The following is a 56,842-nucleotide window of genomic DNA, read 5'->3' as shown; positions in this document are numbered from 1 at the left end:
TGCTGCATCCGGGGACGGCGAAGGGGCAGCCGGCTCGGGGGGCGACGTTGTTCCCCGTCGAGGACGGCCGGTGGATCGTCACGCTGACCGGCACCCGGGGCGGTGAGCCGCCGACCGACGAGCAGGGCTTCGCGGCCTTCGCGCGCTCGCTGCGCGACCCGATCGTGGCGGACCTCATGGCGGAGGCCACACCCCTCGGCGCCATCCGGCCGTACCGCGACACCGTCAACAGGAGGCGGTTCTTCGAGCGGGCGCGCCTGCCCGCCGGTTTCGCGGTCGTCGGCGACGCGGCGGTCGCGGTGAACCCCGTCCACTCGCACGGGATGTCGGTCGCCGCGCTCGGCGCGCTCAGACTGCGCGAGGAACTGGCCCGGCACGGTATCGGGCCGTCCCTGTTCGCCGGACTCCAGGCCGCCCTCGCGGCGGAGGCGGAGCGGTCCTGGCGGATGGCGATCGAGCAAGACGCCGGGCGGGCCGGGGATCAGGCCGGGAAGCAGCCTGGCCGCGAGGGTGCGGCGCGGCGGGAGCCCAACGCGTTCGAGCGCGAGATCCGCACCCGCCTGGCCCAGGCGAAGCTGAGCAGCGCGCGGCTCGCCGCCGACTTCTTCGGCGTCCAGACATTGATCTCCGGCGAGGCCGCGACGGACAGGTCGGAGGTCGCCCGGGTGCTGACCGGGCGGCCGGAGCCCCTCCTCACCAGCGAGGAGGCGATCGGGCAGCACCCGGCCCTGGCCGCGTGGCGGCGCTCACGGTTCGCCGCCGTGACCCGCTGAAACCCCCTGAATCCCGCAGAGCCCGCCGAGACCCCGCGAACGCGGCACGGCTGCTCGTCGGGCGGTCGAGGGCCGCCCAGGACGGCGCACTCGCCCGCCGTCCGTGGACGGTCTGCGAGGAGCTGACCGGCGTCACGTTCCCGCTTGCCGCGCCAAGGGCCCGTAGCGACGTCCCCGGTGCCTGAGCCGGTGTGAGATCGGCAGTCGATCGACGGGATCCGCCGGCGGGCGCGGGCCGGTGCGGCATCAGGCGGTCCGGAGCGGGACTCAGGCCGGCTCCGCGACGAGGACGCGGATCTCCGAACCCCCCAGCGGCGGTGTGACCTCGGCCAGGCTGAAGCCGGCCGCGGCGAACAGGTCCCGGAACTCGGTCATGCCGCGTTCCCGGCCGCCGGTGTAGACGAGCATGGCGATGTCGCTCATGACGGCCCCGGCCGCCTCCGGCGTGCCGAGGCCGTACGGCATCACCGGCTCCAGCACGAGCAGGCGGCCGTCCGCCGCGATCGACCTGCGGCAACTGCGCAGAAGAGCGGTGCAGCGCCGGTCGTCCCAGTCGTGCAGGACGCCCTTCACCAGCATGACGTCGCCCTCGGGCACGGCCTCGAAGAAGTCGCCGACCTCGATCGCGCACCGGTCGGACAGCCCCGCCCGCCGCAGCTCCTCGGCGGCGCCGGCGACCCCCTCGGCGGTGTCGAGCAGGATTCCCTTGAGGCCCGGGGTGGCGGCCAGCACCGCGGCCAGCAACGAGCCGTTCCCGCCGCCGACGTCCACCACGGTATTGGCGCCGGTGAAGTCGTACGCCTTGGGGAGCGCCGGCGCGATCTGTTCGGTGCCCTCGCGCATCGCGGTGTTGAACACCGCCGACAGCTCCGGGTGGCGGGCGAGGTGGTCGAACAGCGGCCTGCCGTGCACGTGGTCCCACGCCGCCTCACCGGTCCGCACGCTGTGGGTCAGCGCGCCCCACGCCCGCCAGGTGTCGGGGTCGCCGAGCAGCAGGAGGCTGGAGCGCATCGACCACGGGTGGTCGGCACGCAACGGCTGCCCCTGCTCGGTCAGCGTGAAGCACCCGGGCTCCCCCTCTTCCGCCACGCCCAGCACCGCCAGCGCGCGCAGCAGCCGGCCCAGCGCGTGCGGATCCGACCCGGTGGACTCCGCGAGCCGCGTGACCGGTACGGCCCCCTGCGCCAGCAGATCCGGCACGCCGAGCCGGACGGCCGCGTAGAGGATCTGCGAGGACGCGTAGCCGAAGGCCATCCGGGACAGGTTCGCGTACCCCGCGAGGCCTCGCGGTCGGTCACTCATGGGCCGGCTCCTTTCGGCGCGTGACAGGTGTCCGGCGAGTGCGTAGCCGCAGGGGCAGGCGGCGTACGCCGTGCAGGAACAGGTCGGGCGTCCATTCCAGGTCGGCGGGATCGACCGCCAGGGCGATCCCGGGGAAGCGGCGCACCAGCGCGCCGATGGCGGCCGTGGCCTGCAGCCGCGCCAGCGCCGCGCCGAGGCAGAAGTGGGCACCGTGACCGAAGCCCAGGTGGCGGTTCGGGCTGCGGCCGATGTCGAAGACGTCCGGCCGGGGAAAGGCCGCCGGGTCGCGGTTGGCCGCCAGCAGCACCGGCACCACGACGTCGCCACGGGGGATCACGGTGCCGCCGATCTCGACGCCGGCGAGGGCGTACAGCGGCCGGGAGTGCCCGACCGGGCCGTTGTAGCGCAGCGCCTCCTCGACCATCGAGCCGATCAGCTCGGGACGCGCGCGCAGCCGCTCCAGCTGGCGGGGGTGCCGCAGCAGCTCCAGCACGCCGTTCCCGATCAGGTTGACCGTCGTCTCGTCCCCCGCGAGCAGCAGCTGGAACACGCTGGAGATCAGTTCGATGCGGCTGATCCCGCCCGCCCGCTCCGCCGCGGCGAGCCGGGACAGCAGGTCCTCCCGCGGGTGCGCCCGCCGCTCGTCGATCCTCTCGTTGGCGTACGCCATGAACTCCATGCCGGCGTGGCGCACCCGGAACGGGTCTCCGCTGCCCACGATCTCGTCGCTCCACCCGCGCAGCAGGGCGCGGTCCTCGGGGGGCAGGCCGAGCAGCTCGGCGACGACCAGGATCGGCAGCGGCAGCGCCAGGTCCCGGATCAGGTCGGCCTCGCCTCCGGCGGCCGCCATGCCGTCCACCAGCTCGCCGGCGACCCGGTGGACGTGCCGCTCCAGCACGGCCACCGTACGGGCGCCGAAGGCCGGCGCCATCAGCCTGCGTATGCGGGTGTGGTCGGGCGGGTCGAGATGGAACACGTTGCGCCGCAGCATGGCCAGCGGGTCGCGCATCTCCGCCCGGCGGTGCGGCGCGGCGAGCTCGGGAGGCAGCCGGTCGAGCTGACGCCCGACGTCCGGGTCGAGCAGCGCGCGCTGCACGTCGGCGTACCGCGTGAGATACCACAGCACGCGGCCGCTCGCCGGGCTCACGTACCGATAGACCGGCGCGTGCTCGCGCATGCGGTGGAACAGCGGGTGGGGGTTCGGACGATAACGCGCCGCCGCCGGGTCGAAGGGGTGCTCCGACGTGGTCACGGTCATGGCCCTCTCCTCACGGGGCGCGCCGGCGGGCCAGCGGGGGGAACCGCAGGCGCCGGTCCGGGACACGCCCGTCCGCCGGGCGCCGCCCGGCCGGCGTCAACGGCTCCCGTGCTCATGGTCGCGCTCCGCTCACTCGTCGGCCCACCACTCCGCTCACTCGTCGGCTCGCCGCTCTGCGGCACGCGCGTTCTGGACGTCGAGGGCGAAGAACCTCCTGACGGTGTGTCCCAGCTCCTGTATGCCGGTGAAGCCCCGCCGGGCCAACTCCACCTCCGCCGAGGTCCCCTTGCGGTGCCAGTGGCGGAGGAAGATCTTCGCGCAGATCTCCGGCGGCGGGACGGCGAGCCGTCCGCGGGTCCGCTCCGCGACCTCGTCGGCGCGCTCGACGATCTCGGACCACTCGTGCCAGTGGCCCGACTCCCTGACCCGCTCCAGGACGACCGGCCTCCAGTCTTCCGACTGCCAGGTCGGCCAGACCCGCACCATGACCAGCCGGAGCTGCTCGGCGACCGGCAGGGCGGTGAGCTCCGTTCCGATGAGCCACGAGGCGAGGACCGGCGGCAGAGTGGCGGGCTCGGCGACCCCGAGCCTGGCGCGGGCGTACGCCTCCGGGCCGAGGCCCTGAGCCGCGGCGAGGTCCGTCAGCAGGCCGGTCAGCGCCTCCTCGTGCAGGCGGGGGTAGTCGTCGCCGAACAGCCGCCCCGCGTTCACGACGTCGAGGTCGGTCATCCACCTGCCGGGCGCGTACTCGCGCCTCGACCGCCATTTGAGCGCCTCGTAGTGGGTGATCCCCGTCAGCGCCGTGCCGGCCGCCCAGGCCGCGGATCTCTCGCCGGGGCGCTCGCCGACCGCCCGCAGCGCCGCCATCGCGTCCAGCCGCTTGACGTCCCACTCGCCCGTGCCGATCAGCCGCTCCAGCGTCGCGAGGCAGGCGCGGTCGCCGGAGTCCACCGCCGCGTCCAGCTCGCGCCAGGTCCGCCGCATGAAGGGCAGCGCCTTCGCGGCTCGCACGATCCGCTCCCCCGCCGCCGCCGGGACCAGGCCCGTCCGGGCGCCTTCCCTGCAGCCGTACCGGAGGTTGACCAGCGCCACCGTCCCGGCGGGGTACCCGCGCTCGGCCGGTCCGTGCACCACGGCGACCTCGTCGTCCCCGTCCACCTCGCCGGTCGCGTACATGTCGAACACGGTCCCGGCGCCGCTCATGCCGTACGGGCTCAGCTCCGCCGCGCGCAACGCGCCCATGCTGGCCGCCCCGATGACGTGCACGCCCTCGTCGAGCAGCCAGAGGATCTCCTTGTGGCCCACCGACAACCGCTCGCGGTAGTAGCCGTCGATGATGACGGCGGTGTCGTCCGGGCTCCAGGTCTCGGCGAGGAGGTCGCCCCGGGCCACGGGCGGCCGCACCCGCGCCTGTGGCACGACGCTCAGGACCTCGTCACGGGAGATCGTCGGGCCGGTGTAGACGACCACGTTCCGCGCACTCATCAAAACACCCTCGCTCATCAGAAAACCCGGCTCCTCAGAAAACCTCTGCGCAGACGCGGCTCCCCGGCGCCAGCACCCTGACGACCGGGACTCCGATGTCCTCCCTCGTCAGGTCGACGACGAGGGGCGCGTGGGAGAAGGCGACCGCGGCCCGTTTCACCACGTCCTCCAGGTCGTCGACCAGGCTCTCGTGCGCGCGCATCGGCGTTATCGGCGTTCCGGCCTCCCGGTCCGGCTCCGGCCGGCGCCTGGCGCTCAGGTCGTCCTGGATGTCGGGCCGCAGGTCGTCGCGCGCGCCCGAGACGTAGCCGAGCCTGGCCTGCGCCGCCTCCGTGAGGGCGCGGCTGAGCGCGATATCCGAGCTCAGGTGGCAGCCGAAGCCCATGAACGGCGGAGGATAGTCGTCGCAGGTGATCCGGGCGACGAAGCACGGCAGCCCGGTCGGTGAAGTCAAGGACCTCGCTTCCAGGCGGACCCCGGCCCGCTCCATCGTCACGCACAGGTCGTCGACGACCGGCGACCCGAGCGAGCGCGGGTCGACCCGGACGCCCCGGTCGCCGCCGGTGACGAAGGCCGTCACCGCGTCCCGCTCGATCACCTCGTACAACGCGTGCAGTACGGCCTCCGCCTGAGTGTTCCCGCTGGCCAGTCCGTTCGTCGAGGAGAAGAACGCCGGAGGGTTCCAGCCCGTCCTGCGGACGAGGGTGAACTCCACCACGTCCTTCGGGACGAGGGTCTGCGACCCGTCGACCAGCGACCTGGCGGCGACCCAGTCCACCGGCAGGCCGTCGTGCAGCAGGGTCGGCGTGCACAGCGGGAGAGCGTGGACGTCGTAGCTCAGCTTCCCGGCCAGCTCGCGGGGAGAGGCCGTCGTGACCGGCCGCATGGGCTGCTCCGCGTGCCAGAGCTCGATGGCCTCCATCATCGCGGACAGCTTCGCCAGGTCGGGCGTGACGCCCTTCCCCTGGGAGACGGCGAGGGTCCGGGCCGTGGGTCTTATCGCCTGGAACGTCGGGATGCCGAGGGTGTCGAGCATCGTGATGTCCGCGACCCGGGTGACCCCGGTCCGGCACGCCGCGCGGCCGGCCATCTCCAGGGAGGCGGCCGGGTCCCGGGCCCGGTCCGTCCCCGGCAACCGGACCTTCGACTCGTCCGAGAGGGAGAGGATCCATGAGTGGGAGGAGGTGTCTGTCCGCATCGTCCCCTTGCCCTGGTCTAAGTGACTGCCGAGGTGAGGTGCCGGATCGGATGGCGCCGCTCAGATGTTTCCGGCTCAGATGTTTCCGGCTCAGATGTTGCCGGCGCGGTTGAGCAGGGCCCGGCCGCCCACGGCGTAGCCGACGACCGCCATGACCGCCAGCACGAGCAGGTCCACCCATGCCTCGCCGAACCCGAAGACGGCGCCGTCCCGCATGCCGTTGATCGCGTACGTCAGCGGGTTGACCACGGAGATCCACTGCAGCACGGTGGGCATGCTCTCGGTGGTGTACATCGAGGGGGCGCTGAAGACGAGGACGGGCATCGACACGTTCGACAGCACCATGAAGGCCTGGTAGTCGGTGATCGTGATCGCGGCCGCCAGGTACAGCCCGTTGAGCGCCAGGGCCGACAGCGTGAGCGCCGTCAGCAGCCCGAACCAGTTCTCCGGGCCGAACGGGAGGTCGAACATGATCGCCGCCACGGCGAGGCCCAGCAGGGTCTGCCCCAGCACCAGCGACACTCCGGCGATCATCTTGCCGAGCAGGAAGCGCGACCTGCGCATGGGGTACGACCACAACTGGGTGGCCACCCCGCTCATCTCCTCCTGGAACACGGCCATGGCGGACGTGCCCGCCGCGCTGACGACCGACATCGCCAGCGTCATGGGGAGCAGGAAGACCGCGAACCCCACGCTGACGCCCTTGTAGTCGACGACCCTGACGAGGTTGCTCAGCGAGGTGTTCACCAGCAGCAGATACACCAGCATCGGCGTCAGGCCGAGGATGAGGTAGACCCGGTTGCGGGCGAGCAGCGCGTACTCCCGGTAGAGCACCGCGGACAGGTCCGTCGCCCTCGCGGTCCGGGCGGGGGGCGTGGCGTGGAAGTGCAGCCCGGCGGCCATCGTCACCCCTCGTTTCCGGTCATCCGGAGGAAGACCTCCTCGAGCGAGTCCACGGCGGTCGACACTCCGGTGATCGCGATCGCGTGCTCCTGGCAGTATCGGGACAGCTCCGGCAGGACGTCCCGCGCGTTCGCGTCGTCGATGCGCACCTCGTCGTCCTCCGTCTTGGCTCGCAGCCCGGCGGACTCCGCCCAGGCGGCCACCAGGCCGCCCGACGCGGGGTCCTCGACGGTCACCAGCAGGTGGGTGCTGCCGAACTCCTCCACGAGTTCGCGCGGCTTGGCGAAGCGCAGCACCTTCCCCCGGTCGACGACCAGGACGCGCTGGCTGTTGCGCTCCAGCTCGTCGATGTGGTGGCTGGTCCACAGCACGGTCACGCCGTGCTCCTCGCGCAACCAGGTCACGAAGCGCTCGACCTGACGCCGCCCCGCGACGTCAAGACCGGCGGAAGGCTCGTCGAGGATGAGCAGCCGCGGGATCGTGAGCAGCGCCCGCACCAGTTGCAACCGCTGCCGCTGCCCCCCCGACATCTGGAAGACCAGGCGCTGCATCGCGCCGGTGAGGCCGAGGAAGTCCGACACCTCCAGCGCCCACGGCCGCACGTCGCGCCACCGCAGGCCGCGGAACCGGGCGGCGATCCGCAGGTTGTCGAGCGCCGGCAGCATCATGTCGAACGGGCCTGTCTGGTGCATCGCCCCGATGCCGCTCTTCGCGAGGACGGGCTGGCGCACCGGATCGGCGTCGAACACCCGGATTTCCCCGGAGGTGGGGGTGGTGACTCCGCAGATCATCTTGATGATGGTCGTCTTGCCGGCGCCGTTGGGGCCCAGGAGCCCGACGGTCTCCCCTTCGGCGATCTCGAAGGAGACGTCGTCCACGGCCGGTCTCTCGCTGCCCCGATAGCGTTTGGTCAGCCCCACTGCCGTCACGACATCTCTCAACACAGCCTGCCCTTCACTTCGCCCTCCCGCTGTCGGTGTGCTCCTGAGCGATGTGAGCGGCTCTCCGCTCGTCCCCGGCCTGACCGGAACGCGTCGCAGGTCGAGTATGAGCCGGGGACGAGCAGGTAACACAACCCCACAAACGTGGGCTACCGGCGTGGCCGGGAGGGCCATAACCGGGGCCATGGTCAGGCCATACCGATGGTTAAGCGCCCCTTTCTAGGGTCGCCGCAAAGGGACCCCCACCAGGCTCCCTTCAGTCGAACGGCGATCCGAACCGGGACTGCACATGGACCTTGTTTCCGACGGCCTGATCAATGATCGCGACAGGTGGCTGATCGTCATGCTGGCCAGGGGCTACACGACGACGAGGATCGCCCGCGAGATGCACCTCAGCCGGTACACCGTGGCGGAGCGGATCAGCAAGCTGCTCGTCCAGTTCGCCTGCAGCAACCGCAGTCAGCTCGTGGCCTACTTCTACGCGCACCGGCTCCTGAACGTCGGCATCTGGCCGCCCAGCGTCTCCGGCGTCGTCGGGTAGGCCGGGTCGTCCGTCCGCGCACGGACAGGAGAAGACCGGCGCGATGGCCCCCGCCTGGTCGCCGGGTCACCGCGCCGGGCCTGGCCGTCCGGGCCGCGTCATCGGCTGGACGCCGCCGCCTCGGGTGACGTGCCGGCGGATGGCGACACGGGCGACACGGACGCCGACGGCGTGGCCGAGTTCGTCGCCGGCCCCGTGGCCGCTCCTGTTGCCGCTCCCGTGGCGGAGGAGGACGGATGCGGCATGGCGTTCGCGACGGTCGTCGCCGTGTCCGGCGCTCCGGTGGTGATGAAGACCAGCACCCCGGTCGCGACGGCCACCACCGCCACGACGGCGACGGTGGCGTACGTGATCCTGCGCGCCAGCCGCCTGCGCTCCTCGCGCCGCCTGGCTTCCTCGCGCCGCATGGCGGCGCGCATGCGCTTCACCTTCCGCTGTGACATGGGCACTCCCGAGACCGCTCCCCGAGACGTCGTCGGGCGTCACCATAGCCGCGAGCGCGTAACGCGGATCTAAAACCGCGTTCGCGCCGCTCAGGTGTGTCGCGGCACCCGCCATGTGGCGGGTAGTGTCCGCCGGGTGGCGCTGGATCGTCGCCGCCGCGTTTCTCACGATGGTGAGCACGGACCAGTTGGTCGCAGGCAACCTCCACGATACGGGAGCCCCGTTGAGCAGCACTCTTCCCTCGGCCGCCACCCCGCCGCCCTTCGATCCGGAGCTGGCCGCCGCCCTCGCCGTACTGGGCGAGACCCTGCCGTCGTCGCTGACCCCGGACATGATCCCGCTCCTGCGGGCCGGGATGACGAACGTCCCCAGCGTGCCCGACGAGGTGCTCAGCCGCGGCGGCGCCTTCCAGGTGGAGGAGCGGACGGTGCCGGGACCGGCCGGCGCGCCCGATGTCGCCCTGCTGATCTGCCGCCCGGCGGGCGCCATCACCCCGCTCGCCGCCGTCTACCACACCCACGGCGGCGGGATGATCACGGGCGACAACCGCGTGGGCATCGAGGGCGTGCTCGACTGGGCGCAGGAGCTTCAGCTCGTCGTCGTGTCGGTGGAGTACCGGCTGGCGCCCGAGCACCCGCACCCCGCTCCCGTCGAGGACTGCCACGCGGGCCTGGTGTGGACCGCCGCCCACGCCGACGAGCTGGGCATCGACCCGGAGCGGATCATCGTCGCCGGAGCGAGCGCGGGCGGCGGGCTGGCCGCGGCGCTGGCGCTCATGGCCCGCGACCGCGGCGGTCCCGCCCTCGCCGGGCAGATGCTCATGTGCCCCATGCTCGACGACCGCAACGACACCCCGTCGTCCCATCAGATGGCCGGGCTCGGTGTCTGGGACCGCACCGCGAACGAGACCGGGTGGACGGCCCTGCTCGGCGACGCCCGCGGCGGTCCGGACGTCTCCCCCTACGCGGCCCCGGCGCGCGCCACCGACCTGTCCGGGCTGCCGCCCGCCTTCATCGACGTCGGCTCGGCCGAGACCTTCCGCGACGAGGACGTGGCGTACGCCGGCGCCATCTGGAAGGCGGGGGGCAGCGCCGAGCTGCACGTGTGGCCTGGCGGGTTCCACGGCTTCGATCTCATGGCCCCGCAGGCGGCCGTCTCGCAGGACGCCCGCGCCGCCCGCCTGCGCTGGCTGCGCCGCGTCCTCGGCGGCTGACCGGCCGGGGTACGGGATGAGGGACCTCGTCGGACGGCTGTCGGCGCTCGACCCGGACGCCGGTGCGGCGCTACAGGTCATCGCCTACTTCGACCGCCTGGTGGAGACGCGGGCGGGGCTGGAGGCGATCGTCCGCGGCGCCGCCGTCCTGGCGGGCTGCCCGGCCTGCCTGACCGACTCCGAGCGCGGCGTCCACGTGCGCGTGCTCCCCGACGGCGGCCGCGCGGACGCCGGTCCGCCGCCGGATCCGGCCTGGCCCCGCATGGCCGTGCCCGGCGGGGCGGCCACGCTGTGGCTGGAGCGCCCGCCACCGCCGGGACCGGTCGGGGCGATGGTGCTGGAGCGGGCCGCGGCGGCGGCGCGGGGTGTGCTCGACCGGACCCGGGGCCGCGCCCCGGCCCGCCGTAGCGGGGACGATCCCGCCCTGGTCGAGGTGCTGCTGGACGCCGGCGCTCCCCCGGCCACGCGGTCGCTCGCCGCCCGCGAGCTGGGCCTGCCCGGCGGCGTCGCCGTACGGGCGGTCGCGCTGGAGGGCGGCGTGGCCCACGTCGCGCCCGCCCGCAGGCCCGTTCCCGAGGGGGTCCGGGCGGGAGTGGGGCCGGCGGTGGACGTGCTCGACCTGCCGCGCTCGTGGGCGCTCGCGCGGACGGCGCTGCGGCTGGCCGCCGAGGGCACCCCGCAGGATCCGGGGCCGCGGGTGGTTCACGCCGACGAACTCGGCGGGCTGGCGGTCCTCGCGGCGGCCGTCCGGCCCGGCACCCCGCCCGACCCGGACGTCCGCGCGCTCGACCGCGCCGGATCCGAGGCGCCCTGGATGCTCTCGACCCTGTACGCGGTCGCCTACGCACCGAGCCTGCGCTCCGCCGCGGCCCGGCTGACCGTGCATCACTCGACGCTGCAGGACCGGCTCGCGCACGCCGAGCAGCTCCTCGGGTGGACGGTGCGCGATCCCCGGGGGCGGCTGCGCCTTCAGCTCGCCTTCGCGCTGCGCCGCCTGGACCGCGACGCCGGCTCTCCATGAGAGGGCCGATCTTCCGGGCATCGGTTTCCCGCTGACACCGGTTGTCCTCCGTTGCCCTGCGGGCGCTTGCGCGAAGACCGGGCCGCGTGACCGGTGTCAGCCGCCGAGAGCGGCGGACTCCTCTTCCTCGATGCGGCTGTTCCACTCCCGCTTGGAGGACTGCCAGCCGTCCTCGTCACGACCCCGCCGCCAGTAGCCGGAAATCGACAACCACTCCAGCGGCAGGCCGCGCTCCACCCGCAGGTATCGCCGCAGTTCCTTGACGAAGTTCGCCTCGCCGTGGACGAAGGCGTGCACGACGCCCTCGGGGAACTCCAGCTCCCGCACCGCCCGCACCAGCGCCTCGCCCACCTGCGCGCCGCGGCGGTGCAGCCACACGATCTCCGCGCCGCCCTCCGTCTGCAGCTTCTGCTCCTCCTCCGGACCCGCCACCTCGACGAACACCCGGGCGGGCACCCCGGCGGGGAGCCGCTCCAGTGCGGCGCCGATGGCCGGGAGCGCGCTCTCGTCGCCGGCCAGCAGGTGCCAGTCGGCGTCCGCGCTCGGCGCGTACGCCCCGCCGGGGCCGAGGAAGTGGATCACATCACCCGGCCGGGCCCGCAGCGCCCAGGGTCCGGCCAGTCCCTCGTCCCCGTGGTAGACGAAGTCGATGGTCAGCTCCCGCGCCTCCGGGTCCCAGGCTCGGACGGTGTAGGTCCGGGTCTTCGGCCACTGGTCGCGGGGCAACTCGGCACGGATCACCGCCATGTCGAACGGCTCCGGATAGGCCACTCCCGGCAGCGGGAACAGCAGCTTCACGTAGTGGTCGGTGAACTCGCCCGCCTCGAAACCGGCGAGCCCCTCACCGCCGAGCACCACCCGGATCATGTGCGGGGTCAGCCGCTCGGTGCGCTCCACCACGCCGGTGGTCGCGCGGGGTGCGCGCCGCGCCGGTTCGGTCGTCGCCATAGAAGTTCCCTTCGTCAGATCGCTTAGGTAAGCCTAACCTCGTCCCGTAGACATCGTCACCGTGCCGGACCCTCGCTACGAAGCGGTCGAATCGATGACGGTGAACATCGATGACGGTGAACACGGTCCCGTCCCGAACGACAGCGAGGGCCTGCCTGGTCGAGGCCGGCGCGGTTGCGGCGGGTGCACGGCGAGCTCACCAACGGTGGGGAGCGGTCCGATCCGCGCCGGCGGCGGCCCATAGGACGCGACGACTCTCAGGATGACGCTCCGTAGCGGGTGGCGATCGCGGCGGCGCGGTTGCGCAGGGAGTCGCGCAACCACTGCGGGGCCAGGGCTTCCGCGTTCGTGGCGAGCTGCCACAGCGCCCATTCGGCGTGTCTCGGGTCTTGGAAGGTCACCTCCAGCCGCAGCCAGCCGTCTGAGTCGGATTCCTCGGCGCGGACGGCCAGCGCGGTGCCCACCAGGTCCTCCCGCCGCGCCGGGTCCACCCGTACCAGCACGGCGACCTGGTCACCGCCGGTACGGAACCGCGTGCTGCGTTCCTGCCAGGCCCGGTCCAGATCGACCCGGTCTGGTCGCTGTGCGGGTTCGGCGAGTTGCTTGGCGGCCAAGATCCGGGACAGCCGGTAGGTGCGGTCCGCGCCAGACCTCGTGGCCAACAGGTAGCCCCGATCGCGTACGGTCACCAGGCCGATCGGGTCCACCGTCCGCCACTTCGGGGTCTGGTCCACAGCCGCGTAGTGGATCTGCAGCTTGTGTCCGGCGAACACCGAGCGCAGGACCTCGGCCACTATGGCGTCGGGCACCTCCTCAGCGACCAGCCGGCGCGAGAGGAGGTCGGTCTCCGGGTCGATGAGCAATCGCTCGGCCGCGCCGGCGGCGGTGTCCCGATAGCTTGCGGGTAGCGCGTCAACCACCTTGAGCATCGCAGAAGCGAGCGCCGAGCCGAGTCCGAATGCCTGCGCGCCGCGCCGCGATCCGGCGACCAGCAGGGCAAGTGCCTCGTCGTGGTTCAGTCCGGTGAGCTCGGTCCGGAAACCGGGCAACAACGCGAAACCGCCGTGCCGCCCGCGGTCGGCGTAGACCGGGACGCCGGCCGCGGACAGCGCCTCGATGTCGCGCAGCACGGTGCGGGTGGATACCTCCAGCTCGCGGGCCAGCGCGGCCGCGGACAGCCGACCGTGCTGCCGCAGCAGCAGCACCAGCGAGACCAACCGGTCGGCGCGCATGCGAAAACCTTAAAGGAATACACGACACAGGATGTCGTGATTTGTTGGGAGGCTCACCAACACGACGTCAAAGACGGTGGCTACCGGGCCGATGGACGTACGTACTGTCGACGAATTCGAACGGAGCTGATGTGGCAATGGAGCGAACGGCGGTCAATCCGTGGGCGTGGTCGGTGGGGCTGGGGTACAACCAGGGCGAGATCGTCTCCGGGCACACCCGGACCCTGTACTGCGCGGGGCAGACCGCGATGGGCGGCGACGGCAAGCCCCAGCATGCCGGTGACATGGCGGCGCAGCTGGCGCTGAGCCTCGACAACCTGGAGACCGTACTCGGTGAAGCCGGCATGTCCCTCGCGAACCTCGTCCGGCTCAACGTCTACACCACCGACGTCGATCGGCTCTTCGAGCACTACGGCGTGCTGGCGTCGCGGTTGGGCGCCGCCGGGGTGGCGCCGTCCACCACGATGCTCGGGGTGACACGGCTGGCGATCCCCGACCTGATGGTCGAGCTTGAGGGGACCGCCGTCGCGTGATGCGACTCGCCGCCTTCGGCAGGGCTGCCGGAGGCGGCACGGGTGGTAGTAGGCAGGTGGGTGATTTCCGGTGCTCAGGATGGCGACAATCGGCGTCAAAGGCTTCGGTGGCGAGTCCTTCCTGCTCCGACTGCGGCAGGAGGACGTCCGCCTGCTACTCGGCGTACGCCAGCGCCGCGTGATCGGCAAGCGCTCGCGCCGGACAATCTCGCGTTGTAACGAACCGACCACGGGAAGCAGCTAACGATCCAAGTAAGGATCAAGGCCAAGGCCGGTCTGCGGTCTCATCTGCATGAGTTTCCGGGCAGGGTGGACCCGTTCCCGAAAGGAGCAGGGCCGTGATCCCGCCCGCAAACCCCGCCTTCGACATCCGCTCGCGCTACGAGCGTGAGCGGGCCATCCTCACGGTCACGGGTGACCTCGACCGCGGCACCGCCGAGCGGCTCAAGGCCGCCGCCAGGACGGTATGGAAGACCGAACCCGCCGGACTCGTGCTCGACCTCTCTGCGGTGCCGTTCTGCGACTCGGCCGGTCTGTCCGCCCTCGTGTACGTCCTGAGAGGCGGTCAGGCCCTCGACATCGGCCTCGCTCTCGTTGGCATCGAGCCCCGTGTCGAGCGCATTCTGTCCCTCACACGCCTGCTGTCGGCCTTCGACCGTTACCCCTCGGTGACGGAGGCCCTTGATGCGGGCGAAGACGGTCAGCCGTTCGGAGCTCCTTGATCAGAAGAGGCCGGGATTGTTCACCCAGCCGCGCTCACAGCTCGGCCGGTGAGCCACGCGTCAATGCCCAGGTTGAACGTCGTCCTACAGGGTTGTTAGCTTGCGCGCATGTCAGATCTGGGACATGTGGCTTGGCCGCCTGAGCTGATCCGGACCGAGCGCCTCGTGCTCCGTGAGCCCGAGGCGCGGGACCGTACAACGTTCATCGAGCTGCTCGCCTCGCCGGAGGTGCACACCTACCTCGGCGGTCCCCGCCCGCGTGACGAGCTTGAGCGTGAGATGCCCGAGGTGCCCGAGCGATGGCCCGGGAGTTTCGTCGTCGAGCTCGACGGGGCGATGATCGGCCAGATCCTGCTCAGGAGAGCGGCCGGGCACCGCCGCCCGGCTGCCGCGGGGAAGGCCGATCTCGGTTACCTGTTCCTGCCGAAGGCCTGGCGGCAAGGGTACGCCTCCGAGGCGTGCGCGGCGGCACTCGACTGGTTTGACGGCGCCCTTCCCGGCGAGCCGGTGGTGCTCACCACCCAGATCGCCAACCTCGGCTCGATGCGCCTCGCGGCAAAGCTGGGGTTCACCGAGGTCGAGCGGTTCCAGGCGTGGAACGCCGAGCAGTGGCTCGGCCTGCGGCCCCCCGCCACGTGATGGGGCTCCGCGATTCCGGCTCTGCGATCCGCATGTCGCTGCTGTGGAACCGATCCCCTACGCGACCGCTCCCGCCCATGTCGGGCGGACGGCCCTCGCCCATGACTCGGAGTCGTGGGCGAGGCCGTCGTCACCGGCAGACGGGACGGAGGCTCAGGTGAGAGCAGGTTCGGGACCCGACGCGGGACCAACCGCGGCGGGGGCTTCGTCCAGAGGCTGCGGTGGAGCGTTGAACACCACCTCATCGAGGCGGCCCTCGGAACGGGCGACCAGGACGGGCACCACCATCTGCCCGGCTACGTTGGTCGCGGTACGGATCATGTCGAGGATCGGGTCGATCGCCAGGAGCAGCCCGACGCCCTCCAGGGGCAGGCCCAGCGTGCTCAGGGTCAGGGTGAGCATCACGATCGCGCCGGTCAAACCGGCGGTCGCGGCCGAGCCGACCACGGAGACGAACGCGATCAGCAGGTAGTGGCCCACGCCGAGATGGACGCCGAATACCTGGGCCACGAAGATCGCCGCGAGCGCGGGGTAGATGGCGGCGCAGCCGTCCATCTTGGTGGTCGCTCCGAAAGGCACGGCGAACGCGGCGTAGCCGCGGTCCACGCCCAGGCGCTCGGTGGTGACCCGCTGGGTGAGCGGCATGGTCCCGACTGAGGAGCGGGAGACGAAGGCCAGCTCGATCGCGGGCCAGGCGTTGCGATAGAAGGTGAGCGGGCTGACCTTGCCGACGAAGGCGAGCAGCAGCGGATAGCTCACCAGGAGCACCAGCAGGCAGCCGATGTACACGCCCGCGCTGAGCTTTGCGAGCGGGGCGAGCAGGTCCCAGCCGTAGCTGGCCACCGACTTGCCGATCAGACCGGCGGTGCCGATCGGGGCCAGCCTGATCACCCACCACAGAGCCTTCTGGACCAGGTCGAGGACGGACCGGCTGAAGCCGAGGAACGGCTCGGCCTTCTCGCCGACCGCCAGGGCGGCGGCGCCGAGGACGACCCCCAGGAAGACGATCTGGAGGACGTTGAGCTCGGTGAAGGCGGTGACGATGTTGGTCGGGATGATGCCGGTCAGGAAGTCCAGCCAGGTTCCCGCGCCCTCCAGGTCGACGGCCTTCGCCCCCGCGGTGGAGATCGTGACGCCCTGGCCGGGATTGAGGATCAGGCCGAGACCGATGCCGAAGACCACCGCGATCAGCGAGGTGATCAGGAACCACAGCAGCGTCTTTCCCGCGAGCCTGGCGGCGCCGCTGACGTTGCGCAGGTTGGCCACGCTGACGACGACCGCCGTGAAGACCAGCGGCGCGACCGCGAGTTTGAGGAGCTGGACGAAGATCTTGCCGACTTCGGTGAGGGTGGCGGTGAGCCAGGTGACGTCACCGGCGCGGGCGACGAACCCGAGGGCGGCGCCTATCACCAGACCGAGCAGCAACTGCAGGGAGAAGGAGAGTTTCTTCACGAACGAGACTCCGGCAGAAGGGCATGCTGACGCCGAGGCGGCATGCGAGGTGAGGGGAAGGGAGTGGTGACTGCGTTCAGGGACAGAGGCGACTGTTCACGCGGCACAGGTCCACGTGCAGTCGCTCGACGAGCCACACGATCACCGGGAAGAACCTCATAACGCCACAAAGCCTCCTCAACCGGCTGCAAATTCCGGTTCCCTCTGTGATCCGTATCACGTTCCCCTACGCGGGTGAAGCCTCAACCGCACCAGAGATCTGACCGGGAAGGCGTGACCGCCCAGGCACCGCGCACGTTCCCCCCGCGAGCCCACACCGGAGCTCGGAGAGGCATGGCGGGTCGCCTCGCCGAGCCGGCCCGCTTCGTGATCCGGCGGGTGACCACCGCGGACGTCCGCTACCGTCGGCCGAGTCGATCTACGTCGAGCCGATGGAGTGGCCGTGGAGCGGGTGCCGGACACGCTGGTGAGCCGCGCGGAAGCGTTGCGGTTCGGGACCGTCCTGGCCGCCTCGGGGCCCGTCGTGCTGCGAGCCTTCGCGCTCGGCCCGGCGGACATGGACGGCACCATCTGCTGGCGGCTGCCGGCCACCGTGCCGCTCTACCTGTCCAGGACTACGACGTGGGGACTGCTGTCGCTCGCGGAGCTTCTGCTTCCGGCCATCCTCGCCGGACTGCTTCTGCTGTCCTCTCGCTGGACCGTGCCCCTGGGCGCCGTCGCGGTGCTGGCCGTGCTGGCGTTCCGGCTGCTGGTGACGCTCCGCGTCGTCTTCGCCGGTCGGCTCCTCGAACAGTCGCCCTGGCCGTCGATCGTCTGCTACGGGGCGGCGTTCCTCATGCTGCTCGCAGTGACGCCGTCGCCCAGACCGCGGGCGGGAAAGGAAGTCGTGTTCTGGACGGCGACCGCCGGGGCGGCGGCGTGGATGGCGGCCCGGCTCCCTGTCCTGCTGCGCGGAGAGGCGAACGGGCTGTTCGGATGGGTCGCCTACGGCGAACCCCGTTCGCTGTGGAACTTCCCCGTGCTCTGGTCGTGCAAGGCCGACGTCGACGGTCTGCTGGTCGTCCTCGTCGCTCTGGTGGCGACGGCGAGCAGCGTCCTGGCGGACCGGGCGCGACACCGTCTCCTGCTGGCGACCGCGACGCTTCTCGTCATCGCGGCCTTGGAGGGGTACGTCCCGGCCGTGATTCTGATGGACACCGAGAAGCTGCGGCAGGAGTTCCAGTTCGAGACGACCATGCTGATCCGCTGGCACCTGCTCATCGCCGCGGCCCTCGTTGTCGCCGCCGCCTTCGCCGTACGGCCGGTTCGTCCGGACGCTGTCCCGTCGTAGCGGGTCACCATCCGCGCCCATGCTTTCTGTCGGCGCCGCCTTCGCCTCGGCCGCCCGCCACCACGCTCACGCCGGACTCCTGGCGGACCGTCGCCGCGGCGAGCTATGCGGGCTTCCTGCTCCCCACCGTGCTGGCCGGCCTGTCGTCGTGGCTCTCCTACCCCGTCATGCTGGCGGCGGTGGCGACCGCGGCCCTGGTCTGCCTGGGCCTCGTCGTGACCGGCGCCCGCGTGACGGAGCCGGCCGCATCGGGCCGATGACGGCCTCCGGCAGGCGCTGAAGCTTTCAGGTGCTGAAGCCCTTCAGCGGCACGCGGCGGCATCGGGCGGCGCGGCGTTCGCCGAGATGAGAGCGGGTGATCTCCCTCGGCGCGGCCGCGCGTACGGCGGGCGGCGTGATCGAGCGCTGTACGCGCCCGCCCGGCCGGTGGATCGTGCGTGGGAACGGAGGTCTCACGTGGTGAGGAGGCACGGCATGGCGGTGCGTCTGGGCACCCGTCTCATGGCGGTGGTCGCGGCGGTGATCCTCCTGCCGGTCACGGCGGTCCTCACGAGCGCCCCGGCCGCCGCGGACGCCCGCGCCGACAACCCCTACGTGGCCGCCGGGCGCTACGTCGACCCCTGGTGGTCGGCCTCGGCCGCGGCCGAGCCCGGCGGCGCGGCGGTGGCCAATCAGCCGACCGGCGTCTGGCTCGACCGCGTCTCCCTCATCGAGGGCACCGCCCCCTCCCCCGGGCTGCGCGCGCATCTGAACGAGGCCGTCCGGCAGGACGCCTTCGACCCGGCTCCTCTCACGATCCAGATCGTGCTGAACGACCTGCCCGACCGGAACTGCACCCACCCGGTCTCCAACGGGGACTTCAGCGTGACGTCCGACGGCCTGAACCGATACCGGACCGAGTACGTCGACCCGATCGCCGAGATCCTGGCCGACCCGGCCTACCAGCGCTTGCGCATCGTGGCGATCGTCGAACCCGACTTCCTGCCCGGGCTGCTCCTGCCCGCCACCACCCCCCGCTGCGCCGCCGTACAGGCGAGCGGCGCCTACCCCGCGGCGGTGCGGTACGCGCTGACCCGGCTGCACGCCATCCCCAACGTGTACGTCTACCTCGACGCCTCCCACCACGGCGTCGTCGGCCATCCGGACAACTTCGGCCGGGCGGCCGGCCTGCTCGCGAGCATCGCGGGCGCGGCCGGAGGAGGACCGTCGCTCGTTCACGGCTTCACGGTGAACGTCGCGAACTACGGCGCCTTGGTCGAGCCGTACTTCACCGCCCTCATGGGGAAGAACTCGCGGTGGGTCGACGGGAACGACTACGTGGACGAGCTCTCGTTCGCCCAGGCGTTCCGGAAGCGGCTCATCATGGCCGGCTTCGCCTCCGACATCGGCATGGTGATCGACACCTCCCGCAACGGCTGGGGTGGCCCTAATCGCCCGACGCGTACCAGCACCTCCGGCGACCTGAACCGGTTCGTCGACGAGTCACGGACGGACCGCCGCCACAGCGTCGGCAACTGGTGCAACCAGGCCGGCGCCGGGCTCGGCGCCCGGCCCACGGCCATCCCCGCCGCCGGCATCGACGCGTACGCGTGGATCAAGCCGCCGGGCGTCTCCGACGGCTCAAGCGTGAACGTCACGAGTCCTGACGGCATCCGGCCCGACCCGATGTGCGATCCCGCATACTCCCAGGCGACCAATGGTTACGTGCCCAGCGGGGCGCTGCCGTACGCCCCGGCGGCCGGGCAGTGGTTCGGGCTGCAGTTCCAGCAGCTTCTCGCCAACGCCTACCCGCCGCTGTGAGGCACCGGCTATGCGGTCGGCCGTTCGTCGAGGAGCCGGACCAGTCGTTTCGGCGCGATCAGCCGGTAGCTGTCCTCGATCAGCCCGGCGATCTCGTCCCAGTCCTGATCGGCCTCCAGGCGTGCGCCCACCCAGCCGTTGCGGCCGACGTACGGCGGGACGAAGAAGCGCTCCGGGTCCGAGCCCACGAGGGCGTCCTGCACCCCCGGCCCGGCCTTGAACGTCAGCGACCGCCCGTCCTCACTGGTCATCGCGAACAACCTGTCGCCGACCCGGTAGGAGGGCGCGGTGTGGCCCCCGAACGGCTTCTCCACGGCCTCCGGCAGGTTCAGGCAGATCTCCCGGAGCCGGGCCGCCACTTCCTCATCGCTCACGACTCGCCCCTTCGCACGATCGTCATGACCGACCAGGGTAGGGGCCTCCCCCCGGCCGCACCACCCGGCCCGAAGCGGTGAGGGCGGCCAGCAGTGCCACGGCCGCCAGGACGGCCGGCGCGGCACGGGCGCCCGCCTCCTGGGAGGCTCCCGCGAGGTGCAGGGCCAGCGTCACCGCGGCGACACCGAGCGCCGTGCCGATGCCGCGCGCCATGTTCACCATGCCGCCGGCCGTGGCGGACACCCGTTCGGGGACGGCGGCCATGACGACGGTGTTGTTGGCGGGCACGAACAGGCCGAGCCCTGCGCCCGTCAGCGCCAGGCAAGCCCCGGCCCAGCCCTCGGCGACGGGATCCGCGGCCAGCAGCGCGCAGCCCACGGCCGCCGCCACGGCGCCGACGACGCACCTGCGCCGGTCGCCCCAGGCGCGGGGTAGCAGGTGGTCGCCCATGAGGGCGCTCGCCGCGAAGCCCCCGGGCAGCGCCGTCAGGACCAGGCCGGCGACCAGTTCTCCGGTCCCGCCGGCCACGAGGACCTGCGGGATCAGAACCAGCGGTCCGAACAGCACCAGGTAGCCGCCCAGCGCTCCGGCGAGCCCCGCCGTGACGACGCGGCTGCGGAGCAGGGCGGTGTCGATGAGCGCGGACGGCACCCGCGTCTCCCACCGCCAGAAGCCGATCGCGGCCCCGGCGGCGACGGCGAGCAGGACGGGGACCGACCAGGACGGCAGTCCCATGCCCGAGATCACGGAGGCGGCGAGCAGCAGGGCGCTGGTGGAGGCCGCGAGCAGGACCAGTCCCGGCCAGTCGAAGCGGCCGCCGCTCCCCCGTCGCCGCGTGCGCGGCAGCAGGTAACGTCCGGCGATCAGGGCCGCGCAGCCGACCGGCACGTTGATCCAGAACACCCACCGCCACCCCGCCGTGGCGACCAGCACTCCGCCGAGGGCCGGCCCCAGGGCCAGGCCGAGCGCCTGGGCCGCCGCCTGCATGCCCAGGCCGGTACGCATCCGCGCCCTGGGGACGCTCGACACGACCAGGGCCACGCTGTTGGCCTGGAGCATCGCCGCGCCCGCCGCCTGCACCAGCCGGCAGGCCACCAGCACCGCCACGGACGGCGCCAGCCCGCAGGCGGCCGAGGCGGCGGTGAACACGACGAAGCCGTACAGGTAGACCAGCTTGCGGCCCGCCACGTCGGCGAGCCTTCCTGCTCCGGCCAGCAACGCGACCAGCACCAGCAGGTAGCCCAGGGACACCCACTGCACGGCCGCCAGCGAGGCGCCGAACTCCCGTTCCAGCGCCGGGAAGGCCAGGGTGACGATGCTCGCGTCCAACTGTCCCATGAACGCGCCGATGCACACCGCGCCCACGGCGAACCAGGGGGCGTACGGGTGCTCGCGCACGCGGTGGGGGCGGCGCGACTCCCTCAGCAGATCACGCATCCTCCGACCCCCCTCCCAGCCTATCCCCGCAGGTGGGACGCCCCACGGCGCCCGCCGGAGCGGCTCAGCCGGGGGTGCCGCGCTCGAACGGCAGGCGGTGCTGGACGGCGAGCAGCCACGCGATCGACGGCAGCACCAGCAGCGCGCCCGCTCCGGCGACGGCCAGCACCGCCGTGATCACCGCCGGTTCCGCCGCCACCTGCCGGTAGGACACGGCAGGCGGCAGCATGAGCGGATACTGCGCCACCGGCCAGCCCCCCATCACGGCGGCCACGGCCAGGGCGGCGGTGGCGCGTACGAGCAGGTAGCGCCGCAGCCACAGCAGCGCGATGGAGACGACGCCGAGCACGGCGCTCGCCAGGACGAGCGGCAGCGCGCGGTGGGTGAGGCCGGTGAAGAGCCCGGGGGCGTCGGCGTGCAGCACCCCGACGCCGCCGAGGGCGACCACGCCGGTGACGACGGCCGCGGCCAGCGCCCTGCGCCGGAAGGCCTCGGCCATCCCGGGCAGGCGAGACCGCACGGCGTCGTCGCACAGGTAGACCGCGGCCAGGTAGGCGCAGACGGCCACCGCCAGGACGCCGCCCAGCATCGAGGTGGGGTTGACCCACGCGCCCACCAGGCTTCCCTTCGCCAGGCCGGGCGGCACCCGGCCGGACGCGACGGCCCCGGCCACCGTGCCGAGGAAGAACGGCGTGAGCACCGACGACAGCGCGAAGGCCCCGCCGAACAGGCGCTGCTGCCACAGCTCGGTGCTGCTCTTGCGGAACGCGAACGCGGCTCCCCTGCCGATGATCCCGAACGCTGCCAGCGTGAGCGGGATGTAGAGGGTGGACATCACCGCCGCGAAGACCGGCGGGAAGCCGGTCCACAGCACCACGAGCACGAAGATCAGCCAAACGTGGTTGGCCTCCCAGACCGGGCCGAGCGAGTGCTCGATGAGCCGCCGCTGAGGCATGCCCGCCCGGCTGCTCCCGGCCAGCAGGTCCCACAGTCCGCCGCCGAAGTCGGCCCCGCCGAGCAGCGCGTACAGGGTCAGGCCGGTCCACATGACCCCGAGCAGGACCTGCGCCGCCTCCATCAGGGCGTCTCCCGTTCCTGTGGCGCGACCGGCCGGGCGCGGACCAGGAGCCGCAGCACGTACACGGTCGACACCGTGAGCACGGTGTAGACGGCGACCAGCAGCAGGAGTCCCGCCCACAGATTGGGCGCGGGGTTGACCGCGTCGGCGGTGCGCAGTTTGCCGTACACGACCCAGGGCTGACGGCCGAGCTCGGTCACCACCCAGCCCGCCTCGACGGCGACGACGGCGAGCACGCCGGCGGCGGCCGCCGGCCACAGGAACAGGCGGGAGCGCGGGATCTCGCGCCGCCGCCACCAGGTGAAGGCGAGCCAGGCCGCCAGCAGCAGGAGCAGGACGCCGATGCCGACCATCGTGTCGAAGCACAGGTGGACCGGCGTGACGGGCGGCCGGTCGGCGGGCGGCGTGCGGTCCAGCCCCTGGACGACGGTGTCCGGGCTGTAGCCGACCAGCAGCGACAGTCCGTCGGGGATCTCCAATGCGTAGCGCAGACGGTCGCCCACGAAGATCCCGCCGACGCTCAACGGCGCGTTCGGCCCGGTCCTGGGCAGTCCCTCCATGGCGGCGAGCTTGGTGGGCTGATAGTCGGCGAGGAAACGTGCGGCGTAGTCGCCCACCAGGATCTGGACCGGCGCCAGCGTCCCCGCGACGGTGAAGGGCACCAGGAAGCCGAGGCGGTGGTAGCGGTCCCACCGCCCGCGCAGCAGGGCCACGGCGTAGACGGAGGCGGTGGCGAAACCCGACACCATGAACGCCGCGACGATCATGTGGATGGTCTGCGGCGGAGTCGCGGGGTTGAACATGGCCGCCCAGGGCGACACGTGCGTGACGCGGCCACCCTCCAGGAGGAAGCCCCGCGGCTGGTTCATCCACGCGTTTGCCGAGACGACGAAGAACGCCGAGGCCACCCCGGCGATCATCACCGGCACCCCGGTCAGCAGGTGGGCTCTGGGCGATAGCCGGTCCCACGCGTAGAGGTAGACCCCGATGAAGATCGCCTCAAGGAAGAACGCGATGCCCTCCAGCGCGAACGGAAGCCCGATCACCTGGCCGTACGCGCCCATCAGGCCAGGCCACAGAAGGCCCATCTCGAAGCTGAGGATCGTGCCCGACACGGCCCCGACGGCGAACAGCACGGCCACCGCCCTCGCCCAGCGCCGGGCGAGGCGCAGGTAGTCGTCGTCGCCTCGGCGCAGCCCCCGCCACTCGGTGAACAGCAGCAGGGCGGGCATGCCCACCCCCAGGCACGCGACGATGATGTGCCACCCGAGGGACAGGGCCATCTGGGTCCGCGCCGCGGCCAGGTCGGCCCCGCCCGCCGGGGCGGCCGCGGCGATCAGCGGCGCCGCGAGCGCCGGTCGCATCGTCCGCTCTCCGCCGGGGAGCCCCGGCCGGGGCTCAGGTCAGTGGTCATCCCAGTGGCCGTCGTGGCGGACGTGGCGGTGCCCGTCGTGGATGTAGTCGATGTGGTCGCCGTGCGGCACGGCCACGTGCCCGCACCCCGGCCCGTGCTCGTGCTCGTGCGCGTCGTGTACGGCGTGCCCGCTCGCTTCGCACTCGTCGACGTGGTTCTCGTGAACCCGGTGCAGGTGGCCGTCGTGGACGTAGTCCACATGGTCGCGGTGCGGCACGGCGACATGGCCGCACCCGGCGCCGTGCCGGTGATCGTGTTCCGTGTGCGGATGGTGCTCAGTCATTGTGGTCATGGGGGGATTCCCCTCTTCGAGAACCGCGGACTGCTGCGTAGGTACCCCCGCGCGTACGCCGGAGGCAGCGCCGCGACCGGCTTTTGCGCAAGCCGATGAGAGGTTCTACCGCCCTTTGGGGCACGGTGTGAGGTCCGCCGTGAGACGAGCATCACCTGAGAGAGCAAGACATTTGGGTGATTCGTTCTCTTGAATTAGTCGCCTTTGTAGCGGTAGGTTTAGCGTCATGATCGCGCCCAGGAACCCGACCATCGCCGAGGAGCTGCGGGGGGCCGGCCTGCGGGTGACGGCCGCCCGCGTCGCACTGCTCGAGACCGTCCGCGGCGGCGACCACCTCGACGTCGAGGCGATCGCCTCCGGGGTGCGCGATCGCGTGGGCCACGTCTCCCTGCAAGCCGTCTACGAGGCTCTCCACGCGCTCACCGCGGCGGGACTCGTACGCCGCATCGAACCGGCCGGCAGCCCGGCCCGGTTCGAGGGCCGCGTCGGCGACAACCACCACCACGTCGTGTGCCGATCGTGTGGTGTCGTCGCCGACGTCGACTGCGCGGTCGGCGAGACGCCGTGTCTGACCGCGTCCGACACACACGGCTTCACGATCGACGAGGCCGACGTCATCTACTGGGGCCTGTGCCCCGGTTGTTCCACCGCCCGCGCTTCCTGAGCCCCATGATCCAGCTAGTTCAGAAGGATTCCCTTGACTGAGAACCACGACGCAATCGTTGTAGACCCGAAGACGGAGGGCGAAGGCGGCGGCTGCCCGGTCGCGCACACGCGCGCTCCGCACCCGACCCAGGGCAGCGCCAACCACCAGTGGTGGCCGGAGCGCCTCAACCTGAAGATCCTCGCCAAGAACCCCGCCGTGGCCAACCCCCTCGGCGAGGACTTCGACTACGCCGAGGCGTTCAAGTCCCTCGACCTCGCGGAGGTCAAGCGGGACATCGCGGAGGTGCTGACGACCTCGCAGGACTGGTGGCCGGCCGACTTCGGCCACTACGGCCCGCTCATGATCCGGATGGCGTGGCACAGCGCGGGCACCTACCGGATCAGCGACGGCCGCGGCGGCGCCGGCTCGGGCCAGCAGCGCTTCGCCCCGCTCAACAGCTGGCCGGACAACGGGAACCTCGACAAGGCCCGCCGTCTGCTGTGGCCGGTCAAGAAGAAGTACGGCAAGAAGATCTCGTGGGCCGACCTCCTGATCCTCGCCGGCAACGTCGCCCTCGAGTCGATGGGCTTCAAGACCTTCGGCTACGCCGGCGGCCGGGTGGACGCCTGGGAGCCCGACGACGACGTCTACTGGGGCCCGGAGACCACCTGGCTCGGCGACGAGCGCTACAGCGGCGACCGTGAGCTGGAGAACCCGCTCGCCGCGGTCCAGATGGGTCTCATCTACGTCAACCCGGAGGGCCCGAACGGCAACCCGGACCCGATCGCCGCGGCCCGCGACATCCGTGAGACGTTCCGCCGGATGGCGATGAACGACGAGGAGACGGTCGCCCTCATCGCCGGTGGTCACACCTTCGGCAAGACCCACGGCGCGGGCCCGGCCGACAACGTCGGCCCCGACCCCGAGGCCGCCCCGATCGAGCAGCAGGGCCTTGGCTGGAAGAACAGCTACGGCACCGGCAAGGGCGGCGACACGATCACCAGCGGCCTCGAGGTCATCTGGACGCCCACCCCGACGGCCTGGGACAACAGCTTCTTCGAGATCCTGTTCGGCTACGAGTGGGAGCTGACCAAGAGCCCCGCCGGCGCGAACCAGTGGAAGCCGAAGGACGGCGCCGGCGAGGGCACCGTCCCCGACGCCCACGACCCGTCGAAGCGCCACGCCCCGCAGATGCTCACGACCGACCTCGCGCTCCGGTTCGACCCGATCTACGAGCAGATCTCGCGGCGCTTCCTGGAGAACCCCGACGAGTTCGCCGACGCCTTCGCCCGCGCGTGGTTCAAGCTGACCCACCGCGACATGGGCCCGGTCGCCCGCTACCTCGGCCCGGAGGTCCCGAGCGAGGTGCTGCTGTGGCAGGACCCGCTGCCGGAGCGGACGTACGAGCTCGTCGACGCCGGGGACATCGCCGCCCTCAAGGAGCAGATCCTCGCCTCGGGCCTGTCGGTCTCCCAGCTCGTGTCCACCGCGTGGGCGTCGGCCGCGTCCTTCCGCGGCAGCGACAAGCGCGGCGGCGCCAACGGCGCGCGCGTCCGCCTGCAGCCGCAGATCGGCTGGGAGGTCAACGACCCCGACCAGCTGGCGACCGTGCTGCGCACCCTGGAGGGCATCCAGCAGTCCTTCAACGCCGCCCAGACCGGCGGCAAGCAGGTCTCCATCGCCGACGTGATCGTGCTCGCCGGGTGCGCCGCCGTCGAGAAGGCCGCCAAGGACGCCGGCGTCGACGTGGAGGTCCCCTTCACGCCGGGTCGCGTGGACGCGTCGCAGGAGCAGACCGACGTCGAGTCGTTCGCCGCGCTCGAGCCGACCGCCGACGGGTTCCGCAACTACTACGGGAAGGGCAACCGCCTGCCGGCCGAGTACCTGCTGGTCGACCGGGCGAACCTGCTGAACCTCAGCGCCCCGGAGATGACCGTCCTCGTCGGCGGCCTGCGCGTCCTGGGCGCCAACCACCAGCAGTCGAAACTCGGCGTCTTCACCGAGACGCCGGGGGTTCTGACCAACGACTTCTTCGTCAACCTGCTCGACCTGGGCACGGAGTGGAAGTCGACGTCGGAGGACCAGACCGCGTTCGAGGGCCGCGACTCCGCCACGGGCGAGGTCAAGTGGACCGGCAGCCGGGCCGACCTCGTCTTCGGGGCGAACTCCGAGCTGCGCGCGGTCGCGGAGGTCTACGCGAGCGACGACGCCAAGGAGAAGTTCGTGAAGGACTTCGTCAAGGCGTGGGACAAGGTCATGAACCTCGACCGGTTCGACCTGGTCTGAGCCTGACATGACGTCCGGGCCGGCCCACGCCGGCCAGCCCGGACGTTCGCCTGTTCAGGCGGCCGATTCAGGCGGGCAGGGAAGCGAGCCAGCCGGTGAGGATCTCGTTGACCTCGTCCGGGCGTTCCTGCTGGATCCAGTGGCCGCAGCCGTCGAGTACGCGCGAGGAGACCAGGCCCGGCAGAGTGACCGGGTAGGCCGCGACGGCGTCGGCCATCCAGGTGGTGGAGGCGTCCAGCGCGCCTCCGGCGAACAGCGACGGCTGCGTGATGGGGGCACCGTCGAAGCCGGCGAGGTCCTCCCAATCCCGGTCCATGTTCCGGTAGCGGTTCAGCGCCCCGGTCAGGCCGGTCCGTTCGAACTCTGCCGCGTAGGCGTCGAGATCGTCCGTACTGAGCCAGGCGGGCAGCCGGCCGGCGGGGAAGCGGTCGCGCAACCGCCCGCCCCGGGACACGAAGTGCGGGTCCGGCGCGCCGGCGGGCGGCATGGTGTCGGCGGACAGGGCGGCGTAGAAGCCGGCGAGCCAGCCGCGGACGTCCGGCTCGATCTCCGCCTCGGCCCGGCCGGGCTCCTGAAAGTAGCTCACGTAGAACTCCTCCTCACCGCCCATCCGCGCGAACACCTCGCTCGGCCGCGGCCCGCCGCGCGGGGCGTACGGCACGCTCAGCAACCCGACCGCGCGGAAGACGTCGGGCCTCACGAGGGCGGAGTTCGCGGCGATGGTGGCGCCCCAGTCGTGGCCCACGATCACTGCGGTCCGCTCGCCCAGGACGTGCACGACGGCGACGTTGTCCTCGACCAGCTCCAGCATCCGGTACGCGGCCACGTCGCCGGGCTTGGAGGAGCGGCCATAGCCCCGGACGTCCACGGCGACGGCCCGGTAGCCGGCCGCGGCCAGCACCGGCAACTGGTGGCGCCAGGAGTACCAGCACTCGGGAAACCCGTGCACCAGCAGCACCAGCGGCCCGGAGCCCTGCTCCACCACGTGGACGCGACCGGCGGGGGACGAGACCAGACGATGTGTGACCGCCGCGGCGGAAGCGGACTGCGCCATCGATCCTCCAAAACTCCTGGTGGTTGCTGGGTGGATCATCCATCGGACCGTGACGCCGCCGCGAATCCTGTTGCCGGTTCGGCAAACCGCTCCGGGCCCCGGGACAACGTCAGGGGGCCTGGTCGACGCGACCGGCCCCCTGACGTTCGCCGAGCCAGGCTCCGGCCCGGCCCGCTCGGGCCCCTCCGCGGGCGGATCAGCGCCGTCCGGGTCTCAGACCGCCACCGGGTAGGTCTCGAAGACCTCTCCGCGCTCCCAGCGAGCCGTACGTTCCAGAGGTTCGAGCGCGCCGGTCTCGTCGATGTGGATCACCGCGTCGAACTGGTCGGACAGGCGGGTCTGGAAGTAGTGGCTCTGCCGTTCTGTGCCGGGACGGTAGACGACGCCGATGGCCCGTTCGAGCAGCGCCCTGCGCAGCAGGTCCGCCGCGCCTGCCGAACGCGCGAAGTCGACCAGGAACTCCTTGTGCCCCACCTCGTGGAACAGCTCCTCCACCGAGTCGGGCAGGGCCGGGCGCACGTTCTTCCGCTCGGCCGGGCGGCCCCAGTCGTCGGCCGCCGTGACCGTGCCGGTGTAGGTGGTGAAGCCGATGAGCCGGCAGTCCTCCGGATTGTGCTCGCGCACCAGCCGGCCGAGGTTGAGCTCGCCGCGCGCGCCCATCTCCGTCGCCCGCGCGTCGCCCAGGTGGGAGTTGTGCGCCCACACCACGATCCTGGCCGGCTCGCCGCGCTGCCAGCCGAGGTGCTCGGCCAGCGCGAACAGTGTGTCGGCCATGTGCCGGTCGCGCAGGTTCCACGACGACACCCGGCCGCCGAACATCGTGCGGTAGTACCGCTCCGCGGCCGCCACCACCGCGGCGTTCCGCTCGGCGTGGAAGAACTCGTCCTCGCCGAGCAGCCCCTGTGCCCGCTGGTAGCGCAGCGCGTTGCGCTGGAGGTCCACGAGCTGGTCGATCACCCGCCGCTCACACGACTCCCCCGCGCCGAAGGCGGCGGCGAAGCCGTACGCCTGCCCGTCGTCGCCGTCGCTGTGGTCGAAGCAGGAGTAGCGGCCGCGGGCCCGATCCGCCGCGCCCGGGTCCACCTTCTCCAGATAGGCGACGACCTCGTCGGCGGACCGGTGCAGGCTGTAGAGGTCGAGCCCGTAGAACCCGGCCCGCGCCCGCTCGCCGAGCCGCTCGTTGTGCTCGCGCAGCCACCCGGCGAACTCCAGCACGTCCGCGTTGCGCCACATCCACGCGGGGAAGCGCTGGAAGCCGCGCAGCGCCTCCTCGGCGGTCGCGTCGTCGCCGCGCCCCCGGACGTACCGGTTCACCCGGTACGCGTCGGGCCAGTCGGCCTCCACCGCCACGGCGACGAAGCCCTTGTCCTCGATGAGCCGCCGCGTCATGCGGGCACGCGCGGCGTAGAACTCGTGGGTGCCGTGCGACGCCTCGCCGATCAGCACGAACCGCGCGTCGCCGACGATGTCGAACAGCACCCCGTCCGAAGGGACGCCGTCCTGGGCGGGCACGAGCTCCGAGCGCAGGATCGCGAGGTCGGTCCGGGCGGGCGGGGCCCCGGCCCGCCCGGAGGCCGCCGCGCGGAGGAGCCTGCGCACCTCCTCGTCGGCGGTCTGGGTGAAGTTCCAGTACGACTCCTCCACGGAGAAGAAGGGCGTGGGCGTGGTCGCGCAGACGGCCTCGTCCACCAGGGTGGACAGCTCCTGGCAGGTGGACTCCGGCGCGGCGGGCACGGCGACCACGATCCGGGCCGGTTCCCGCTGCCGGACCGCGCGGACGGCGGCGCGCATGCTCGCCCCGGTCGCCAGCCCGTCGTCGACCATAATCACGATCTTGCCGCTCAGATCCGCGGCGGGCCTGTCGCCCCGGTAGGCCCGCTCCCGCCTCGCCAGCTCGCGGGCCTCCCGCTCGGCGACCTGCCGGATGGTGTCGGACTGGAGGCCGAGCCCGCGTACGACGTCCTCGTCGAGCACGATCACCCCGCCGCCGGCGATCGCCCCCATGGCGAGCTCCTCGCGGCCGGGCGTGCCGAGCTTGCGGACCAGGAACACGTCGAGCGGGTGGCCCAGGGCGGTCGCCACCTCGTACGCCACCGGCACGCCGCCGCGCGGCAGGCCGAGGACGACGACGTCCGGAAGCCCGCGATAGTGAGTGAGGAGTCCCGCGAGCACCCGGCCCGCGTCCCGGCGATCCGAAAACAGGCGATCAGTCATGAGCCTCGCCTCCCGGTCGCGCAGCCGAATACCCCTCTTCCAGCAGCGCAAACACGGCCTACCCGACGTGCACCCTAGGTCGGCGCTCGGGATCGTGCTCGGCCTCCCTGAGCACCTCGCGGGTGAACGCCGGGATGTCCCCGACGCCGAACACCAGGTAACGCAGCATGGCGGCGACGGGATTCTCCTCGGTCCAGTGGAAGTAGATGTGCGGCAGCCTGCCGAAGCGGTCGCGGACGAAGAGCAGCAGGGCGGCCAGCGCGTTGGGAATCGTGGAGCTCTCCAGCCACAGGACGCGATAGCCGTACCGCTCCTCGCCCCTGACGTGCAGCTCGGTCTCGAACTCGGAGGCGTCCGGGACCGTGGCCTCCACGAACAGCACCGGTGTGGCCGGGTCCAGCCGGTGGTTGCGCCACTGCTCGCGCACCTTCCCCTCGTATTCCGCCCGGTCGCGCCGCTGCGGATCGTTGGCGATCAGGTGGATCTCGTCGCCCGGCGCCTCGCTGAGGAACCGCTCCGCGAGGGGGTCGAGGACCACCCGGGTGACCCGCAGCTCGGTGGACCTGGTCGCGCGCGAGATCAGCGAGGTGATCACGATGGCGGCGACGAAGCACGATGCGATCTTGACCCCGTCGGGCCGCTCGAACACGTTGGCCACCAGCGTGTACGCGAGGACGAGGGCGACGACCGCGAACGCCGCCGTCGCCGGGCGCCGGCCACGCCGGTGGACCGAGAACGTGACGGCGACGGCGGCCGAGAGGATCAGCACGAGGACTCCGGTGGCGTACGCCCCGCCCTGTGCCGTCACGCTCGCCCGGAAGATCACGGTGATGGCGAACGCGACGGCCGTGAAGACCAGCACCAGCGGCCGGACGGCCCGCGTCCAGTCGGGGGCCATGCCGTATCGGGGAAGGTAACGGGGGACGAGGTTGAGCAGGCCCGCCATGGCGGACGCGCCGGCGAACCAGAGGATCGCGATCGTGCTCGCGTCGTAGAGCGTGCCGAACCCGTTCCCCAGGTAGGCGTGGGCCAGGTAGGCCAGGGCCCGGCCGTTGGCCCTGCCGCCCTCCCGGAACTCCCGCAGCGGGATCAGCGTGCTCGTGACGAAGCTGCTGGCGATCAGGAAGACGCTCATGACCAGGGCGACGGTCGTGAGCAGCCACCTGGCGCCGCGGATCCTGCCCGGCAGCTCACCCTTGATCAGCGGCATCACCGCCACGCCCGTCTCGAACCCGGACAGGCCGAGGGCGAGCTTGGGCATGACGAGCAGGGACAGGGCGAGCACCGCCGCCGGTCCGCCGTGCGTGGCGAACAGGGCCCGCGTCCAGCCGATCGCCGGGGCCGGATGCCCGGCGAGGTGGAGCACGGCCGCCACGACCACCACCGCGTTGAGCGCGAGGTAGGCGGCCACGAGGACGACGGCGACGCCGATCGCCTCGCTGAACCCCAGCAGGAACACGCCGCCGAGGAGCGCGAGCAGGCCGATCGTCACGCTGATCTGGTGCCCCTGCAGGGCGCGGGGCACGAAGGGGTTCTCGAGGATGTGGGCCGTCGCGTCGGCCGCCGACAGCGTCATCGTGATCACGAAGTCGGTGGCCGCGAACCCGAGCAGGACGAGGACGAACAGCTTGCCCCACCACCTCGGGGCGAGCCTCTCCAGCATCGCGACCGACCCCTGGCCGTACGGGCTCTCGGCCGCCACCCGCCGATAGACGGGCAACGCGCCGAGCAGCGTCAGCAGGACGAGGAACAGAGTGGCGACGGGCGCCAGGAGGCCCGCCGCCAGCACGGCGATCCCGGGCTGATAACCGAGCGTGGAGAAGTAGTCGAGACCGGTGAGGCACATGACCCGCCACCACGGATGCCGCCGGTGCGGCGCCTCCGCCGCGTGGGGCCCGGCGGGCAGCACGTCCTCGTGCCGCAGCCCCTCCAGGAGCCATGAGCGCACGCCGTCCCCGGCCGCCGCGACGGGCCCTCTGCGTGTGCCCCTGCGTGTTTCCCTGTGCGCCCGGTCGCGCCGGCGCGTGTACACGCCCACCTCCGGTCCCCTCGCGCCACCTCGATAAACCGGTGCCTGCCTCTTCTGAGCCGTCCCACGGCAGCTCGTTGGAACGCCGGACGAGGAGCAGCGGGCCCCAGTCCTGCTGAGCCGTAGAGCGGGGTGTCAGTCAGCGATTCGCGGGTACGGCCCTATGACCGCTTCGTCACCGTCCATCACTGATTATCACGTACGTCCCGAGCGGGGAGCGAGGCGAAGCCGACATGACCGGAGAACATCAGCGCGCATCCGAGCGGCTCTCCCGGGCGCTGTCCGGCGCGATGGAACGGATGGGTCCCGCCCTCGAACGCGTACGGCTCGCCGCGCCGTCCGCCGTCCGGCGGTTCGGCCGCCCCGCGGCGGTGGCGGGAGCGGCCGCCGCCACCGGAGCCGGCGCGTACGCGGCGACGCGGGCATGCGTGCGGCGTCCCGGGGCCGCGCCCGGTGAGGGCATGGACCTGCACGCCGCCGTCACGGTGAAATGCCCGCGTGACCGGGCGTACCGGTTCTGGCACCGGTTCGAGCGACTGCCGTCCTTCATGACGCACGTGGCGTCGGTGACGACGATCGACGGCGTCACCCACTGGACGGCCAGGGGCCCCGCCGGAATGGCGGTCGAGTGGGACGCGAAGATCGTCGAGGATCTCCGGGACGAGCTGATCTCCTGGCGCTCGACGAGCACCGCGCTCGTGCCGAACAGCGGAACCGTGCGGTTCTGTGAGGCGCCCGGCGGGCGCGGCACCGAGGTGCGGGTGCACCTGCGGTACGACCCGCCCGGAGGCAGAGCCGGCCTCGCGGTCGCCAGGCTGCTGGGCGAGCACCCCGAGCAGCAGGTGCGCGACGACCTGCGCCGGTTCAAGCAGGTCATGGAGACCGGCGAGGTCGTCCGGTCGGAGGGCAGCCCGGAAGGGACGCGGGCGCTGCGGCAGCTGAGACGGCGTCCGGCCCAGCCGGTGCGGTGAGGAGTCCGCCATGAAGGCCAACTGCTGGATGGGCCGCGGCGACGTCGAGGTCCGCGACGTGCCCGACCCGCGGATCCTGAACGGTCACGACGCCGTCGTTCGCGTCACCTCGACCGCCGTCTGCGGCTCCGACCTGCACCTGTACGACGGCTTCGTCCCCACCATGAAGAAGGGCGACATCCTCGGCCACGAGTTCATGGGCGAGGTCGTCGAGGTGGGCCCCGACGTGCGGAACCTCCACGTCGGCGACCGCGTGGTCGTCCCGTTCCCGATCGCCTGCGGCCGCTGCGCCGCCTGCGAGCTCGGCCTCTATTCGGTGTGCGAGAACTCCAATCCGAACGCCGGGCTCGCGGAGAAGTTCCTGGGCCACTCCCCCGCCGGCATCTTCGGCTACTCCCACATGCTGGGCGGCTACCCGGGCGGCCAGGCGGAGTACGCCCGCGTGCCGTTCGCGGACGTCGGCCCCCTCAAGATCGAGGACGGGCTGGCCGACGAGCAGGTGCTGTTCCTGTCCGACATCCTGCCCACCGGGTGGATGGGCGCCGAGATGTGCGAGATCAAGCCCGGCGACGTCATCGCCGTGTGGGGAGCGGGACCCGTCGGCCAGTTCGCGGTGGCCGGCGCCTACCTCATGGGCGCGGATCAGGTCGTCTGCATCGACCGATTCGCCTACCGCCTGCGGATCGCCGAGCGCGCGGGCGCGACGACCCTCGACTACGAGGAGGTCGACGTCAGGGAGGCCCTGCTCGACCTGACCGCGGGCCGCGGGCCGGACGCGTGCATCGACGCCGTCGGCATGGAGGCCCACTACGCCAACCCCGCGCTGTACGCCTACGACCGCACGAAGCAGGCGACCCACCTGGAGACCGACAGGCCGTACGCCCTGCGCGAGGCCGTCATGAACTGCAGGAACGGCGGGATCGTGGCGGTGATCGGGCTCTACGCCGGTTTCCTCGACAAGTTCCCGATGGGCGTGGTCATGAACCGGTCGCTGACGCTGAAGGCCGGCCAGTGCCACGTGCAGCGCTACCTGAAGCCGCTGCTCGCGCGGATCCGCGAGGGCGACATCGACCCGAGTTTCGTGATCACGCACCGTCTGCCGCTCGACGAGGCCCCGCGCGGCTACCAGCTGTTCAGGGACAAGCAGGACGAGTGCAACAAGGTCGTCCTGACGCCGTGACCAGGTTCCGGAGGTCTCCCCCGCCCCCGGGCGACGGCGGCATCCCGGCGGACTCTACGATCCTCCGGTGACCACCTTCACCCGCGGGTTCCGCGGCAGACGCAGGGGCGAGGACGACCGGCTCCCGCCCGGCCAGTACCTCACCGAGGACTTCCCCGTGCTGTCGGCCGGGCCCACGCCGCACGTGCCGCTCGACCGGTGGGAGTTCACGATCGACACCGAGATCGGGCAGACGCACCGGTGGACGTGGCAGGAGCTGACGGCGCTGCCGTACGAGGAGCCGGCCGTCGACATCCACTGCGTGACCAGCTGGTCCAAGCTCGGCACCAGCTGGCGGGGCGTCTCCCTCGACGTGCTCTTCGAGGACGTCGAGACGACGGCGGACTACGCGCTGGTCCACTCGTACGGCGGCTACACGACGAACCTGCCGCTCGACGACCTGCTGGACGGCAAGGCGTGGATCGCCTACCGCTACGAGGGCGAGGAGCTGGCGCCGAGCCACGGCGGGCCGGCCAGGCTGCTGGTGCCGCACCTGTACTTCTGGAAGTCGGCCAAGTGGGTGCGCGGCATCCGGCTGCTCACCGAGGACTGGCCGGGTTTCTGGGAGACCGCGGGCTACCACAACTACGGCGACCCGTGGCGCGAGCAGCGCTACGCCGATGACTAGGTGGAGGGCCGCGCGCCTGGTCAAGGTGCGCGACGAGAATTCCACCGCCCGCACGCTGGTCTTCGACGTGCCCGGCTGGCCGGGCCATCTGGCCGGCCAGCACGTCGACGTCAAGCTCACCGCCGAGGACGGCTACTCCGCCCGCCGCAGCTATTCTCTGGCCGGGCCCGAGGGTGTGGAGCTGACCGTGCAGCGGGTGCCGGACGGCGAGGTCTCGCCGTACCTCACGCTGGACATGGAACCCGGCGACGAGCTGGAGCTGCGCGGCCCGGTGGGCGGCTGGTTCGTCTGGCGCCCGGACGGCCCCGCGCCGGTGCTGCTGGTCGCGGGTGGCGCGGGCATCGTGCCGCTGATGGCCATGATCAGGGCTCGCCGCGCCGCCGGGGCGGACACGCCGTTCCGGCTGGTCTACGCCGTGCGCTCGCCCGAGCGGCTCTGCTACGCCGACGAGTTGCTGCGCCCCGACCCGGGCGTGTCGGTCACGCTCGCCTACACGCGCCGGGCCCCCGAGGGGCACCCGCGGCCGCCCGGCCGCCTCACCGCCGCCGATCTCGGGCCGTACGGCGAGGCCGACTGCTATGTGTGCGGCCCGACCGGCTTCGTGGAGGCCGCGGCGGCGCTCCTGGTGGGGCTCGGCCACGACCCCGCCCGTATCAGAACCGAACGTTTCGGCCCCACGGGAGACTGACATGCAGGCCGACCATCTCGACGGGAACGCCCTGGCCGGTCCGCTGGCCGAGATCTTCACGACCGATGTCTCTGCCGCCGTCAGCCGCTGCGCCTCGTGCGGCCTGACCGGTCCGGTGGCCTTGCTGCGCGTGTACGACCGGGCCCCCGGCCTCGTGGCCCGCTGCCCGGGATGCGAGGAGGTCGTGCTGCGCCTGGTCCGGAGCCCGGACACGGCCTGGCTCGACCTGCGCGGCGCCGTCTCCCTGCGCATCCCGCTGGGCGGCACGAGCCCGAGCGCGGTCGCCGCGGACGAGGGTGGGAGAGCCGGCGCGGACCGATGACGATCAGGCCGGCAGCCGGAGTCGCCCGGCCGCCGGCTCACCGCCCTATCGCCTTACCTGCCGGAATCCGGCACGTCAGGGGCGGGCCTGTGCGTCGTCTCCGATGACGTGGCCGGTGTGGGTGTCCACGTCCAGGGCGGAGCGGGCGACGACGCCCCCGTCGCCGACCAGAGCGATGTGCAGCCGCCCGCTGGTCCAGCCGTCCGGAAGCACGGCGCGGACCTCGGTGGCCGCACCGAGCAGGAACGGCTTCGCCTCCGCGGCGGGGCCCGGCTCCCAGGAACCCGCAGGCACGGCGCCCTCGGGAGCGGGACCGAAGACCGGGGTCCAGGCGGTGTGCAGATGGCCGGTCACGGGCTCGGCGCCGTGGTGGGAGACCCGCACGCCGACGGCGACCTCGCGCGACGTGCTGAGCAGGTCACGGCCGGGCGCGACCGGGACGACGTCGAGCACGAGCGTCGTGGTGGCGTTGACATGGGCCGGGTTCACACCGGCCAGGTCCTTGGGGCGGCGTTCGAAGTCGAGCAGTCCGGCCGACTCGTGCTCGATGTCGTACAGCTCCGTGTAGACATACCCGGCGAGCCTGTCGTGGCGGCGCATCTCCTGGGTCTGCCAGCGCAGATGCCAGGCGCGTTCCACGGAGGTGAAGCCGCCGCCGTACTCGCTGTTCAGGTTGGGCAGCCCGCGCAGGGGCTGGGCCGGCGTGCCGGCCAGCTTCTTGCGCACCACGAAGTCGGGGCCGAGCCGTACGGGGAAGTCGTCCTGCTCGCCGTCGAGCAGCGCGGCCACGGTCCTGCCCCACGACGCGGCGGACTCGTCGTAGTAGTGCCAGTCGAGCAGATCGGTCCTGACATGGGTCCAGCCGGAGTTGTCCACGGCGGGCCGGGTCGCGTCGAGGCTCTTCAGCAGGTCGTACGCCCGGGCGGCCGCCTGCTGCTTGGCGGGGTCGCCCGGGATGTTCCAGTCCAGACCCCACTCCTCGTTGTACAGGCCCCAGATGACGATCGCCGGGGAGTTGCCGTCACGCTCGACCATGGGAGCGATCTGCTCCTCGAAGGCGGCCACGGACTCGGGCGAGAAGCGTCCGGTGGCGGCGGGCTCGGCCCAGACCAGCATGCCGAGGGTGTCGGCGTGGTGGACGAAGCGGGGATCCTCCAGCTTCAGATGCTTGCGCACCAGGTTGTACCCGGCGGCGGCGGCCAGTTCGATGTCGCGGCGCAGCGCGGCGTCGTCGGGGGCCGTGATGCCGGTGCGCGGCCAGTAGCCCTGGTCGAGCACGCCGCGGACGAACAGCCGGCGGCCGTTGAGGTACAGATCCTCCCCCACCACGTCGATCGTGCGCAGCCCGGTGTATCCGGCGACCCGGTCGGTGCCGGCGGGCGAGACGAGCTCCGCGTCCACGTGATAGAGGTGCGGGTCGTCCGGCGACCACAGCCGCGGCTCCTCGATCGGCAGCTCCACCCGCACCGGCCCGTGGCCGACCGGCACCTCGATCGATGGGCCGCACCCGCGCACGGACAGCCGCAGCCGGGTCTCCGTCACCGGGCCCTCGACGCGCGCCTCGGCCACGATGCCGGTCAGGCCATCCGCGGGGCGCAGCCGCAGCGCGGCGATGTGCGTGGCCGGCCGCGCCTCCATCCAGACGCTCTGCCAGATGCCCGACGAGGGGGTGAAGCACACGCCGTCGAAGTCGTCACGGGGAACGCTGCGCTGCTTGCCGTGCGCGATGTCCCGCTTGTCGAGCGGCGCGGCGACCCGGACGACGATCTCCTGTTCGCCCTCGCGCAGCGCCTCGGTGACGTCGGCCTCGAACGGCGTGTAGCCGCCGCGGTGCGCGGCCACCTCGACGCCGTTGACCCACACGGTGGCCTCGTGGTGCACGGCGCCGAAGTGGAGCACGACCCGCTGCCCCGCCCAGGCCGCGGGCACGGTGACGCGGCGGCGATACCAGGCCACGGGCAGCCAGTGGGCCTCGATGCCGGAGGCGGGGGTCTCCCAGGCGAAGGGCACGGTGATAGTCCGATTCCAGCCCTGCTCGGTGTCGGCCCGGAAGTCCCACTCGCCGTTGAGGCTCGACCAGGAGTGCGATCGGTCGAAGTGGGGCCGGGGGTATTCCGCGCGCGGGGTCATGGTGCTCCGTTTCATGAGAGATGTGCCTGGTCAGCCTTTGACGCTGCCGGCGAGGATGCCGTTGATGAAGTGGCGCTGGAGGAGGACGAAGATCACCAGGAGCGGCAGCATGGCGATGCTGCCCGCGGCGAGCAACTCGCCCCAGACGGTGGCGAAGTCCGCGCCGATCCGGTTGCCGGTGACGTTCTGCGCCAGCGTGGACAGCACCACCTGGAGCGTCTGGTGCGAGGTGTCGTTGACGGCGACGACCGGCCAGACGAAGTCGTTGTAGATGTTCATGGTGGTCAGCACGGCCAGCGCGGCCAGCCCGGGGCGGATCACCGGGAGCACGACCCGGGCGAAGACGCCGAACTCGCTCGCGCCGTCCACCCGGCCGGCGTCGATCAGCTCGTCGGGGATGGCGGCGATGGTCTGGCGCATCCAGAAGATGCTGAACGCGTCGATGCTGCCCGGCAGGATCAGCGCCTGGTAGGTGTTGACCCAGCCGAGGGTGCTCATCTCCAGCAGCAGCGGGATGATCAGCACCAGGGTCGGCAGCATGAGGGTGAGCAGCACGATCCCGAACAGCACGTTCTTGCCGGGAAAGGCGTACTTCGCGAAGGCGTATCCGGCCAGCGGGCAGAAGAACATCGTCATCGCGCCCTTGACGGCCAGCACCAGTGCGGTGTTCGCGAAGCCGGTGCCGATCGGCACGTCGGCGAACATCGCCCTGTAGTTGTCCAGCGTCACAGGCCCCACCGAGAGAGGGTCGGTGATGATCTCGGCGGCCGGCTTGAGCGACGAGCTGACCGCCCACCAGATCGGGTAGAGGAACGCCGCGGCGAGCAGCGCCAGCAGGGCGTACTGCACCGGGCCCGGCCTGGTCTGGTTCATGACACCTCGTCTTTCGGCCGCAGCAGCCTGACCGCGCCCAGGGAGAGCCCGAAGACCAGCAGCACCAGCAGGAACGAGTTCGCGGCGCCGGTGCCGAGGTCGGAGGCGGTGATGTGGTCGTAGAGGTAGAGCCCGGCGGTGGTCGTCGAGCCGTACGGGCCGCCTTCGGTGACCACGAAGGGCTCGGCGAACATCTGGAACACGGCGAGGGTCTGCACGACCACGAGGAAGGCCATGCTCCGGCGTACCAGCGGGACGGTCAGCGACCAGAACTGCCGCCGGCGAGAGGCCCCGTCGATCGCGGCGGCCTCGTACACGGCGGCCGGCACTGCCTGCAGCCCGGCCAGCAGGATGATGATCGCGAACCCTGTCGTCTTCCACAGGAACAGCAGCGCAAGCGTCGGCTTGGACCACGCCGTCGAGGTCAACCAGCCCACGTCGGGCAGACCCACGAGGTTGAGCAGGTGGTTGACCAGGCCGTAGTCCTGGTCGAACACGACGATCCAGACTTGTGCCATGGCCACCAGCGGGGTCACGAACGGCGCGAGGAAGGCCACCCTGAACAACCCGCGCAACCGCAGCTTCGCGTTGGCCAGCAGCACCGCGCCGCCGAGCCCGGCCACGATCTGGATCGGCACGATGAGCAGCCACATCACCGCGCTGTTGCCGAGCGAGGCCCAGAACTCCGGGCTGGTCAGCAGGTAGGCGTAGTTGCCCAGGCCGACCCAGGTGGCCGCGCCGGCGCCGTGCCAGCGGGTGAAGCTGAGCTGCAGCGCGAAGACGAGCGGATAGATCCCGAAGGCGGCGAAGACCAGGAAGAACGGGGCGACGAACAGGTACGGCGACAGCCGGGTGCCGCGACGCGACCTCGGCCGCGCGCCGGCGCTCCGCCCGGACCTCGCCATCGTGGTGAGAGCCGACATCAGGAGCGGTCGATCAGGTTGCGCTGGATCTTCTCGGCCGATTCGCCGATGACGTCGTCGGGCGACATCGTGCCGTCCATGAGGCGCTGCATGTTGTCGCCCAGGTAGTCCACCGACTTGGCCCACCATGCCGGGATGGGCGCCGCGGCCGGGATGGTGGCGGCGGCCTCGACGGCGACCTTCCACAGGTCCTGACCGCCGAGGGCGTCGATCGGCTGGAACAGCGGCTTGGCGGGGTCGAGCGCGGGCGTGAAACTGGGGACGGAGGTCGACAGGCCCCCGGGGTACACGCTGCTCGGGCCGTACAGCGCGGTGTATCCGGGCTCCTTGAAGCACAGGAACTCGTACAGCAGCCAGGCCAGCTCCGGATTCTTGGCCTTGGCCGGAATGACGAAGCTGCTGCCACCCATGGCGCCGCTACGCGGGCCGCCCGGCGTCCAGGCGGGGAGCGGAGCCGCCCGCCACTTGCCCTTGGTGGCCTTGAGAAGCTGCTGCGGCGCGAAGGACCACCAGATCGCCCACGGCACGAACACCTGCTGGCCGCCGTCGAGCGTGTTGACGTCGGCGGGCTCCAGGTAGGGCGCCCGGGTGGCGAGCCCGTCCTTGACCGCGGTCTGGATCCAGGTGAAGATCCGCCGGTACTCCGCCGAGTCCAGCCGCAGCTTGCCCTGCGTGTCGGTGAGGCTCGTGCCCTGCTGGTTGGCCAGCATCTCGAGCCACAGCTGGCCGAGGAACGGGCTCTTGTCCAGGTGGATGGGCTTGGTCTTCGGGAACTTGTCCTGGACCGTCCTTGACGCGGTCAGCAGGTCGTCGTAGGTCGCCAGCCCGGCGGGATCGACCCCCGCCTCCTGCAGGATGTCCTCCCGATACCACAGCAGCCCCGGGTCGAGATCCCAGGGCACGCCGTAGATCTTGCCCGCCACGGTGTTCACCGACAGCTTGTACGGCGCGATCTGGTCCCGGTAGGGCGCGATCAGGTCGGAGAGGTCGTAGAGGTGCTCGGCCTGCCCGCCGATCTTGGCGTCGTCCCAGAAGCTGCCGTCGGGCACGTCCGTGCCGCTGATCAGCGTGTTCGCCAGCTTGGCGTCGATATCCACGGCCATGTGGTTGACCTTGACGCCCGGGTACGCCTCGCGGAACCTGCCGATCGCCGCGTCGAACACCTTGAACAGGTCACCGGACCGGTTCCAGACGGTGATCTCGCCCTTGGCCGCCGTCGCCGAGGCGGAGGGCTGGGCCAGCTTGCCGGGGGCCGCCGCGCCGCCCGTGCCGGGAGCGCAGGCGGTCAGCGCGCCGCCCGTGGCGGCGAGGGCTCCGACGCCGAGGGCTCCCTTGAGAAACCCGCGGCGATCCATGGGGGATGGGGTCATCTAAGTACTCCTCGCCGTCCGGGAAAAGACGTTGTGAGGGCTCTGCAACGATGCAGACATAGTGCATGCTTGTCTGCAACGATGCAAGCGCCGGTTAGGATCTTCCCAACCCCAGCAGCCGGAGGTATAGGAGACGCATGGCCGGTCCAACCCTGCGTGACGTCGCCAAGCGGGCGAACGTGTCCATCCGCACGGTGTCCAACGTGGTCAACGGGTACGCACCAGTCTCGGACGAGTTGCGCGCTCGCGTGCAGGCCGCGCTGGACGAGCTCGGCTACCGCCCCAACCTCATCGCCCGCAACCTCAAGCAGGGCCGCAGCGGGATGATCGCCCTGGTCGTGCCCGAACTGGACGTCCCCTACTTCGCGGAGCTCGCCCGCGAGGTGATCACCGCCGCCCGCGCCCGCGGCTACGTGGTGATGGTCGACCAGACCGACGGCGACGGCGAGCGCGAGCGCGAGCTGCTGGGCCGGGACTCGCGGGCCACGATGTTCGACGGACTACTGCTGAGCCCGCTGAGCGTCTCGGCCGAGGAGTTGCGGGCCCGGGGCAACCAGGTCCCGATCGTGCTGCTGGGCGAGCACATCTTCAACGGCAGCTTCCACCACGTGGCCATCGACAACGTGGGCGCCGCCAGGGAGGCCACCGCGCATCTGCTGGGCCTCGGCCGGCGTCGCGTCGCCGCCATCGGCGACCAGCCGTACGCCACCGGCGAGACCGCGCAGCTTCGCACCAGCGGCTACCGGCAGGCGCATGTGCGGGAGGGACTGGAGGTGGACGAGCGGCTCATCGTGCCGACTCCGCGGTTCCACCGCCGCCAGGGCGCCGCCGCCATGGAGCAGCTGCTCGCCCTGCCCGAGCCGCCCGACGCCGTGTTCTGCTACAACGACCTGCTCGCCCTCGGCGCGATGCGGGCGCTGACCCGTGCGGGGCTGCGCGTCCCCGACGACGTGGCCGTGGTCGGCATGGACGACATCGAGGAAGGTCAGTACAGCACTCCCAGTCTCACCACCGTCGCCCCGGACAAGAAGGAGATCGCGCGCATGGCGGTGGACGTCCTCATGGAGTCGATCGGCGGGGCGCCCCGCCCGCCCGCCGAGATCGTGGTGCCGCATCGCCTGATCGTCCGGGAGAGCACGGCCGGCCAGGCGCCCGCGTCGCCCGCGATCCCGTCCTGAGCGGGCCGACGCCGGCGCAAGGGTCAGCGGTACGTGTAGCAGTAGTTCGCCTTGCCCTTGAACCGGTGGAAGGCCTTCGGGTCGTGGAATCGCCAGCGGCAGCCCGCGTCGCGCCGGCTCTGGGTGAGGTACATGGTGTCGCCTTTCCGCTTGACGCAGTAGGCGCCGGGCGTGGGCGTCTCCCGGTACTCGACCCACTCCCAGCCGAGGCTCACGCAGTACTCGGTGAAGTGCCCGGGTCCCAGCTCCACGACCCGCTTGGCCGGCGTGGGCGAGGGCTCCGCCGGCTTCGCGGCCGGAGAATCGGCGGGGATCGGCGCGGTCGTCTTCGAATGGCGGACGGTCGGCCGTGCGGTGACCGTCCGCGTCGGGGCCGGCCGCGTGACGTCCGGCCTGGCCGTGGACCGGCTCACCCGCGGCCGGTGTGAGGAGTCGGGCGACGCGGATCGCGAGGCGGCGGTGGGCGACGGACCCTCGGACGGAGACGAGCCGCCGCCGGTGTCCGCCGAGGCGGCCGGGGCCGTGCCGACCGCCGCCGCTCGCTCCGTCTCGGAGCCGCCGGTCCCCGCCGATGACCAGGGCAGAGACGACCATGACAGGGACGGCAGCAGCGCGAAGGCGGCGGCCGCCGTGGCCGCCACGGCCACGACCACGGCGGCGATCGCGGCCCGGACCCGCCTGCGCCCGCCGCCGCCCGGCACGGTGACCGGCCCGGACGCGCCGGATGCGGCTTCCGCGTCGTGGCGCGGGCGCACGAGGCGGTCGAGGATCTCCCGCGCGGTCGGCCGCAGGCCCGGGTCCTTGGCGAGGCAGGCCGCGAGCAGGTCGCGCAGCGGCGCCTCGATCCCCTCCAGGTCGGGCTCGTGGTTGAGGATCCTGTTGATGATGGCGGGGATGGCGTCGGCGCCGAACGGCGGGCGGCCGGTGGCGGCGAACGCGATCGTGGACGCCCAGGCGAACACGTCGAGGGCGAAGCCGAGCTCACCGGCCGCGAGCTGCTCGGGTGCCATGTAGGCGGGCGTTCCCACGACCTGGCTGGTCATCGTGCTCGTGGTGGCGAGGGCGCGGGCGATCCCGAAGTCGATGACGCGCGGCCCATCCGGCCCGATCAGCACGTTCTGCGGCTTGAAGTCCCGGTGCAGGACCCCGGCGTCGTGCAGGGCGACCAGAGCCGTGGCCGTCGCGATCGCGAGCCGTTCGAGCGCGCCGCCCGACAACGGCCCCCGCGTGGCCACCACCTGGTTCAGCGGAGGCCCCTGGACGTACTCGCTCACGATGTACGGCCGGCCGCCGTCCATGCCGGACTCCAGCACCTGGGCCGTGCAGAACCGGGCCACCCTGCGGGCGAGCTCCGCCTCCCGGGTGAAATCGGCGCGGGCCGCGGCGTCCTGGCCGAGCCGCGCGTGGAAGAGCTTGACGGCGACGAGGTCGCCGGACTCCGCCTCGCCCAGGTAGACGACGCCCTGGCCGCCCTCGCCCATCCTGCCGGTGATGCGGTAGGAGCCCAGGCGTACGGGATCGCTCGGCTCCAGCGGCTGCGGCATGACTCTCCGGTGGGTCGGGGCACGTACGGCACTCCCAGTATCCCGCCGAAGATCGACGGCACGGCCCGGTTCAACGAAGATCAGGCGAGCGGGCCGCCGGTGGCATATGCCGGAACGAGCCCTGTTTCCGCCTTTCGTCCAAACCTGGTGAGCTTCGCTGTCGACTGGATAGAGCGTTGGAGGACCCCATGGTCATGATGGGCTCAGATGTTGGGCGGTGCGGCGCTGATATCCGAGAGCGCCGAGGATGGATCTCCCTCCAGTGCCAGGTCACCGAGCGAGACGACGCCCACGGGTCGCCCCTCCTCGACCACCGGGATCCGGCGAATCGCCTTGTGGCGCATGAGGTTCAAAGCCTGGGTGGCGTCCTGTTCAGGGGTTACGGTGGCCAGGTCGGAACTGCTGCAGCACGCGCCCACGGGCGTTTCGGTCGGGTCACGGGACTCCGCGACCACGCGGACCACGATGTCTCGGTCGGTCATCACACCGTAAAGCCGGTCATCTTCTGTGACCAGTACATCCCCGATATTGTGCTCGCGCATGAGCCTGGCCGCTTGCACGACGCTGGCATCTCTGGGGACGGTGACCGGGGCAGGCGTCATCACTTCGCGCACCAGCTGTGACATCTTCCGCCCTCCTGCTCATCGCCTGCCTGCACGCATCGGCCGGTCTTAACCGCCCGACCGGCCTCTTCTGCCCCTGTGGACCGCCCGGCAGGGCCGCGGCCTCCCCCACCGGTCTCTCACTGGCGGGACAGGGCGCGGATCTCCTCGTGGCGCCGATCGAGGTCGACCTGGGCGAGCGCGCCGACCAGCCACGCGAAGCGCTCCGACTCCTCGGACTTGGCCAGTTCGGCCAAGTCTTCGACGGTGCGGGCCAGGCCGAGCTTGCGGGACGCGGTCAGCGCGCGCCGATCGGCAAACGGTCCTACCTCGGACCACACCACCTGCGCCTCGCGGAAGAACAAATCCACAACTTGATCGTCCACACCCGGCAACCGCTTGAGCAGCTCCCGCTCCCGCCCGGGATCGTGGTGTGCCTCGGTCCGCAGCCGGCGCAGGTCCCCGCTGTAACGATCCGCAACGACCCCGCCCAACTCCCCGAGGACGTCCGCGAGCTGTTTGGCCGTCCGGCGGTGCCCCGCCTGCGCCAGCGCCTCGGCCCGCTGCCCGTACGGTGAGGCCGCGAGTTTCTGCGCGGTGGCCCAGCCACGGTCGCGCAGCTGCCGAGCGGCTGCGACCGCTATGTGGTAATCAGTGCTGCGGCGGAGCAGAACCGACAGACAGAGCAGCTGAAACAGGCTTGCGGGGTTGTTGGTCACCCCGAACCCGTGCGGTTCGGCGAAGCCGCGCCCCACCTCGCGCAGCAGTCCCCGGACCAGACGACGCTTCTCTTCGATGTCCATCATGGTGCCCACCGCCTCGCCGAAACGTTGTTCGCCTTAACCGGTTCACAGCTCGATAACGTCGTTCCGGAACCGGGCCGGCAACGCTCTGTGCTACGCCTACCCCGCGCCCCCGCTTCGAACCCGTCATCCAGCCGGGCGGGGGCGCGACATTCTTCCGCGGCACGTCGCCTTCGGCCGACTGGAAACGCTCTCCCATTCAGGCCCGCGGCCCTCGATCGGGCGGCGGGCGACCGCCCGCGTCCTTCCGCTCCCGTACAGCAAAGATCGAAGACGGGATATGTTGGGAAATGTTGGGTCTTGACGGACGGTCATACCACTGTAAAGGTTCTTTTAAGAGAGCGCTCTCACGTCTCCTCCACCCCCCAGAAGGACTGCCGTGAGACTCACCGTGGTGACCGGCGCGGCGGTGTTCGCCGTCGCGCTCGCCTTCCCCTCCGTGTCCGCGCACGCCGCCCCCTCCCCTGTCCCCAGACCTGATCCCGGCGCCTCGCCGGCGACGATGCAGCAGGCGTTGCAGCGCGACCTGCACCTGACCCCCGAGCAGGCGCGCGTCCGCCAGACGCACGAAGCCGCGGCGGCGGCCGTCGAACGGCGGGTCCGCGCCGAGCTCGGCGACCGCTTCGCCGGCGCCTGGTACGACCCCGCGCGGCAGCGCCTGGCCGCCGGAGTCCTGGACGCGGGCGATGCCGAGCGCGTGCGCGAGGCGGGCGCCGTGCCCGTCTCCGTGAAGCACAGCGACAGGCGGCTGAACGCCGTCAAGGCGGCGCTCGACCGGGCCGCCGGCGCCGCGGGAACCGGCGTCTACGGCTGGTATGTCGACCCGGCCGCCAACGCGGTCGTCGTGTCGGCCGCCGACCAGGCCACGGCGGCGGGATTCGTGCAGGCCGCGTCCGCCGACGCCGCGGCGACCCGGATCTCCGTCGCCCAGGCCCCCCACCCCGTCTACGACATCCGGGGCGGGGACCAGTACGTCATCAACGGCACCGTGTTGTGCTCCGTCGGGTTCTCGGTGAACAACGGCGGATTCGTCACCGCCGGGCACTGCGGGCGCGCCGGCAATCCGACGCTGGGATACAACAACGTCGCCCAGGGCACCTTCGCCGCCTCGTCGTTCCCCGACAACGACTACGCCTGGGTGCGCACCAACGGCGACTGGACGCCGCGCCCCTGGGTCAACGACTACGGCGGCGGAACCGTCTCGGTGGCCGGCTCCCAGGAGGCCCCCGTCGGCGCGTCGATCTGCCGCTCCGGGCGCACCACCGGCTGGCGCTGCGGGGTCGTCCAGGCCAAGAACGTGACCGTGAACTACTCCGGCTCGCTGGTCTACGGGCTCACCCAGACCAGTGCCTGCGCGGAGGGTGGCGACTCGGGCGGCGCCTACATGTCCGGGGACCAGGCGCAGGGCGTCACCTCCGGCGCCGCGGGGAACTGCTCCACCGGCGGCACCACCTTCTTCCAGCCGGTCAATGAGATCCTCGGCGCGTACGGCCTGAGCCTGACCACCACGGGCGGCGACACGAGCGCGCTGATCAGCAGCCTCAACAACAAGTGCATCGACGTGCCGGGCGCGAACTTCAGCGACGGCGTGCCGTTGCAGATGTACACCTGCAACGGCACCAACGCGCAACGGTGGACGTTCACCGGCGGCACCCTGCGCACGCAGAACAACCTGTGCATGGACGTGGCCTGGGGGTCCAGGGACAACGGCGCCGTGATCCAGATCGCGACCTGCAGCGGCAACCCCGCTCAGCAGTTCGTGCTCAGCGCGGCCGGTGACCTGGTCAATCCGCAGTCCAACAAGTGCGTCGACATCGACGGCTGGAACCCGAACGACGGCGCCCGGCTGATCCAGTGGGAGTGCCACGGCGGCGCCAACCAGAAGTGGCGGCGGGGCTGATGCCGATGATCCAGCTTCGCCGGATTCTCGCGGCCGCGACCGCCCTCCTGCTCACGGCGGCCTGTCTGATCCTCATTGCGCCCGCCGCGTCCGCCGCCGTCTGGCAGCCGAAGACGCCGCCCCTGTCCACGCCCTGGACCGCCCAGGTGTCCCCCGCCAACGCCCTGCCCGACTATCCGCGTCCCCAGCTCGTCCGGCCCGAATGGCTCAACCTCAACGGCGTGTGGGAGTTCGCCGGCGCGTCCGACCTCGGCTCGCCCCCGATCGGCCGGACGCTCGCGGAGGGCGTGCTCGTGCCGTACCCGATCGAGTCCGCTCTGTCGGGGATCAAGCGCCATGAGGACTCCATGTTCTATCGGCGCGTCTTCACCGTCCCGCCCGGCTGGACCGGGCGCCGGGTGATGCTCAACTTCGGGGCGGTCACCTGGGAGGCCCGGGTATGGGTGAACGGCGCCCAGGTCGGCCGGCACACCGGCGGCTACGACGCCTTCTCCTTCGACATCACCTCCGCCCTGCGGCCGGGGGACAACGAGCTGATCGTCGGCGTGTCCTCGCCGATCGACGGCAGCACGTTCCCCATCGGCAAGCAGCGCCGTAATCCGAGCGGCATCTGGTACACCGCGTCGTCGGGCATCTGGCAGACGGTGTGGCTAGAACCGGTGAACGCCGCGCACGTCACCCGGCTCGACACCACGCCCGACGTGTCCGCCGGGGTCCTGGACCTCGTCGTACAGGGCACCGGCGACCAGGCCAGGGCCGAGGTGCTGAGCGGCGGCACGGTCGTCGGCTCGGCCACCGGCGCGGTCGGCGCGCACATCCGCGTCCCCGTCCCGAACGCCCGCCTCTGGTCGCCGGACGACCCGTTCCTGTACGACCTGCGCGTCACGCTCACGGGGAACGGCGGCGGCGACGTCGTGACCGGTTACTTCGGCATGCGGTCGATCGGCAAGGCGGTCGTCGGCGGCGTGCAGCGCCCGGTGCTGAACGGGAAGTTCGTGTTCCACCTCGGCACCCTCGACCAGGGCTACTGGCCGGACGGCATCTACACCGCGCCGACGGACGAGGCGCTGCGCTTCGACCTGGAGCGGCAGAAGGCCCTGGGCTTCACGATGGTCCGCAAGCACATCAAGGTCGAACCCGCCCGCTGGTACTACTGGGCCGACAGGCTGGGCCTGATGGTCTGGCAGGACATGCCCTCGCTCGACGCGGTGGACGACACGCCGGAGCGCAGCCACGCCAACTACGAGTCAGAGCTGCGCAGGATCGTCGAGCAACTCAAGGGCATCACGTCGATCGTGATGTGGATCCCGTTCAACGAGGGCTGGGGCGAGTACGACAACCAGCGCATCGTCGACCTGGTCCGGTCCATCGACTCGACCAGGCTGATCAACCACGACTCCGGGTCGAACTGCTGCGTCTCCGACCCCGAGCCGACGAACGGCGACGTGATCGACGACCACTGGTATCAGGTCCCCGGCGAGACCGACACCCGGCTTCCCTCGGCCACCCGCATCGCCGTGCTCGGCGAGTTCGGCGGCCTCGGCAGGCGTGTCCAGGGCCACGAGTACCAGCCCGGCGCCGGGTTCGCCTACGGCGACCTGTATCCGGACGAAGGGTCGCTGACCAACCGCTACGTCGAGGTCACCCGGCAGGTGGAACGGCTCGTGCACACCCGCGGGCTGTCCGCCTCGGTCTACACCGAGCCGTACGACGTGGAGAACGAGGTCAACGGTTTCTTCACCTACGACCGCCGGGTGCTCAAGATGACCGAGTCGCGCGTACGGGAGGCCAACCGGCACCTGCTGGCGGTCGCGGCGGGCACCGACGTCCCCCGGGGCGAGCCGGTGTCGCTGCGGGTGACCACGCCCGGCTACACCGGCCGCTACCTGCGCCACCAGGACGGGCTCGCCCGCACCGACGTGATCGACGGCGGGAGCGCCGACCTGGCCAAGCAGGACGCGACGTTCTGGACGCGCCCGGGCCTGGCCGACTCCTCGTGCGTGTCGTTCGAGTCGCGCAACTTCCCGGGTGAGTATCTGCGCCACTCGGACTATCGGCTGCGCAAGGACCGCCAGGACGGCACCGCCCTGTTCGCGGCCGACGCAACGTTCTGCCCGCGCGAGGGGCAGGGCGGAACCAGGCTGGAGTCCTACAACCTGCGCGGCTACTACGTCCGCCACTACAAGGAACTCGTCTACGTCGCCAAACAGGGCGGCGCCAACCCCTGGGACGCCGCCGGGAGCTTCGCCGCCGACACCACGTGGGCGGTGACCGTGCCCCTGTGGCGCAGCGGCGCCGATTTGCCGCTCGACCAGGCCCGCTCGTTCCGGGTCACCACGCCGGGGTTCACCGACCGCTACCTGCGGCACCGCAGCAGCCTGGCCCGCACCGACGTGGTCACCGCCGGGAGCGACGCCCTGCTGAAATCCGACGCGACCTTCGTCGTACGGCGCGGCCTGGCCCAGCCGACCTGCTACTCGCTGGAGTCGCGCAACTATCCGGGCCGCTACCTGCGGCATTCCAACTTCCGGGTCCGCCTGGACGCCCCGGACGGCAGCGACCTGTTCCGCCGCGACGCCACCTTCTGCGCACAGCCGGGCGGCACCGCGGGAAGCGTGCGCCTGGCGTCGCTCAACGAACTGGGCGCGAACGTCCGGCACTACGCCGAGGAGGTCTGGGTCGCCTCCAGCGGCGGCGCGCATCCCTACGACAACCCCGCCTCGTACGCCGAGGACGTGAGCTGGGCCGTCACCGCCGCCTGGGCTCCATAACCGCGAAGGGGAGCCGTCGTGCGGAGGTCCTCCGCACGACGGCTCTCCCGCGTCTTCGGGAAAGCGGGTGCAGCTTCTCACCCGGCCACGGGGGTGTAGACGACCAGGTGCAGATCGGGGTGGTCGGCGGGGGCCAGCCGGTGGTGCTCCAAGCGCACCATGCCCGCGACCGGATGCCTGAAGACCCGCTCGCGGGAGGTGAAGCCCTCGATGTGATGGCTCTGACAGGCGTCGCAGAACGGTTCGCTGACCCGTAGCAGGCGCTGGACGACCGGCGAGCGGGCCAGGTCGCCGAGGCGTGGCCCGGCCTCGGCACGGAACTCGGCGAGGAACCGGCGGCTGGTGGTCTCCCAGTCGGGCAGCAGGTCGCGGACGTAAGGGTCGGTGAAGACCAGCCACAGCAGGTTGCGCTCGCCCGGTTCGGCCGCGGCCACGTTCGGATACAGCGTCGTGTAGGCGGCGTTCCACCCGCAGATCGTCCAGTCCGGGGCGATGGCGTAGGCAGGGAAGCCGGCGAGCGCGTCGAGGAGGCGCTGGACGTGAGCGGGCGCGGCGTGCGCGGACGGCTCTGCGGGCCGGCTGGGCCGTGGGGCGTATCCGGCCAGGGAGAGGACATAGGTGTGCTCAGTGGCGGTCAGGCGCAGGGTGCGGGCGAGAGCGTCCAGGACCTGGCGGGAGGGCTGGATGTCGCGGCCCTGCTCCAGCGACGGTCACCCACGGACGGAACACGGCCGGAGCGTGTGCCCTGATGCGCGCCTCCGGCGTGCCGAGCCAGGACATCGGCGTCAAACCGGTGGTCGCGGTGGCCAACAGTTTCACCGAGTTCGTCCCCGGCCACACGCACCTGCAGCCGGTGGGCCGCGTCGTGTGCGAGGCCATCGCCGGCGCGGGCGGCATCACGCGGGAGTTCAACACCATCGCGGTCGACGACGGCATCGCGATGGGACACGCCGGGATGCTGTATTCGCTGCCGTCCCGGGACCTGATCGCCGACTCCATCGAGGACGTCCACCGGGCCGGCGGCATCCCCGCGATTCTGGGCGAGTTGCAAGACGTCGCCGCACGCACCCTCGACGTCCGGGTGCCCGACGCGGACCTCGCCGCCCGCCGTGCCCGGCTGGAAGGGGGCACCGGCTATCGGCCTCGCGGCCGTGACCGGCGCGTCTCCACGGCCCTGCGCGCCTACGCGGCACTGGCGCAGTCCGCCGACACCGGAGCGGTGCGACTGCTCGGATGACCGAGCCCGTACCGTCAGCCGGTGCCGGCGCGCGTCCTTCACGTACACCCGCGCTACGAGGAACTGCGGCCCTCCAGGCCCGCGATCGCGATCGTGCCGGAGGTGCCGCGCAGGCCGAAGCCGTAGCGGAAGCCCTCGCGGGCCTGCGGGGTGGCGAGCGTGCCGCCGATGTCCGCCGTACGCAGCGGACGCCATTGGCCGCCGGTGTAGGCGAAGGAGGTGATGGTGTCGCCGGACAGCACCAGCGCGAACCTGTCGCCCGGCTTCAGGGTCAGCGGGGCGTCGCCCGGCGTGTCCAGGAACCGGCCGCCGACCCGTACGTTGATGCCCGACTGCTTGCGGGTGTTGTTGTACCAGGCGGTCACGTAGGTGCCCGCGTCCTTCACCCAGCCGACGAACACGCTGTCCTCCGGGCTGCCGCTGCCGGCGAACGTCCCGGCCGTGACCACACTGATCGCGTCGGCCGACGAGAGCCTCGCCGGTCCGGCGGCCAGGCCGAAGAACGGCTGTGTGCCGCTGCCCGCGAACCGGCCGCCGCCGGCCGTGACCACCGGCAGGGCCTCGCCGCCCTCGGGTTTGTAGAGGGTGTAGCCCGCCGAGGTGTCGGTGCCGAAGTCGTCCTCCGCCTCCGTCTTGCCGTAGGCGTCCGGGTCGAGCCCCACGGTCACCTGGGCGTAGGGGCTCACGGCCCGAACCGACCCGTCGTACTCGACGACCGCACGCACCGGGTGGGCGCCGGGGCGCGGCGCGGTTCCGGCGGGCGGCGCGACCCGCCAGCGTACGGTGAACTCGCCGCCCGGCCGCACCACCGGGGTGCGCGGGCTGCCGACCGGCTCGGCCGACCAGCCCGGTGGCACGGCCAGCGACGCCGTGACCCGGGTGGCGGGCGTGCGTCCCCGGTTGGCGAAGGTGGTGGTCATCTCCGCGGGCGCGCCCGCGTGCGCCTGCCCGGCGACGGCCACGTCCACCGTGGTGTCGCCCGCGGCGGGCGACCACGCCTGCAGTTCGGTGACCCCGACGTACGCGCCGGGCGGGTTGCCGAACACCAGCCGGATCCTGGTCGTGGTCAGGGCCGGGAACGTGACGCGGTTGAGCGCCGCGCCCACGGGCCGTTCGGGCGTGCGGGTCTGGTCCGGCACCTCGCGCCACGCCGCGCCGTCCCAGAACTCCAGGCGATACGACGCCGGGGCCTTGACCCCGCCGCCGTCGTCGTAGGCGTAGAACCGCACGTCGCTCACCCGGGTCGGCACGCCGAAGTCCACGCCCAGATGGTCCTCGGCGTTCGGGGAGCGGTAGTTGGTCCACCGGTTGTGCGGGATGTCGTCGTAGAAGATCCGCCCGTCCACGGCGTCCCACACGTTGTCGATGCCGTTCGTGTACGACGCGAACGGCTTGGGATAGCCGGTGCCGTACGGGTTGGCGGCGTCGTCGCTCGGCCGCGAGGACCGGCCGGGCGCGACCGCGGCCGGCACCCGGGCGGTCAGCTCGCCGACCGTCGCCCTCCGGGCGGCGGGCCTGCCGTCCACGTAGACCCGCATCCCCGCGCCCTGGCCATACCTGCTGCCGTCGCGGTCCCACAGGACCGTCACGTTGTGCCCGTGGTAGGGCACGTTCTCCAGCGCGAAGTAGTCCCACGCGGCCGGCACGAGCGGGTTCAGCATTACCTTGTCGTCCGGCTGCGGGCGCAGCCCGATCAGGCCACTGATCACCAGGTCGTTGAAGGTCGAGTGGTTGTAGTGCTCGCTGTGACCCCGGGAGTCGTAGATCCAGCGCGGCTCGTCCGGATGGTGCGCCTCGGCGACGTACGGGTGCCCGTCCTTGTACTGCGTGAGCGCGTAGCCGCGCAGCACGGTGTAGTAGTCGGCGGCGGTGACCACGTCCTGGTCGTAGTCGTCGAGCAGGTTGGCCATCGCGGTCAGCGTCGTCGAGGTGGAGTAGGGCCAGCTCGGCCCGTCCCAGCGGCAGCAGCCGCTCAGGGCGTCCCGCATGAACAGCGGGCTGCGCCGCTCCGCGGTGGTCGGCCCGTACGGCGCGGCGAACCCCTGCGGGTCGAGCAGTTGCGCCCACGCCTTCTCCGTACCGGGCTTGGCCATGTCGAACGCCCACGGCACGAAGCCGATCTGCTCGCGGGTGGACACCAGCCTCTGCTGCGGGTCCAGGTCGGCGCGGGCCTTGTGGTAGAAGAAGGACCGCTGCGGGTCCCACAGGTAGCGGTGCAGCGCGTCCCGCAGCGACGCCGCCCGCTTCTCGAACTTCTCGGCCAGGGCCTTGTCGCCACCCATGTCCGCGATGGCCGCGATCGCCCTGGCGTCGCCGTACTGGTAGGCGTTCAGCGTCGGCCGGTAGCCCGCGCCGCCGTGGTAGGGATCGGCCGGGTCGGTCTCGTAGGAGGAGGCGGTGTACTCCATCGCGTCCCACACCGGCACCGACCAGTAGAGCCCGAGCTTCGCGTCGTACTGGCCGCCCCACTTGTCGTACTGCCGGACCAGGTCGGGCAGCAACCCCTCGACGAAGGACGCGTCGCCGGTCACCAGGTAGCGCTGGTAGGCCGCGTCGGCCGCCCACCAGGAGTACTGGTGGGCCCAGTCGTCGGTGTCCTTGTTGACGTAGTCCTCCTTCGGCTTGGGACCGGCGCCCGGTCCCTGCAGCCAGTAGGTGAGGTAGTCGTCGATCGGGCGGGTGTCGCGCAGCCAGCGCCCCTCGTACACGTGGTGACCCGCGGCGGCCACGATGCCGCCGAGCGGTGCGGCGTATCCGGGCGGGTTGTGGAACTCGGTGATGACGTCGCCGCTCGCGGAGTCGGTGTAGCGGATGTGCCGCTTGTAGGTGCTCCAGCGGTAGTAGTAGACGTCCTGGATCTCCCGGTCGGGCACCTCCAGGAACGGGATGTTGGCCTTGTACCACTCCGGCTCGGCGTGGCCCGACACGAGCGCGTCGTGGTCCAGGAAGGCGGTGCCCCTGCCGACCTCCGGATACGCCGCGGGCGGCGCCTGGGCGTGGGCGGCCTCGGCCGGGGCGGGGATCAGGGCGGTCGGCGCGGCCAGCGCCGCGAGCGTCGCGAGCACCGCGACGGCGTGTCTCATGGTCACCTCGGGCGTTCTCAGCGTTTGCAGGGGGAGGGGTGACGGCAGGCGAAATCGCTCAGATTCGATCGCACCCAACCGATCGGCGCGACCGAATCTGACCGATGTTGCTCAGTCTTGACCAGCCGTGGAGGAAAGGCAATAGCCGTGGGATCACGGGTCAGCGCGGGAAACGGCCGCGGGCGGCGAGTTCGATCGTGACCACGACGGCCACCGACTCGGCGGCCAGCAGGGCGACGAGCACCGCGAGCTGTACGGCTCCCGCGTGCACGGGATCGGAACCGGCCAGCATCATGCCGACGAACGCGCCGGGCAGCGTGACCAGGCCCACCGTACGGGTCTGGTCGAGCGCGGGCACGAGCGCCCGCGCGGCGGCCGGGCGGCAGATCTCCAGCGCCGCGTCCCGAGGGGAGAACCCCAGCGCCAGCGCGGCCTCGACCTCCCCGCGCCGCTGCCGCAGCTCGTCGAGCGCGCGGTGTCCGGCGAGCGAGGTCGCGGTGAGGCATCCGCCCAGCAGGATGCCGGTCACCGGGATCAGGGTGATCCCGCGCGCCGGCAGGACGCCCGTGACCAGCATCAGGACCACCACCGGCGCCGTGCCCGCCGCGATCGGCACGGCGGCCCACCAGCCGGCCCTCCCCCGCGTGATCCGCCGACCGGCGGTGCCGCTCGCAACGCCGTACATGACGAGCAGGAACAGCACCACGGCGGGCAGCAGCCCGATCACCCACCCGATGACGAGGGACACCAGGGCGAGCTGGACGGCGGCCCGCCCCGCGGCGGTCAGCACGGCCACGGCATGGCCGGACCTGCCCAGGGCGGCGACGGCGGCCCCCGCCAGCGCGAGCAGCGCCATCACGACGCCGAGCATCGGGGTCACCGGAAGCATCGTGTTCACAGCCCGATCCTCCCCGTGCCCTCGCACCCCGGGGAGACCCGGGGGTCGCCCCTCGGGCCGCGCGGCTGGGAAACTGCGGACATGAGCCACAGCCATGACGAGGACCCCGCGTGCGCGGCCGCCCACGGCGAAGCGCTTCCCGAGGAGGAGCGGCGGACGCTGGTCGCGGTGTTCGCGTCTCCGGTGGCGACTCACCTGCTGCGCTTCGGCGCCGAGCTGGGCTTCCGGCCGATCCTGCTGGAACCCGATCCCGACCGCGGGCTCGGCGGGCTCCCGGCGGGCTCGGCCCCGGTGGTCAGGGAGGTGGGCGACCACGTGGACGGCACGGCCGACGTGGTCGTCACCGACCACCACCGCGCGGAGATCGGGCCGATACTGCGTGACGTTCTCGGCAGCCCCGCGCGCTGGATCGGCGTCATGGGCAGTCCCCGCCACCCGGGCCCGCACGTGCGGGTGCTGACCGAGCTGGGCGTCGCACCCGAGGAGATCGCCCGCGTGCATCGTCCGATCGGGCTGAACATCGGCTCCCGTACGCCTCCGGAGATCGCGGTGGCCACGCTCGCGGGCCTGATCGCCGACAGGAACGGCAGGCCCGGCGGCTTCGCGCACTGACTCCCCGCCACGCACAGGGGGCACCCCCGCGGGTGGCGGGGGTGCCCCTGCACGCTCCTCCTGGTCAGGAGCGCGTCATCACGGTCGCACCGGTCAGGAGGCGCTGCACGTCAGCGTCGGCGTCTCCGCGCTGCCGTTGGCGACGAACCCGAAGGTGGTGGTGCCGCCGGCGGACAGCGTGCCGTTCCAGGACTCGTTGCGCACGGAGACCGAGGCGCCGGAGCCCGACTTGACGCCGCCCCACAGCTGAGTGATGGACGGGGAGCCGGACCAGCTCCAGTTCACCGTCCAGCCGTTGACCGCCGAGCTACCGGCACGGACCGTGACCTCGGACTGGAACCCTCCGGGCCAGGAGTTCACCGTACGGATCGTCGCGCTGCACCCGCCCGGCTGCGGCGAATCGCCGGGCGAGGGGCTGACCGGCGGCGTCGGGCTCGGGCTGACCGGCGGGGTGGGGCTGGGGCTGACCGGCGGGGTGGGGCTGGGCGAGGTGTTCGGGCCGGCGGCGTTGAGGGCGTTGAGGACCGAGG

Annotated in this window: 51 protein-coding genes and 1 pseudogene (1 of these 52 cut by a window edge); 22 read left to right on the top strand and 30 right to left on the bottom strand. The window is 71.8% G+C overall.

Features of this window, described 5'->3' with window-relative positions; genetic code table 11:
- On the top strand, positions 1-773 hold the 3' portion of the coding sequence (locus tag IL992_RS41935) for an NAD(P)/FAD-dependent oxidoreductase (RefSeq protein WP_193208850.1). It extends 649 nt beyond the left edge of the window; the window shows 773 of its 1,422 coding nt (coding positions 650-1,422); the start codon falls outside the window, past its left edge; it ends in the stop codon at positions 771-773.
- A gap of 267 nt (positions 774-1,040) precedes the next feature.
- Here IL992_RS41935 and IL992_RS41930 read toward each other — a convergent pair whose 3' ends face one another.
- The 6 genes from IL992_RS41930 to IL992_RS41905 all read right to left on the bottom strand — a co-directional run bounded on the left by IL992_RS41930 (position 1,041) and on the right by IL992_RS41905 (position 7,848).
- On the bottom strand, positions 1,041-2,075 hold the full coding sequence (locus IL992_RS41930; RefSeq protein WP_193208849.1) for a methyltransferase: 1,035 nt from the start codon (positions 2,073-2,075) through the stop codon (positions 1,041-1,043).
- Complete coding sequence (locus IL992_RS41925) at positions 2,068-3,333, bottom strand: cytochrome P450 family protein (RefSeq protein ID WP_193208848.1); 1,266 nt, start codon at positions 3,331-3,333, stop codon at positions 2,068-2,070. Before IL992_RS41925 ends, IL992_RS41930 begins: the two co-directional genes overlap by 8 nt.
- Positions 3,334-3,486: 153 nt before the next feature.
- Positions 3,487-4,818 carry a TfuA-like protein gene (locus IL992_RS41920; protein WP_193208847.1) on the bottom strand — a complete coding sequence of 444 codons (1,332 nt, stop codon included), beginning with the start codon at positions 4,816-4,818 and terminating at the stop codon, positions 3,487-3,489.
- A gap of 34 nt (positions 4,819-4,852) precedes the next feature.
- Positions 4,853-6,016: a YcaO-like family protein gene (locus tag IL992_RS41915; RefSeq protein WP_193208846.1), complete on the bottom strand. Its 1,164-nt coding sequence runs from the start codon at positions 6,014-6,016 to the stop codon at positions 4,853-4,855.
- 90 nt (positions 6,017-6,106) lie between these two features.
- Positions 6,107-6,919: an ABC transporter permease gene (locus IL992_RS41910; RefSeq protein WP_193208845.1), complete on the bottom strand. Its 813-nt coding sequence runs from the start codon at positions 6,917-6,919 to the stop codon at positions 6,107-6,109.
- Between the two features lie 2 nt (positions 6,920-6,921).
- Complete coding sequence (locus tag IL992_RS41905) at positions 6,922-7,848, bottom strand: ABC transporter ATP-binding protein (protein ID WP_319019170.1); 927 nt, start codon at positions 7,846-7,848, stop codon at positions 6,922-6,924.
- 301 nt (positions 7,849-8,149) lie between these two features.
- Here IL992_RS41905 and IL992_RS41900 point away from each other — a divergent pair, with 301 nt between their 5' ends.
- Entirely contained in the window at positions 8,150-8,401 is a 252-nt protein-coding gene (locus IL992_RS41900) for a LuxR C-terminal-related transcriptional regulator (RefSeq protein WP_139577711.1), read from the top strand.
- Between the two features lie 98 nt (positions 8,402-8,499).
- Here the strand turns inward: IL992_RS41900 and IL992_RS41895 are convergent, their stop codons facing one another.
- Entirely contained in the window at positions 8,500-8,844 is a 345-nt protein-coding gene (locus IL992_RS41895; protein ID WP_193208844.1) for a hypothetical protein, read from the bottom strand.
- A 224-nt stretch (positions 8,845-9,068) separates the two neighbouring features.
- On the opposite strand from IL992_RS41895, the gene IL992_RS41890 reads away from it, so the two are divergent.
- Positions 9,069-10,058 (top strand): alpha/beta hydrolase, encoded by a 990-nt coding sequence (locus IL992_RS41890; RefSeq protein ID WP_226874767.1) that lies wholly within the window; start codon positions 9,069-9,071, stop codon positions 10,056-10,058.
- A 16-nt stretch (positions 10,059-10,074) separates the two neighbouring features.
- The gene (locus IL992_RS41885; protein WP_193208843.1) at positions 10,075-11,079 is read left to right on the top strand and encodes a helix-turn-helix domain-containing protein; all 1,005 of its coding nucleotides are present in this window, start codon (positions 10,075-10,077) and stop codon (positions 11,077-11,079) included.
- Between the two features lie 96 nt (positions 11,080-11,175).
- On the opposite strand, the gene IL992_RS41880 is transcribed toward IL992_RS41885, so the two are convergent.
- A complete protein-coding gene (locus IL992_RS41880) occupies positions 11,176-12,027 on the bottom strand; it encodes a siderophore-interacting protein (RefSeq protein WP_193208842.1) in 852 nt (283 codons plus the stop codon).
- Positions 12,028-12,284: 257 nt separating this feature from the next.
- Positions 12,285-13,259: a helix-turn-helix transcriptional regulator gene (locus tag IL992_RS41875; RefSeq protein ID WP_193208841.1), complete on the bottom strand. Its 975-nt coding sequence runs from the start codon at positions 13,257-13,259 to the stop codon at positions 12,285-12,287.
- A gap of 137 nt (positions 13,260-13,396) precedes the next feature.
- On the opposite strand from IL992_RS41875, the gene IL992_RS41870 reads away from it, so the two are divergent.
- The 3 genes from IL992_RS41870 to IL992_RS41860 all read left to right on the top strand — a co-directional run bounded on the left by IL992_RS41870 (position 13,397) and on the right by IL992_RS41860 (position 15,153).
- The gene (locus tag IL992_RS41870) at positions 13,397-13,792 is read left to right on the top strand and encodes a RidA family protein (RefSeq protein WP_193208872.1); all 396 of its coding nucleotides are present in this window, start codon (positions 13,397-13,399) and stop codon (positions 13,790-13,792) included.
- A 338-nt stretch (positions 13,793-14,130) separates the two neighbouring features.
- Positions 14,131-14,514, top strand: coding sequence for an STAS domain-containing protein (locus IL992_RS41865; RefSeq protein ID WP_193208840.1), 384 nt, complete (start codon positions 14,131-14,133; stop codon positions 14,512-14,514).
- Between the two features lie 108 nt (positions 14,515-14,622).
- Positions 14,623-15,153, top strand: coding sequence for a GNAT family N-acetyltransferase (locus IL992_RS41860; protein WP_193208839.1), 531 nt, complete (start codon positions 14,623-14,625; stop codon positions 15,151-15,153).
- Between the two features lie 153 nt (positions 15,154-15,306).
- On the opposite strand, the gene IL992_RS41855 is transcribed toward IL992_RS41860, so the two are convergent.
- The gene (locus IL992_RS41855; protein WP_193208838.1) at positions 15,307-16,605 is read right to left on the bottom strand and encodes a dicarboxylate/amino acid:cation symporter; all 1,299 of its coding nucleotides are present in this window, start codon (positions 16,603-16,605) and stop codon (positions 15,307-15,309) included.
- 442 nt (positions 16,606-17,047) lie between these two features.
- Here IL992_RS41855 and IL992_RS41850 point away from each other — a divergent pair, with 442 nt between their 5' ends.
- Together IL992_RS41850 and IL992_RS48070 are read left to right on the top strand one after the other, a co-directional pair.
- The gene (locus IL992_RS41850; RefSeq protein WP_193208837.1) at positions 17,048-17,935 is read left to right on the top strand and encodes a hypothetical protein; all 888 of its coding nucleotides are present in this window, start codon (positions 17,048-17,050) and stop codon (positions 17,933-17,935) included.
- 128 nt (positions 17,936-18,063) lie between these two features.
- Entirely contained in the window at positions 18,064-18,195 is a 132-nt protein-coding gene (locus IL992_RS48070) for a hypothetical protein (RefSeq protein ID WP_264295195.1), read from the top strand.
- 25 nt (positions 18,196-18,220) lie between these two features.
- Here IL992_RS48070 and IL992_RS41845 read toward each other — a convergent pair whose 3' ends face one another.
- On the bottom strand, positions 18,221-18,391 hold the full coding sequence (locus IL992_RS41845; protein ID WP_193208836.1) for a hypothetical protein: 171 nt from the start codon (positions 18,389-18,391) through the stop codon (positions 18,221-18,223).
- Between the two features lie 18 nt (positions 18,392-18,409).
- Here IL992_RS41845 and IL992_RS41840 point away from each other — a divergent pair, with 18 nt between their 5' ends.
- Positions 18,410-19,735, top strand: coding sequence for a glycoside hydrolase family 6 protein (locus IL992_RS41840; RefSeq protein ID WP_193208835.1), 1,326 nt, complete (start codon positions 18,410-18,412; stop codon positions 19,733-19,735).
- Positions 19,736-19,743: 8 nt separating this feature from the next.
- On the opposite strand, the gene IL992_RS41835 is transcribed toward IL992_RS41840, so the two are convergent.
- The 5 genes from IL992_RS41835 to IL992_RS41815 form a co-directional block, all read right to left on the bottom strand.
- Entirely contained in the window at positions 19,744-20,109 is a 366-nt protein-coding gene (locus tag IL992_RS41835; protein WP_193208834.1) for an MmcQ/YjbR family DNA-binding protein, read from the bottom strand.
- A gap of 22 nt (positions 20,110-20,131) precedes the next feature.
- Entirely contained in the window at positions 20,132-21,547 is a 1,416-nt protein-coding gene (locus IL992_RS41830; RefSeq protein ID WP_193208833.1) for an MFS transporter, read from the bottom strand.
- 64 nt (positions 21,548-21,611) lie between these two features.
- Positions 21,612-22,625 carry a cytochrome d ubiquinol oxidase subunit II gene (locus IL992_RS41825; protein ID WP_193208832.1) on the bottom strand — a complete coding sequence of 338 codons (1,014 nt, stop codon included), beginning with the start codon at positions 22,623-22,625 and terminating at the stop codon, positions 21,612-21,614.
- Positions 22,625-23,989 (bottom strand): cytochrome ubiquinol oxidase subunit I, encoded by a 1,365-nt coding sequence (locus tag IL992_RS41820; protein WP_193208831.1) that lies wholly within the window; start codon positions 23,987-23,989, stop codon positions 22,625-22,627. The genes IL992_RS41825 and IL992_RS41820 overlap by 1 nt, the downstream gene beginning before the upstream one ends.
- Positions 23,990-24,028: 39 nt before the next feature.
- The gene (locus IL992_RS41815) at positions 24,029-24,331 is read right to left on the bottom strand and encodes a hypothetical protein (protein ID WP_193208830.1); all 303 of its coding nucleotides are present in this window, start codon (positions 24,329-24,331) and stop codon (positions 24,029-24,031) included.
- A 226-nt stretch (positions 24,332-24,557) separates the two neighbouring features.
- On the opposite strand from IL992_RS41815, the gene IL992_RS41810 reads away from it, so the two are divergent.
- Positions 24,558-24,995, top strand: a complete 438-nt coding sequence (locus IL992_RS41810) for a Fur family transcriptional regulator (protein ID WP_193208829.1) — start codon at positions 24,558-24,560, stop codon at positions 24,993-24,995.
- 33 nt (positions 24,996-25,028) lie between these two features.
- Positions 25,029-27,263, top strand: coding sequence for a catalase/peroxidase HPI (katG, locus tag IL992_RS41805; protein ID WP_193208828.1), 2,235 nt, complete (start codon positions 25,029-25,031; stop codon positions 27,261-27,263).
- A 67-nt stretch (positions 27,264-27,330) separates the two neighbouring features.
- On the opposite strand, the gene IL992_RS41800 is transcribed toward katG, so the two are convergent.
- The 3 genes from IL992_RS41800 to IL992_RS41790 form a co-directional block, all read right to left on the bottom strand.
- Positions 27,331-28,317: an alpha/beta fold hydrolase gene (locus IL992_RS41800; protein ID WP_193208827.1), complete on the bottom strand. Its 987-nt coding sequence runs from the start codon at positions 28,315-28,317 to the stop codon at positions 27,331-27,333.
- A 213-nt stretch (positions 28,318-28,530) separates the two neighbouring features.
- Complete coding sequence (locus IL992_RS41795; protein ID WP_193208826.1) at positions 28,531-30,531, bottom strand: erythromycin esterase family protein; 2,001 nt, start codon at positions 30,529-30,531, stop codon at positions 28,531-28,533.
- A gap of 58 nt (positions 30,532-30,589) precedes the next feature.
- Positions 30,590-32,479 carry an APC family permease gene (locus IL992_RS41790; RefSeq protein ID WP_193208825.1) on the bottom strand — a complete coding sequence of 630 codons (1,890 nt, stop codon included), beginning with the start codon at positions 32,477-32,479 and terminating at the stop codon, positions 30,590-30,592.
- 314 nt (positions 32,480-32,793) lie between these two features.
- On the opposite strand from IL992_RS41790, the gene IL992_RS41785 reads away from it, so the two are divergent.
- From IL992_RS41785 to IL992_RS41765, 5 genes are all read left to right on the top strand, one after another.
- Entirely contained in the window at positions 32,794-33,531 is a 738-nt protein-coding gene (locus IL992_RS41785) for an SRPBCC family protein (protein WP_193208824.1), read from the top strand.
- Positions 33,532-33,541: 10 nt separating this feature from the next.
- Complete coding sequence (locus IL992_RS41780) at positions 33,542-34,711, top strand: zinc-dependent alcohol dehydrogenase (protein WP_193208823.1); 1,170 nt, start codon at positions 33,542-33,544, stop codon at positions 34,709-34,711.
- A 67-nt stretch (positions 34,712-34,778) separates the two neighbouring features.
- Entirely contained in the window at positions 34,779-35,378 is a 600-nt protein-coding gene (locus tag IL992_RS41775) for a sulfite oxidase-like oxidoreductase (RefSeq protein WP_193208822.1), read from the top strand.
- Positions 35,371-36,066, top strand: a complete 696-nt coding sequence (locus tag IL992_RS41770; RefSeq protein ID WP_193208821.1) for a ferredoxin reductase — start codon at positions 35,371-35,373, stop codon at positions 36,064-36,066. The genes IL992_RS41775 and IL992_RS41770 overlap by 8 nt, the downstream gene beginning before the upstream one ends.
- A gap of 1 nt (position 36,067) precedes the next feature.
- Entirely contained in the window at positions 36,068-36,388 is a 321-nt protein-coding gene (locus tag IL992_RS41765) for a DUF6510 family protein (protein ID WP_193208820.1), read from the top strand.
- Positions 36,389-36,463: 75 nt separating this feature from the next.
- On the opposite strand, the gene IL992_RS41760 is transcribed toward IL992_RS41765, so the two are convergent.
- From IL992_RS41760 to IL992_RS41745, 4 genes are read right to left on the bottom strand one after another with little or no spacing between them, the layout of a single operon-like run.
- Positions 36,464-38,518, bottom strand: a complete 2,055-nt coding sequence (locus tag IL992_RS41760) for a glycoside hydrolase family 2 protein (protein ID WP_193208819.1) — start codon at positions 38,516-38,518, stop codon at positions 36,464-36,466.
- A 30-nt stretch (positions 38,519-38,548) separates the two neighbouring features.
- Complete coding sequence (locus tag IL992_RS41755; RefSeq protein WP_193208818.1) at positions 38,549-39,391, bottom strand: carbohydrate ABC transporter permease; 843 nt, start codon at positions 39,389-39,391, stop codon at positions 38,549-38,551.
- A complete protein-coding gene (locus IL992_RS41750; RefSeq protein WP_193208817.1) occupies positions 39,388-40,314 on the bottom strand; it encodes a carbohydrate ABC transporter permease in 927 nt (308 codons plus the stop codon). Before IL992_RS41750 ends, IL992_RS41755 begins: the two co-directional genes overlap by 4 nt.
- Positions 40,314-41,684, bottom strand: a complete 1,371-nt coding sequence (locus IL992_RS41745) for an ABC transporter substrate-binding protein (protein WP_193208816.1) — start codon at positions 41,682-41,684, stop codon at positions 40,314-40,316. The genes IL992_RS41750 and IL992_RS41745 overlap by 1 nt, the downstream gene beginning before the upstream one ends.
- A gap of 137 nt (positions 41,685-41,821) precedes the next feature.
- Here IL992_RS41745 and IL992_RS41740 point away from each other — a divergent pair, with 137 nt between their 5' ends.
- Positions 41,822-42,862 (top strand): LacI family DNA-binding transcriptional regulator, encoded by a 1,041-nt coding sequence (locus IL992_RS41740; protein ID WP_193208815.1) that lies wholly within the window; start codon positions 41,822-41,824, stop codon positions 42,860-42,862.
- A 23-nt stretch (positions 42,863-42,885) separates the two neighbouring features.
- Here the strand turns inward: IL992_RS41740 and IL992_RS41735 are convergent, their stop codons facing one another.
- The 3 genes from IL992_RS41735 to IL992_RS41725 all read right to left on the bottom strand — a co-directional run bounded on the left by IL992_RS41735 (position 42,886) and on the right by IL992_RS41725 (position 45,814).
- A complete protein-coding gene (locus IL992_RS41735; RefSeq protein WP_193208814.1) occupies positions 42,886-44,406 on the bottom strand; it encodes a serine/threonine-protein kinase in 1,521 nt (506 codons plus the stop codon).
- 203 nt (positions 44,407-44,609) lie between these two features.
- Entirely contained in the window at positions 44,610-45,032 is a 423-nt protein-coding gene (locus IL992_RS41730) for a CBS domain-containing protein (protein WP_193208813.1), read from the bottom strand.
- Positions 45,033-45,148: 116 nt separating this feature from the next.
- A complete protein-coding gene (locus IL992_RS41725; protein ID WP_193208812.1) occupies positions 45,149-45,814 on the bottom strand; it encodes a hypothetical protein in 666 nt (221 codons plus the stop codon).
- A 376-nt stretch (positions 45,815-46,190) separates the two neighbouring features.
- Here IL992_RS41725 and IL992_RS41720 point away from each other — a divergent pair, with 376 nt between their 5' ends.
- Positions 46,191-47,711: a ricin-type beta-trefoil lectin domain protein gene (locus IL992_RS41720; protein ID WP_319019168.1), complete on the top strand. Its 1,521-nt coding sequence runs from the start codon at positions 46,191-46,193 to the stop codon at positions 47,709-47,711.
- A gap of 5 nt (positions 47,712-47,716) precedes the next feature.
- Positions 47,717-50,482: an AbfB domain-containing protein gene (locus IL992_RS41715; protein ID WP_193208811.1), complete on the top strand. Its 2,766-nt coding sequence runs from the start codon at positions 47,717-47,719 to the stop codon at positions 50,480-50,482.
- A gap of 77 nt (positions 50,483-50,559) precedes the next feature.
- On the opposite strand, the gene IL992_RS41710 is transcribed toward IL992_RS41715, so the two are convergent.
- A complete protein-coding gene (locus IL992_RS41710) occupies positions 50,560-51,087 on the bottom strand; it encodes an MmyB family transcriptional regulator (RefSeq protein WP_226874773.1) in 528 nt (175 codons plus the stop codon).
- Between the two features lie 143 nt (positions 51,088-51,230).
- On the opposite strand from IL992_RS41710, the pseudogene IL992_RS41705 reads away from it, so the two are divergent.
- Positions 51,231-51,485, top strand: a pseudogene (locus IL992_RS41705) (dihydroxy-acid dehydratase domain-containing protein); the annotation flags it as partial.
- 287 nt (positions 51,486-51,772) lie between these two features.
- Here the strand turns inward: IL992_RS41705 and IL992_RS41700 are convergent.
- Together IL992_RS41700 and IL992_RS41695 are read right to left on the bottom strand one after the other, a co-directional pair.
- Positions 51,773-54,802, bottom strand: a complete 3,030-nt coding sequence (locus IL992_RS41700; RefSeq protein ID WP_193208810.1) for an MGH1-like glycoside hydrolase domain-containing protein — start codon at positions 54,800-54,802, stop codon at positions 51,773-51,775.
- 160 nt (positions 54,803-54,962) lie between these two features.
- Positions 54,963-55,691: an ABC transporter permease gene (locus tag IL992_RS41695; RefSeq protein WP_193208869.1), complete on the bottom strand. Its 729-nt coding sequence runs from the start codon at positions 55,689-55,691 to the stop codon at positions 54,963-54,965.
- Positions 55,692-55,781: 90 nt separating this feature from the next.
- On the opposite strand from IL992_RS41695, the gene IL992_RS41690 reads away from it, so the two are divergent.
- On the top strand, positions 55,782-56,312 hold the full coding sequence (locus tag IL992_RS41690) for an XdhC family protein (RefSeq protein WP_193208809.1): 531 nt from the start codon (positions 55,782-55,784) through the stop codon (positions 56,310-56,312).
- A 93-nt stretch (positions 56,313-56,405) separates the two neighbouring features.
- On the opposite strand, the gene IL992_RS41685 is transcribed toward IL992_RS41690, so the two are convergent.
- Positions 56,406-56,842, bottom strand: a 437-nt coding sequence (locus IL992_RS41685; RefSeq protein ID WP_193208808.1) for a cellulose binding domain-containing protein, incomplete at its 5' end; no start/stop codon positions are given.

Origin of the sequence: Microbispora sitophila (genome assembly GCF_014892245.1) — a bacterium.
Classification (GTDB): domain Bacteria; phylum Actinomycetota; class Actinomycetes; order Streptosporangiales; family Streptosporangiaceae; genus Microbispora; species Microbispora siamensis.
Note: the sequence above shows the minus strand (reverse complement) of the source record. Positions and strands in the feature narration are given on the sequence as shown.

Bases quoted from the DNA above. Each gene is read 5' to 3' on its own strand.
- IL992_RS41930 (WP_193208849.1), bottom strand. From the start codon at position 2,075: ATGAGTGACCGACCGCGAGGCCTCGCGGGGTACGCGAACCTGTCCCGG.
- IL992_RS41925 (WP_193208848.1), bottom strand. From the start codon at position 3,333: ATGACCGTGACCACGTCGGAGCACCCCTTCGACCCGGCGGCGGCGCGT.
- IL992_RS41920 (WP_193208847.1), bottom strand. From the start codon at position 4,818: ATGAGTGCGCGGAACGTGGTCGTCTACACCGGCCCGACGATCTCCCGT.
- IL992_RS41915 (WP_193208846.1), bottom strand. From the start codon at position 6,016: ATGCGGACAGACACCTCCTCCCACTCATGGATCCTCTCCCTCTCGGAC.
- IL992_RS41910 (WP_193208845.1), bottom strand. From the start codon at position 6,919: ATGGCCGCCGGGCTGCACTTCCACGCCACGCCCCCCGCCCGGACCGCG.
- IL992_RS41900 (WP_139577711.1), top strand. From the start codon at position 8,150: ATGGACCTTGTTTCCGACGGCCTGATCAATGATCGCGACAGGTGGCTG.
- IL992_RS41895 (WP_193208844.1), bottom strand. From the start codon at position 8,844: ATGTCACAGCGGAAGGTGAAGCGCATGCGCGCCGCCATGCGGCGCGAG.
- IL992_RS41885 (WP_193208843.1), top strand. From the start codon at position 10,075: ATGAGGGACCTCGTCGGACGGCTGTCGGCGCTCGACCCGGACGCCGGT.
- IL992_RS41880 (WP_193208842.1), bottom strand. From the start codon at position 12,027: ATGGCGACGACCGAACCGGCGCGGCGCGCACCCCGCGCGACCACCGGC.
- IL992_RS41875 (WP_193208841.1), bottom strand. From the start codon at position 13,259: ATGCGCGCCGACCGGTTGGTCTCGCTGGTGCTGCTGCTGCGGCAGCAC.
- IL992_RS41870 (WP_193208872.1), top strand. From the start codon at position 13,397: ATGGAGCGAACGGCGGTCAATCCGTGGGCGTGGTCGGTGGGGCTGGGG.
- IL992_RS41860 (WP_193208839.1), top strand. From the start codon at position 14,623: ATGTCAGATCTGGGACATGTGGCTTGGCCGCCTGAGCTGATCCGGACC.
- IL992_RS41840 (WP_193208835.1), top strand. From the start codon at position 18,410: ATGGCGGTGCGTCTGGGCACCCGTCTCATGGCGGTGGTCGCGGCGGTG.
- IL992_RS41830 (WP_193208833.1), bottom strand. From the start codon at position 21,547: ATGCGTGATCTGCTGAGGGAGTCGCGCCGCCCCCACCGCGTGCGCGAG.
- IL992_RS41825 (WP_193208832.1), bottom strand. From the start codon at position 22,625: ATGGAGGCGGCGCAGGTCCTGCTCGGGGTCATGTGGACCGGCCTGACC.
- IL992_RS41820 (WP_193208831.1), bottom strand. From the start codon at position 23,989: ATGCGACCGGCGCTCGCGGCGCCGCTGATCGCCGCGGCCGCCCCGGCG.
- IL992_RS41815 (WP_193208830.1), bottom strand. From the start codon at position 24,331: ATGACCACAATGACTGAGCACCATCCGCACACGGAACACGATCACCGG.
- IL992_RS41810 (WP_193208829.1), top strand. From the start codon at position 24,558: ATGATCGCGCCCAGGAACCCGACCATCGCCGAGGAGCTGCGGGGGGCC.
- IL992_RS41800 (WP_193208827.1), bottom strand. From the start codon at position 28,317: ATGGCGCAGTCCGCTTCCGCCGCGGCGGTCACACATCGTCTGGTCTCG.
- IL992_RS41795 (WP_193208826.1), bottom strand. From the start codon at position 30,531: ATGACTGATCGCCTGTTTTCGGATCGCCGGGACGCGGGCCGGGTGCTC.
- IL992_RS41785 (WP_193208824.1), top strand. From the start codon at position 32,794: ATGACCGGAGAACATCAGCGCGCATCCGAGCGGCTCTCCCGGGCGCTG.
- IL992_RS41780 (WP_193208823.1), top strand. From the start codon at position 33,542: ATGAAGGCCAACTGCTGGATGGGCCGCGGCGACGTCGAGGTCCGCGAC.
- IL992_RS41770 (WP_193208821.1), top strand. From the start codon at position 35,371: ATGACTAGGTGGAGGGCCGCGCGCCTGGTCAAGGTGCGCGACGAGAAT.
- IL992_RS41765 (WP_193208820.1), top strand. From the start codon at position 36,068: ATGCAGGCCGACCATCTCGACGGGAACGCCCTGGCCGGTCCGCTGGCC.
- IL992_RS41760 (WP_193208819.1), bottom strand. From the start codon at position 38,518: ATGACCCCGCGCGCGGAATACCCCCGGCCCCACTTCGACCGATCGCAC.
- IL992_RS41755 (WP_193208818.1), bottom strand. From the start codon at position 39,391: ATGAACCAGACCAGGCCGGGCCCGGTGCAGTACGCCCTGCTGGCGCTG.
- IL992_RS41750 (WP_193208817.1), bottom strand. From the start codon at position 40,314: ATGTCGGCTCTCACCACGATGGCGAGGTCCGGGCGGAGCGCCGGCGCG.
- IL992_RS41745 (WP_193208816.1), bottom strand. From the start codon at position 41,684: ATGACCCCATCCCCCATGGATCGCCGCGGGTTTCTCAAGGGAGCCCTC.
- IL992_RS41740 (WP_193208815.1), top strand. From the start codon at position 41,822: ATGGCCGGTCCAACCCTGCGTGACGTCGCCAAGCGGGCGAACGTGTCC.
- IL992_RS41735 (WP_193208814.1), bottom strand. From the start codon at position 44,406: ATGCCGCAGCCGCTGGAGCCGAGCGATCCCGTACGCCTGGGCTCCTAC.
- IL992_RS41730 (WP_193208813.1), bottom strand. From the start codon at position 45,032: ATGTCACAGCTGGTGCGCGAAGTGATGACGCCTGCCCCGGTCACCGTC.
- IL992_RS41725 (WP_193208812.1), bottom strand. From the start codon at position 45,814: ATGATGGACATCGAAGAGAAGCGTCGTCTGGTCCGGGGACTGCTGCGC.
- IL992_RS41715 (WP_193208811.1), top strand. From the start codon at position 47,717: ATGATCCAGCTTCGCCGGATTCTCGCGGCCGCGACCGCCCTCCTGCTC.
- IL992_RS41700 (WP_193208810.1), bottom strand. From the start codon at position 54,802: ATGAGACACGCCGTCGCGGTGCTCGCGACGCTCGCGGCGCTGGCCGCG.
- IL992_RS41695 (WP_193208869.1), bottom strand. From the start codon at position 55,691: ATGCTTCCGGTGACCCCGATGCTCGGCGTCGTGATGGCGCTGCTCGCG.
- IL992_RS41690 (WP_193208809.1), top strand. From the start codon at position 55,782: ATGAGCCACAGCCATGACGAGGACCCCGCGTGCGCGGCCGCCCACGGC.